Below are 57,671 nucleotides of genomic sequence, written 5' to 3' on the forward strand. Positions count from 1 at the left end.
TTGGTTCCGCCGTGAGCACCAGAGGTGGGCTTGTCGGCGTAGGCATTGCCTGCGGTCCACAGCAGGATCCCCGCAGCAAGGGCTACGCCCCATTTCGCTCGCTGGGGGTAAATCACTCCTGGCACTCCTTCGCCTTCTCGGCCACGGTGATCGACTGCGCTTGCCAAACCGGCGACGCCTTCGTGGATGCCATGAGGATGTTGAACTTCAAGAAACTACTCAGGCTTGGCTTGGTGTAGAGGATCTTCCCGGTCTTCACTTCCTTGCCGTAGGCCTTCGCCTGGTTCTCACAGAATGTGACGCGGACGAGCTTCACGTTCTGGGTTCCGCCCGCGGCGCTGGTCTCGGCACGGTAGTAGCGGTCCGTGCCGGTGATCGTCCAGCCGCCCTTCACGTACGTCTGGATCTGCGAGTTCGCGTACCGGGCCGCGTCGCTGGCCGAGTAGAACTGGTAGGCCGGATCCTGGGGATTCTGCTTGGCGATGCCATGGTTCAGCGCCCGGATGTAGTTGGCCGCGTCATCCAACGCCGCGGCACTGTCTGCGTCTGACGGTTTGGCAAAGTCGAAGACCAGCTTGAGGTCCTTCGGAAGACTCACGTCCGGTCGGTCAACGTTGGAAGAAGCTGAAGCCGAGGCAGAAGCCGAAGGGCTCCCCGACCCCGTGTCCGCCCCCTTGATGGTCCCCGACGACTTGTCACCCCCGCCGCACGCCGTGAGCAAGAGCGTCGACGCGATGGTGAACGCGGCGGCAGTGGACGTCAGTGCGTGGCGGGCCACGGTGTTCTCCCCCGGAGTCGGCTGTGTGCAACGGGGAACGAAGCTATCAGGGGTGGGTAAGGGGGCCTTGAGCGGCCGTGGGGGATTGTGTGGGGAATGTGAGGAGTGAGGGTGTCGCGGGCGCGAATGGCAGACGTACCCCCGAGGGACAGGCCAGGGCCAGGTCTCAGTCCCGTATCCGACCCCCGCCCGCGCAAATACGAGTCCATAAGATCTCTGTAGGCTCAGTACACCCACGCACCCGCAGTGCTTTCACCAGCCCACACGACCCCAGGACACCCGCCATGCCACGACGCCGCACCTCCAGCTCGGCCAGCTCGACGGGCAGCCCGGCAGGCAACTCGTCGGCTCCCAGGAACCGGACCCCGCAGCCCGTCCGCATTCGGCGTCGTGGCTTCGGGGACTTCGTGAAGGCGTTCTTCGCGTTCGTCGCGCTGCTCGTGCTGGTCGTCGGGGTGCCCGGCGCGCTCGCCGTCACCATCGGGTGGCCGTTGCCGAAGGGAGCGCCCAGCCTCGACTGGCTGCAGCAGCAGATCACGGTCTGGACGTTCATCCACATCCTCACCGTCATCGTCTGGTTGGCCTGGGCGCAGTTCACGGCGTGCGTGCTCGTCGAGGTGAAGGCCGCGCTCAGCGGTGTGGGGGTGCCCGGGCGGGTTCCCGGCGCCGGCCCCAGTCAGCTCCTCGCCCGGCAGCTCGTCGCCGCGCTGCTGCTCGTCGGCGCCACCGCGGCCAGCCTCACGCCCGGGCTGTCGAACCTCGGGCACAGCCTGGACGGGAACCAGAAGCCCACCGTGGCCGCCGCCCAGGCGACCCCCGGCATCTTCGCCCAGCAGCAGGAGCAGGCCGCGCACACCGCCGCCGCCCTCGCCGAACAGGCCTCCCACGCGCAGGCCGAGGTCGGTCACCAGGCGGGGCAGCACGGCGAGACGAAGTACTACCGGATCCAGCCGCCCGAGGGTCGCCACCACGACTCCCTGTGGGAGATCGCCCAGCGGCACCTCGGTGACGGGCGCCGGTACAAGGAGATCTACGAGCTCAACAAGGACCGGGTGCAGCCCGACGGCTCCCGGCTCTCCGAGGCCAGTCTGATCCGGCCCGGGTGGATCATGGAGATGCCGGGCGACGCACGCGGCGGCGAACTCGTGGAGATGCCCGACGCGAACGCCCAGGTCTCGCCCGAGGTGCAGCACCAGATCCACGACTACGCCAAGTCCGGTGAGCACGCCCAGGAACAAGGGGGTAGCGGCGGTCAGCAGGTCTCCGTGCCCCAGCAGCGGCCCGCCGCTCAACACGTGCACCAGCAGCAGGTAGCGTCCCCCGAGTCCGGCGCCAACTCCGGCTCCAGTTCCCACTCCTTCGGGCTTCCCGAAGCCCTTCTCAGCGCCCCCCTTCTCGCCGCCGGGCTGCTCGGTGCCCTCGGTCGGCGGCGTCGGCAGGCGTTGTGGCAGTCGGCCCTCGGGTCCGTCGGGGGGCGGCGCGGCATGGAGCCGCCCACGCCGACCGGGGACGCCGCAGCCGCGCAGGACGCGCTCCTCGTCGGCGCCGACCCCGAAGCCGTACGACTGCTCGACCGCTCCCTGCGGGGGCTCGCGGCGCAACTCACGGGGGAGTCACGGCCGTTGCCCACCGTGTACGCGGCGTGGCTCACCAACGGCGATCTGCACCTGCAGCTCGCGCAGCCCGCCGGGAAGCCGCCGGCTCCCTGGCAGCTCGGGCAGGACCAGACGTTCTGGATGCTCGCGCGCAGCGATGCCGAGCGCTACCCGGACGCCGACACGGCCGCGCCCTACCCCGGGCTCGTCAGCCTGGGGACCATGGACGACTCGCGGCTGCTGCTCAACCTGGAGGCCGTGCCCGGCATCGTCTCGCTGAGCGGCCGGGAGGCCGACCGGGCCGCCGTCTTCGCCTCCGTGGCCGCCGAGTTGGCCACCAACGGCTGGTCCGACCGCATGACGATCACGCTCGTCGGGTTCGGTGAGGACCTGACGCCGCTCGCCCCCAACCGGCTCCGCCACCTCGACGGCATCGACGCCCTCCTCGAGACCATGGAGGCGGAGACCCGGCAGCGGCGCGGTGCCTTGGGGGCCGCCGGTCAGGACTCCGTGCTCACCGGGCGTACCGGGCCCGCCCAGCACACCCGTTGGGCTCCGCACCTCGTGCTGCTCGCCGCCCAGCCCTCCGCCGAGGACGCCGTCAGGCTCGCCGAACTCGCCGCCGACGCCAGCCGGTTGGGGATCGGGTACCTGGTGGGCACCGAGAGCGGTGATCTGCCGGGCGCCGCCTGGGAGATGGAGGTCACCGGCGCGGGCAAACTGCTCGCCCCGCTGCTCGGTCTCGAACTCGACGCCCAGTTGCTGCCGCTCGCACAGCAACGGGCCGTCGTCGAACTGTTCGTGGAGGCCGACCCCGAGCGCGATCCGCAAGGGCCCACGCCCACACCGCCGTTCCTGGTCGACATCAGCGAACAGGGGCGGCCCGCGGTGTACGCGCGGCTCGTCGGGCCGTACGAGATCATCGGTCTGGAGACCCCGGACGGGGAGCGCAGCGCGCTGCTGCACGAGGCGCTCGCGCTGCTGCTGCTGCACCGGGAGGGCGTCCACCCGCGCGTGCTCGCGTCCGCGCTGTGGCCGCGAGGGGTCACCGAGGACGTACGGGACGCGCTGCTGGAGCGGCTGCGGGTCTGGCTCGGTGCCGATCCGGACGGCAGCCCCCGGCTCACCGCCGACGCGGCCGGGCGGCTCGTGCTCGCCAAGTCCGTCGTGTCCGACCTGGACGTGCTGCGCTCGCTGTACCACGAGGCCACCCAGGGCAAGGGAGTCGACAGTCGCGCGGTGCGCGGCCGGCTGCTGACGGACGCGCTGGTCCTGGTCCGCGGGCCGCTGCTCGCCGACCGGCCCGAGGGGCGCTACCGCTGGCTCACCCACGAGATCATCGACGCCCAACTCCCGCTGCTGGTCGCCGACATCGGGCTCGCGCTGTCCGCCTTCCACCTGGAGAAGGACCGCGCGGAGAAGGCCATCGAGGCCCTCGGCGCCGCCCTCAACTCCGCCCCCGGCGACGAACGCCTCTGGAACGAACTGCTCCGCGCCACCCACGCCACCGGCGACACCGACCGCCTGACGGCCCTCGCCGCGGACCTCGTCAACCGCAGCGGCGCCCGCGGGCTGCCGTCGCGCACCGAGGCCCTCCTCGACGAACTGCTCCCGTCCTGGCGCAACGGCGTCGCCGCGGTGGGATGAACGCCGGCCTGAGCACGGGACTGCTGATCGCCGTCGCCGCCCTGTGGGGCGCGGCGGCGGGATCGTTGCTGCCGCGCGCCGCGTACCGCTTCTCGGTGCCGTCGGGGGAGGCGTGGCGGGAGCTGTGCCCCGGCGGACACCCCCTCGGCGGGTGGATCGGACGGGCGGTGTGCAGGGAGTGCGCGTCAGACGCTTCTACGCAGACGTACGGTCCCGGCGCCGCGTCCCTCGCCGTCGCCACCGCCCTCGTCTGCGCCGCCCTCGCCGCCGCAACCGGCACCCGGGCGGAACTCGGCGTCTGGCTGCTGCTCGCGCCCGTCGGTGTGCTGCTGGCGGTCGTCGACTTCCGCGTGCAGCGCCTGCCGGACCCGCTGACGCTGCCCCTCGCGGGCGCCGCGCTCGTCCTCCTCGGGCTCGTCGCCCTCGTACCGGAGCACGCGGGGGACTGGCCGACCGCGCTGTACGGCGCCCTCGCGCTCGGCGGCGCCTTCTTCCTGCTGTTCCTCATCAACCCGGGCGGCATGGGCTTCGGGGACGTCAAACTGGCGCTGGGGCTGGGGGCCGTGCTCGGCTGGTACGGGTGGCCGACGGTGATGGTCGGTACCTTCGCAGCGTTCCTGCTCGGGGCGTTGTACGGCGGTGCGCTCGTCGTCGTACGGAAGGCGGGGCGGAAGACGGCGATCGCGTTCGGGCCGTTCCTCATCGCCGGCGCGTTCCTCGGGCTGCTCGTCGGCGCGTACGCGGCCTGACGTCGGCGGAGCGAAACCGCTGGCGTAGGCTGGTCGGGTCTGTCCACAACCCTTGACGAAAGGGACGCCCCGGTGACCGAGAAGGCCGATCTGCAGTCCGTGCTCGACCGTGCCGCGGCCGGCGGACGGATCACGCCCGAGGAGGCGCTCGACCTCTACCGCGACGCCCCCCTGCACGCGCTCGGTGCCGCCGCCGACGCCGTACGCCGCCGCAAGTACGCGGGCACCGAGCACATCGCCACGTACATCATCGAGCGGAACATCAACTACACGAACGTGTGTGTCACGGCGTGCAAGTTCTGCGCCTTCTACGCGGCCCCCAAGGACAAGGACAAGGGCTGGACCCGCGACCTGGACGACATCCTGCGCCGCTGCGCGGAGACCGTCGAACTGGGCGGCACGCAGATCATGTTCCAGGGCGGCCACCACCCGGACTACGGCGTCGAGTACTACGAGAAGCACTTCGCCGCCATCAAGAAGGAGTTCCCGCAGCTCGTCATCCACAGCCTGGGGGCGAGCGAGGTCGAGCACATGGCCCGGATCAGCGGGGTGTCGGTCGAGGAGGCCATCACCCGCATCCACGCGGCCGGGCTCGACTCCTTCGCGGGCGCGGGCGCGGAGCTGCTGCCCGAACGCCCCCGCAAGGCCATCGCGCCCCTCAAGGAGAGCGGCGAGCGATGGCTGGAGATCATGGAGACCGCGCACCGGCTGGGCGTGGAGTCGACGTCCACCATGCTCATGGGCACCGGCGAGACGAACGCCGAGCGCATCGAGCACCTGCGGATGATCCGTGACGTGCAGGACCGCACGGGCGGGTTCCGGGCGTTCATCCCGTACACCTACCAGCCCGAGAACAACCACCTGAAGGGCCGCACGCAGGCCACGCTCTTCGAGTACCTGCGGATGATCGCCATCGCCCGCCTCTTCCTGGACAACGTCCAGCACATCCAGGGCTCCTGGCTGACCACGGGCAAGGAGGTCGGGCAGCTGTCGCTCCACTACGGCGCCGACGACCTCGGCTCGATCATGCTGGAGGAGAACGTCGTCTCGTCCGCCGGCGCCAAGCACCGCTCCAACCGCCTGGAGATCATCGACCTGATCAGGAAGGCTGGCCGGGTCCCCGCCCAGCGGACCACGACCTACGAGCACATCGTCGTCCACGACGACCCGGCGAACGACCCGGTCGACGAGCGCGTGATGTCCCACATCTCGTCCACGGCCATCGCGGGCGGCACGGCCCACCCCGAGCTGAAGCTGCTCGCCTCCAACTGACCTGGTCCGAGGCTGAGGTGGAGACGATTCACGCGGCCGACGAGGTCTACGTCAGCTGGGACGGGGAGCCGGTGAAGGACGGCGCCGTCGTGGTCGGGCAGGACCGTGTCGGTGCCGTGGGCACGTTCGCGGAGCTGCGCGAGCGGTTCCCGGGCGCCCGGGTGCGCCACTGGCCCGGGGCACTGGGCCCCGCCCGCGTCCACGAAGGGCCGCTGCCCAACGCCCCGAGCCCGCGTGAACGCGTCCACGCCGTGCTCAAGCTGGGCGCAGTGGCGGTCCTGGAGGCGTACGTCGACTCGCCCGAACTCCGCGCGGCCGCCTGGCGCAACGACGTGCTCGTCCTCCCGTACACCGGGCCCACCGCGATCAGCCGGGCCGGCCGCGCCGACCTGGCCGTCTTCGACGAGACCGGGGCCTGCGTCGCGACGGTGTGCGCCGGGCGTCTGGTGCACCGGCGCCGCTGAGCGCTCCGCGGGCGCGGTGGAGCCGACGCCTCGTGCGTGCGGGCGGGCTGCAAGAATGGCCGCGTGACCCGCGCTTCCCTGAACAAGCAGCCGCACGAAGTCGCCTCGATGTTCGACGACGTGGCGGAACGGTACGACCTGACCAACGACGTGCTGTCGCTCGGCCAGGACCGCGCGTGGCGCAGGGAGGTGGCCAGGGCGGTCGACGCCCGGCCGGCGCAGAAGGTCCTGGACCTGGCCGCCGGTACGGCCACCTCGTCGCTGCCGTTCGCCCGCACCGGCGCGTACGTCGTGCCCTGCGACTTCTCGCTCGGCATGCTCCAGGTCGGCAAGAAGAAGCACCCCTGGCTGCCGCTGACCGCCGGCGACGCGACGAAGCTGCCGTTCAAGGACGACACCTTCGACGCGGTGACCATCTCCTTCGGGCTGCGCAACGTGCAGGACTTCGACGCGGCCCTGCGCGAGATGTACCGGGTGACCAGGCCCGGCGGCCGGGTGGTCATCTGCGAGTTCTCCCACCCGACCTGGGCGCCCTTCCGCACGGTCTACACCGAGTACCTGATGCGCGCCCTGCCGCCGGTCGCCCGCGCGGTCTCCTCCAGCCCCGACGCCTACGTCTACCTCGCCGAGTCCATCCGCGCCTGGCCCGACCAGGCGGCGCTGGCCGGGCACCTGAAGAAGGCGGGCTGGTCGAATGTGGCCTGGCGCAACCTCACGGGCGGCGTCGTGGCCCTGCACCGCGGCTTCAAGCAGAGCTGACGCTCAGGCGGAGCCGACGACTGCGTACGGGTCGCCCGGCTCGTCCAGCTCCCGCTGCAGTCCACCGCTGGGCGGCCTCGGGATGCGCGGCTCGCGCACGCCTCCGCCGCCCTCACCCTCGCCGAAGTCGAACCACACGTACACCATCGACTCCCGGGGCACCTCGGCGCCCGGTGCGGGGTACTGGCGGGCGACGTACTCGACGGCGGTGAGGTGGAAGTCGGGCCGGTCGGGGGCGTTGATGAACAGGCCGCGCGACTTCGCCGCCTCGCGCGCGTCCATGGCCATCAGGCCGACCAGCCTCGGAACTCGTACTTCGGGTGTCTTGGGCGGTATGTGCACAGATGTCACCCCCAGCGGTACTGGAAGGGTAACCGCGCGACCATGCCGTCCGGAAGTGTCGGGTGTCTTTCTGTAGCGGTCGGTTACTTTCGGTAATCGTTCGTCAGGTCGAGCCGGAAGCAGAGGGCGTCCTCGGAAAGCCGCGGGTGCGGAAACCTCTCCGCCAGTTCCATGCCGAGACGCTTGGTGACCGCGATGGACCGTTCGTTTCCGGGTCTGACCATCGCCACCACGCTCGGCACCCCGGCCGCCCTGAGCCGCTCCAGCGTCATCTGCGCGGCCGCGGTCGCGTACCCCTTGCCCCAGAACTCCCGCCCGAGCCGCCAGCCGATCTCGATCTCGCCCCGGGGGCCCCACTCCTGCGGCCACGGCTGGGCGCCGGTGAAACCGATCACCCGCCCGGACTCGTCGACCATGGTCCACAGGCAGAAGCCGAGTTCGGCGTCGTGCCGGCGCTGGCGGGCGGTGAGCTCCTCGTAGACCGACAGTTCCGCCGGCCGGCCGCCGTGGAACTCCATGACGTCCGGGTCGTCGAAGACCCGGTGCCAGGCGATCGCGTCCTCGTCGGTGGGGACACGCAGCCGCACTACGGGGAGAGCTCGGTTCACTGGGGGCAGCCCTTCAGCCGGGTGATCAATTCTGCTGAATAGACTGCCCGTGTCCAGTGCCGGTCGGCACGCAGATTTCGAACTTGGGGAGATCCCGCCGTGACCGTCGAGACCGAGCCCCACTCCGAGCGAGTCCCCGAGCCCCTCTCCGAGAACACCGCAGACGTCATCGTGGTCGGCGCGGGGCCGGCCGGCTCCACCACCGCCTACCACCTCGCCAAGGCCGGACTCGACGTGCTCCTGCTGGAGAAGACCGAGTTCCCGCGCGAGAAGGTGTGCGGCGACGGCCTCACCCCGCGCGCCGTCAAACAACTCGTCGCGATGGGCATCGACGTCTCCGAGGAGGCGGGCTGGCTGCGCAACAAGGGCCTGCGCATCATCGGCGGCGGCGTCCGCCTCCAGCTCGACTGGCCGGATCTCGCCTCCTTCCCGGACTACGGCCTCGTCCGCAAGCGTGACGACTTCGACGAGCAACTCGCCCGCCAGGCCCAGAAGGCGGGCGCCCGCCTCTTCGAGCGCTGCAACGTCGGCGCCCCGATCGTCGACGACCGCACCGGCCGCATCACCGGCGTCCACGCCAAGCTCGGCGAGGACAAGCGCGAGGTCACCTTCCACGCCCCGCTCGTGGTGGCCGCCGACGGCAACTCGACCCGGCTCTCCCTCGCGATGGGCCTGCACCGCCGCGAGGACCGCCCGATGGGCGTCGCCGTCCGGACGTACTTCACCTCGCCCCGCCACGACGACGACTACCTGGAGTCCTGGCTGGAACTCTGGGACCGCCGCGGCGCCCAGGAGAGGCTGCTGCCCGGCTACGGCTGGATCTTCGGCATGGGCGACGGCACCTCCAACGTCGGCCTCGGTGTCCTGAACACCTCCGACTCCTTCAAGGAACTCGACTGGCGCGAGGTCCTGAAGGCATGGTGCGCCTCCATGCCCGAGGACTGGGGCTACACCCCGGACAACATGACCGGCCCGATCCGCGGCGCCGCCCTGCCCATGGCCTTCAACCGCCAGCCCCACTACACGCGCGGGCTGTTGCTGGTCGGCGACGCCGGCGGTCTGGTGAACCCCTTCAACGGCGAGGGCATCGCCTACGCCATGGAGTCCGGCCAGATCGCCGCCGACGTCATCGTCCAGGCCCACGCCCGCCCGACGCCCGCGAGCCGCGAACTCGCCCTGCAGCGTTACCCGCGCGTCCTCAAGGACACCTACGGCGGCTACTACACGCTGGGCCGCGCCTTCGTGAAGCTCATCGGCAACCCGAAGGTCATGAAGATCGCGGCCCAGCGCGGCCTGACCCACCCCGTGCTCATGAAGTTCACCCTGAAGATGCTCGCCAACCTCACCGACCCCACGGGCGGCGACGCGATGGACCGCATCATCAACGGGCTGAGCAAGGTGGCGCCGAAGGCGTGAGTCAGCCCTTCAGGGCTTCCACGTTGGCGGCCCGGCGGGCGAACACCTCGTCACGCCGGTCCGCCACCTGCCGCAGCGCGTCCCGCCGCTCCCGCTTGGTCAGCCGGTCCAGATACACGTGCCCGTTCACATGGTCCGTCTCGTGGGCCAGGCAGCGCGCGAAGTACCCCGTCCCCTCGACGACGAGCGGCTCACCGTCCTTGTCCAGCCCCCGCACCACGGCCCGGTCCGGTCGCGGTACGTCCATGACGGCGCCCGGCACCGACAGGCACCCCTCGCTGTCGTCGAGCAGCCGGCGCCCGGCGGGGTCGAGGGGATCGAGCACCGGGTTGACGACGTGCCCGACGTGGCGCACCCCGTCGTCGTCCGGGCAGTCGTACACGAACACCCGCAGATCGACGCCTACCTGGTTCGCCGCGAGTCCGGCCCCGTCGGCGATGTACATGGTCAGGAACATGTCGTCGATCAGGGCCGCGAGATCCGGCCCGAACTCGGTGACGTCCCGGCACGGCTTGTGCAGCACCTCTTCACCGGTCTCGGTGATGCGCCGGACCTTGCCCCGCCGGGCCCCGGGCGCGAGGGGCGGACAGGCGTCGACCGGGCGGCCTTGCACGAAAACGCTGGGCATCGCTGTGTCTCCCTTGTGGTGGTCGTTGCATGGATCCCGGGGCGGCGGGAACTCGGGCTTCCGGTTTCCCGGAACCCCTCCCCGACCCCGGGGGACCCATGACAACAGAAGACACACAGCACCCGCAGCAGAACTCCGGCCCACGCGGGGACGCGTGGGCGCCACGAAGGCTCTCCTGGGCGGCACAGGGACATGACGGAGGGCCGCTGCCCCCGAGCGGCTGCGGCCCTCCACGCTGTGCCGGGAGTCAGAGCACCCGCACCGCTCCGGTCGGCGGGTCGTACGACAGCGGCTTCTCGACCACACCGGTCGACGGGTTCTGCGCGCCGACGAACATGCCGTCGCCGACGTACACCGCCACGTGGTAGGCGCTGCCCGAGCTGCCCCAGTACAGGATGTCGCCCGGCTGCAGGTTGCTCAGCGAGACCTGGGTGCCGGACGCCGACTGGTCCTGCGAGACGCGCGGCAGGCTGACGCCGACCTGCTTGAAGGCGGCCTGCACGAGACCGGAGCAGTCCCAGGAGTTGGGGCCGGTGCCGCCGGAGACGTAGGCGTCCCCGATCTGGGCCTTCACGAAGGCGACGACCGCGGCGGCCGAACCGGTGGCCGTCGAGGAGCTCGTGGAGGCGGCGCTGGTCGTCGTGGCGGCCAGCGTGGTCCGCTCGGCGCTGCGGGACGTCGCCTGCGCGGCGGCGGCCTTGCGGGCGGCCTCCGCCTGCTTCTTGGCCTCCGCCTTCTTCTGGGCCTCGGCGAGGTCCGCCTTGGCCTGCTTGGCGGCGCTCGCGGCGGCCGCGTCACGCTCGGCCTGCAGCTGGTAGTTCGCGGCCGCCTGCTGGGTGGCGTCCGCGGACTGGGCGACCTGAGCGGCCAGGTCGGCCGTCAGGGTGGGCAGTTGCAGGGTCTGCGTCGTCTCGGCCGCGCTCGCCGAGGCCGACGCGCCCGCCGCCGCCATGCTGAGGACGCCACCGGCAACTCCGGCACGCACCGCGAGACTCGTCGTCGCGTTGCGGCGGGCTTTCCGGTGGCTGCGTATGTGAGCGGTGTGGGACATGAGAACAACCGGTATCAGGGGCTCCTCCATACCTTCAAGAAACGTGTGGTGCGCCACAGTTGCTCAATCGGAGCCCCAAATCCCCGACGCGGAGTTCTTTATTGACGCCGTAACGGACATTGCGGACGCCGCCTATCAGGCCCTTGATCACGGCCTTTCGTCTATACGTCCGAATTGCCCTGCACCTACCATCGGTTGGGACCGTTGGCCAAGCCCTCTTCTCGGGGACCTCTCATGTGTGTGGTGGAGGTCACGCAACGATTACGAGATCGGCCGCGTCCCGCGCGAAGATCACGGTGGGGTTGCGCCCGGATCGCGACCAGGACTCGCTCGTGAACGCATGCACGTGTCCACATCGTGCCGCGCACCTCCCTCTGAGGTGTGAATGCGCTCCTTTATCAGGACATCTCGTCCGGCGCCAATTTGCATGCAAGAGAACTCTCTTGATATAGAGACGCCCCTCTCGAGCCGTGCCGACTAGCGGAAATGTCACCTCTGGTGATCGGTCGGACGCCTCTCGTGCGAAGATCACCGCATATCGGACTCCATGATCCTTCGTCAGGTGGTGGAGATCACAAAGTCTGTGCAATACCCCGTGTCGCAGATCACAGAGCGGCGGGCATAAGATGCGGAGCAGTTGGGCTTGTGACCTGCTTCACATGTTCTCGATCTTCGTTGGGACGAGCGGAGGTTAGAGGGGCGTAGGAGGCGGGTGTGAGTCCGATGCCATCGCCAGCAGTCAGTGCCGACTGAGAGGAGCGAGGAGCGGTGAACGCGTATGCGCCCATCCTCGTACTGGGAGCCCTCGGGGCAGGCTTTGCGATCTTCTCCGTGGTCATGGCCACGCTGATCGGTCCGAAGCGGTACAACCGGGCCAAGCTCGAGGCCTACGAGTGCGGGATCGAGCCCACCCCCACGCCGGCCGGCGGCGGGCGCTTCCCCATCAAGTACTACCTGACGGCGATGCTCTTCATCGTCTTCGACATCGAGATCGTCTTCCTCTACCCCTGGGCCGTCACCTTCGACGCCCTGGGGATCTTCGGGCTCGTGGAGATGCTGCTCTTCGTGCTCACCGTCTTCGTCGCGTACGCGTACGTATGGCGGCGCGGCGGCCTGGAATGGGACTGAGGGGCCTTTAACGACATGGGACTCGAAGAAAAGCTGCCGAGCGGTTTCCTGCTGACCACCGTCGAACAGGCCGCGGGCTGGGTGCGCAAGGCGTCCGTCTTCCCGGCCACCTTCGGCCTGGCCTGCTGCGCCATCGAGATGATGACCACCGGCGCCGGCCGCTACGACCTGGCGCGCTTCGGCATGGAGGTCTTCCGCGGTTCGCCCCGCCAGGCGGACCTGATGATCGTGGCCGGCCGGGTCAGCCAGAAGATGGCGCCGGTCCTCAGGCAGGTCTACGACCAGATGCCGAACCCCAAGTGGGTGATCTCCATGGGGGTCTGCGCCTCCTCGGGCGGCATGTTCAACAACTACGCGATCGTCCAGGGCGTCGACCACATCGTCCCGGTCGACATCTACCTCCCCGGCTGCCCGCCACGGCCCGAGATGCTGATGGACGCCATCCTCAAGCTGCACCACAAGATCCAGACCTCCAAGCTCGGCGTGAACGCCGAGGAGGCGGCCCGCGAGGCGGAGGAGGCGGCGCTCAAGGCCCTGCCCACGATCGAGATGAAGGGGCTGCTGCGGTGAGCGACGCGAACGGCACCGGCGCGAACGGTTCCGCGAACGGGGTGAACCCCGAGAAGGACCTCGGCGCCTCCAACCTCCCCGGCCAGCGCGGCGAGGGTGGCGAGGAGATCCGCGTCCAGCGCGGCATGTTCGGCGCCAACAACGGCGGCGACACCTCCGGCTACGGCGGCCTGGTCCGCTCGGTCCGCCTCCCGGGACCGGCGGCCCGCCCCTACGGCGGCTGGTTCGACGAGGTCGCCGACGAGCTGGAGGGAGCGCTGGAGGAACAGGGACTGCTGCCCGACAACGCCATCGAGAAGACGGTCGTCGACCGCGGCGAACTCACCTTCCACATCGAGCGCGAGCACCTGCCGCGCGTCGCCCGCACCCTGCGTGACGACCCCGCCCTGCGCTTCGAGCTGTGCACCGGGGTCAGCGGCGTCCACTACCCGCACGACAAGGGCCGCGAACTGCACGCCGTCTACCACCTGCGCTCGATCACCCACAACCGGCTGGTCCGCCTCGAGGTCAGCGCCCCGGACGCCGACCCGCACATCCCGTCCCTGGTCTCCGTGTACCCGACCAACGACTGGCACGAGCGCGAGACCTACGACTTCTTCGGGATCGTCTTCGACGGTCACCCGGCCCTGACCCGGATCATGATGCCGGACGACTGGCAGGGCCATCCGCAGCGCAAGGACTACCCCCTCGGCGGCATCCCCGTCGAGTACAAGGGCGCCCAGATCCCGGCTCCGGACCAGCGGAGGTCGTACTCGTGAGCACTTCGCACGCATCCGCCGCCTCGGCGCGCGAGACCACCGAGGGCACCGTCTACACGGTCACCGGTGGCGACTGGGACGAGGTCGTCCAGTCCGCGGCCCGCGCCGACGACGAGCGCATCGTCGTCAACATGGGGCCCCAGCACCCCTCCACCCACGGAGTGCTGCGCCTGATCCTGGAGATCGAGGGCGAGACGGTCACCGAGGCCCGCTGCGGCATCGGCTACCTCCACACCGGCATCGAGAAGAATCTCGAGTTCCGCACGTGGACACAGGGCACCACGTTCGTGACGCGCATGGACTACCTCACGTCCTTCTTCAACGAGACCGCCTACTGTCTCGCCGTCGAGAAGCTCCTCGGCGTCGAGGACCAGATCACCGAGCGCGCCCAGCTCATCCGGGTGCTCCTGATGGAGCTGAACCGGCTCTCCTCCCACCTGGTGTGCATCGCAACCGGCGGCATGGAACTCGGCGCCACCACGATCATGATCTACGGATTCCGTGATCGTGAAATGATTCTCGACATCTATGAGCTCATCACGGGCCTCAGGATGAACCACGCGTACATCCGCCCCGGCGGACTCGCGCAGGACCTGCCGCCCGGCGCGGTGGACCACATCCGCGAGTTCGTGAAGAAGATGAAGAAGAACCTCCCCGAGTACGACAAGCTCGCCACCGGGAACCCCGTCTTCAAGGCCCGTATGCAGGACGTCGGCTACCTCGACCTGGCCGGCTGCATGGCCCTCGGCGCCACCGGCCCGATCCTGCGCTCCACCGGTCTGCCGCACGACCTGCGCAAGGCACAGCCGTACTGCGGCTACGAGACCTTCGACTTCGACGTACCGACCACCGACACCTGCGACTCCTACGGCCGCTTCCTGATCCGCCTGGAGGAGATGCGCCAGTCGCTCAGGATCGTCGAGCAGTGCCTGGACCGGCTGCAGCCCGGCCCCGTCATGGTCGCCGACAAGAAGATCGCCTGGCCCGCCCAGCTCGCCCTGGGACCGGACGGCCTCGGCAACTCCCTCGACCACATCAAGAAGATCATGGGCACCTCCATGGAGGCCCTGATCCACCACTTCAAGCTGGTCACCGAGGGCTTCCGCGTCCCGCCGGGACAGGCGTACGCGGCCGTCGAGTCACCCAAGGGCGAACTCGGGGTGCACGCCGTGTCCGACGGCGGCACCCGCCCCTTCCGGGTCCACTTCCGCGACCCGTCCTTCACCAACCTGCAGGCCATGGCGGCGATGTGCGAAGGCGGCCAGGTCGCCGACGTCATCGTCGCCGTCGCGTCCATCGACCCCGTGATGGGAGGCGTCGACCGGTGACCACCAGTTCTTCGGAGCGGGGCGTCAGCCTGGGCATGCCCGAACTGCCCGCGCCCGCCTACCCGGACGACGTCCGGGCCCGGCTGGAGACGGACGCGCGCGAGATCGTCGCCCGCTACCCGGACTCCCGCTCGGCCCTGCTGCCGTTGCTGCACCTCGTGCAGGCGGAGGAGGGCCACGTCACGCGCACCGGGATGCAGTTCTGCGCGGACGTGCTGGACCTGACCACGGCCGAGGTCACCGCCGTCGCGACCTTCTACACGATGTACCGGCGCAGGCCGAGCGGTGACTACCAGGTGGGCGTCTGCACCAACACGCTGTGCGCGGTGATGGGCGGCGACGCGATCTTCGAGGAGCTCCAGGAGCACCTCGGCGTCGGCAACGGCGAGACCACCGAGGACGGCAAGGTCACCCTGGAGCACATCGAGTGCAACGCGGCCTGCGACTTCGCGCCGGTGGTGATGGTCAACTGGGAGTTCTTCGACAACCAGACCCCGGCCAGCGCCAAGCGCCTCGTCGACGACCTGCGCGCGGGACGGGACGTCGAGCCCACGCGCGGGGCGCGGCTGTGCACCTTCAAGGAGACCGCGCGGATCCTGGCCGGCTTCCCCGACGAGCGGCCAGGGGCCGTCGAGGCAAGCGGCAGTGCGGGACCGGCGTCGCTGGTGGGCCTCCGCCTGGCCAAGGGAGAGACCGCACCCGCGCGCGTGGTCCATCCGCGGGACGGCGGGCCGCACGACGAGGACAGGGCAGTGCACGAGCCGTCGCCGACCGAGCACCTGAGCTCGCACGACGCGCCACAGGACACGTCGGCCTCCGACCCGGCCCACCCGGCCGGGCCCGCCGCCGAGGAGGGGGAGTGATGACCTTGGCACCCGAACTCAAGGGCACCAGCCCGGAGAAGCTGCTCGCACCCGTGCTGTCGGCCTTCTGGGACGAGGACAGGTCCTGGACGCTGGACGTCTACCAGAGGCACGAGGGCTACGAGGGGCTCCGCAAGGCGCTCGCCATGTCGCCGGACGACCTGATCGCGTACGTCAAGGACTCCGGTCTGCGCGGCCGCGGCGGCGCGGGATTCCCGACGGGAATGAAATGGCAGTTCATTCCCCAGGGTGATGGAAAGCCACATTATCTAGTTGTCAACGCCGACGAATCGGAGCCCGGCACCTGCAAGGACATCCCGCTCCTCTTCGCGAACCCGCACAGCCTCATCGAGGGCATCGTCATCGCGTGTTACGCCATCAGGTCGTCGCATGCCTTCATCTATCTGCGTGGTGAGGTCGTCCCCGTGTTGCGGCGGTTGCACGAGGCCGCGCGCGAGGCTTACGCGGCGGGCTACCTCGGCGAGAACATCCTGGGCAGCGGGCTGAACCTCGACCTCACCGTGCACGCCGGCGCCGGCGCGTACATCTGCGGTGAGGAGACCGCACTGCTCGACTCGCTCGAAGGCCGTCGGGGTCAACCGCGGCTCCGTCCCCCCTTTCCTGCGGTGGCGGGCCTCTATGCCTGCCCGACTGTTGTGAACAACGTCGAGTCGATCGCGTCGGTTCCCGCCATCCTGAAAAACGGGAAAGAATGGTTCAGGTCGATGGGCAGCGAGAAGTCCCCGGGCTTCACGCTCTACTCGCTCAGCGGCCACGTCGCGAGCCCCGGCCAGTACGAGGCCCCGCTCGGCATCACGCTCCGCCAGCTCCTCGAGATGAGCGGCGGCATGCGGCCGGGCCACCGCCTGAAGTTCTGGACGCCCGGCGGCTCCTCGACGCCGATGTTCACCGACGAGCACCTCGACGTGCCCCTCGACTACGAGGGCGTGGGCGCCGCCGGATCCATGCTCGGCACCAAGGCCCTGCAGTGCTTCGACGAGACGACCTGCGTCGTGCGCGCCGTCACCCGCTGGACCGAGTTCTACGCCCACGAGTCCTGCGGCAAGTGCACACCCTGCCGTGAAGGAACGTACTGGCTCGTGCAGTTGCTGCGCGACATCGAGGCAGGCAAGGGCGTCATGTCCGACCTGGACAAGCTGAACGACATCGCCGACAACATCAACGGCAAGTCCTTCTGCGCCCTCGGCGACGGCGCCGCCTCGCCGATCTTCTCCTCGCTCCAGTACTTCCGCGAGGAATACGAGGAGCACATCACCGGCCGGGGCTGCCCCTTCGACCCGGCGAAGTCGACGGCCTGGGCCGACCGCCCGGAGGTGAACGCATGACCGTGACCACCAACGCTCCCGCGGGAGGGGGAGAGGCGGCGGTCCCGCCGGAAGACCTCGTGACGCTGACCATCGACGGCGCCGAGATCAGCGTGCCCAAGGGCACCCTGGTCATCCGGGCGGCCGAGCAGCTCGGCATCGAGATCCCCCGCTTCTGCGACCACCCCCTCCTCGACCCGGCCGGCGCCTGCCGCCAGTGCATCGTCGAGGTCGAGGGCCAGCGCAAGCCGATGGCGTCCTGCACCATCACGTGCACGGACGGCATGGTGGTGAAGACCCACCTCACCTCACCGGTCGCCGAGAAGGCGCAGCACGGTGTGATGGAGCTGCTGCTCATCAACCACCCGCTGGACTGCCCGGTCTGCGACAAGGGCGGCGAGTGCCCGCTGCAGAACCAGGCCATGTCGCACGGTCAGGCCGAGTCCCGCTTCGAGGGGAAGAAGCGGACGTACGAGAAGCCCGTCGCGATCTCCACGCAGGTGCTGCTCGACCGTGAGCGGTGCGTGCTGTGCGCCCGCTGCACCCGCTTCTCCAACCAGGTCGCGGGCGACCCGATGATCGAACTGATCGAGCGGGGCGCGCTCCAGCAGGTCGGCACCGGCGAGGGCGACCCCTTCGAGTCGTACTTCTCCGGCAACACCATCCAGATCTGCCCGGTCGGCGCGCTGACCTCGGCGGCGTACCGATTCCGCTCCCGCCCCTTCGACCTGGTCTCCTCACCGTCGGTCTGCGAGCACTGCTCCGGCGGCTGCGCGACCCGCACCGATCACCGGCGCGGCAGGGTCATGCGGCGCCTGGCGGCCAACGACCCCGAGGTCAACGAGGAGTGGATCTGCGACAAGGGGCGCTTCGCGTTCCGGTACGCGCAGCAGCGCGACCGGCTCGAGACGCCGCTCGTGCGCAACGCCGAGGGCGACCTCGAACCGGCCTCCTGGCCGGAGGCGTTGCAGATCGCTGCGCAGGGCCTGCTGGCCTCGCGCGGCCGCACCGGTGTCCTGACCGGCGGCCGCCTCACCGTCGAGGACGCCTACGCGTACAGCAAGTTCGCACGCGTGGCGCTCGACACGAACGACATCGACTTCCGCGCGCGCGTGCACAGCAGCGAGGAAGCCGACTTCCTGGCGGCGCGGATCGCCGGACGCGGCCGCGACCTCGACGGCACGGGCGTCACGTACACCTCCCTGGAGAAGGCGCCGGCCGTCCTGCTGGTCGGGATCGAGGCCGAGGAGGAGGCGCCCGGCGTCTTCCTGAGGCTGCGCAAGGCCTGGCGCAAGCACGGTCAGAGGGTGTTCTCGCTGGCCACGCACACCACACGTGGCCTCGAGAAGGCGGGCGGCACCCTGCTCCCCGCGGCTCCGGGGACCGAGACCGAGTGGCTCGACGCGCTCGCGAGCGGGGTCGGCCTGGAGGACGACGGAGCGCAGGCCGCGGAGGCGCTGCGGACCGACGGGGCCGTGATCGTCGTGGGGGAGCGGCTGGCCGCGGTGTCCGGCGGCCTCACCGCCGCCGTCCGGGCGGCCATCGCGACCGGCGCACAGCTGGCGTGGATCCCGCGCCGGGCCGGTGAGCGCGGTGCCGTCGAGGCGGGCGCGCTGCCTTCGCTGCTTCCGGGCGGACGCCCGGCGACCGACCCACGCGCGCGTGAGGAGGTCGCCGCGGCCTGGGGCCTGACCCAACTCCCGCACCGCTACGGCCGCGACACCAGCCAGATCGTCGAGGCCGCCGCCCACGGCGAACTACAGGCCCTGCTGGTCGCGGGCGTCGAGATCGCCGACCTGCCCGACCCGGCACGCGCGCGTCAAGCACTGCACGAGGCCGGCTTCGTGGTCTCGCTGGAGCTGCGGCCCAGTGAGGTCAGCGAGCACGCCAGCGTCGTCCTGCCGGTCGCCGCGGTCGCCGAGAAGCCCGGCACCTTCCTCAACTGGGAAGGCCGTGTGCGCTTCTTCGAGGCCGCGCTCAAGCCCGACCAGATGACCCGCCGCCTCGCGCCGACCGACTCGCGCGTGCTGCAGATGCTGGCCGACGCCATGGACGTCCATCTGGGTCTGCCGGATCTGCGCACCATCCGCGCGGAGATCGACCGGCTCGGCCCCTGGGACGGTCCGCGCGCCACCGGCTCCCTGGAGAGCGCGGGCGTGCTGCCGCGGCCGGCGGTCGGGGAGGCCGTCCTCGCCGGGCACCGTCTCCTGCTCGACCACGGCGTCCTCCAGGAGGGCGACGAGGCGCTCGCCGGCACCCGGCACGCGGCCCACGCGCGCGTGTCGGCCGCGACGGCCGCCGAGGCCGGCGTCAAGGACGGCGACGTCCTCGCCGTGACCGGTCCCGCCGGGACGACCGAACTGCCCCTGAAGGTCACCGAGATGCCCGACCGCGTGGTCTGGCTCCCGCTGAACTCCGTGGGCGGCGGCGTCGCCTCCGACACCGGGGCGCTGCCCGGCGCCCTCGTCCGCATCGGCCCGGCGACGTCCGTCGGCGAGGCCCCGAAGGAGGTGGAGGCATGAGCCCGTACCTCGCCGCTGAAGACCTCTCGATGTTCGGCCGCGACCCCTGGTGGCTGGTCGTCGTCAAGGCGGTGTTCTGCTTCGCCTTCCTGATGGTGACCGTGCTGTTCTCCATCGTATGGGAGCGCAAGGTCGTCGCCTGGATGCAGCTGCGCATCGGCCCCAACCGGCACGGTCCCTGGGGCATGCTCCAGTCGCTCGCCGACGGCATCAAGCTGATGCTCAAGGAAGACGTCATCGTCAAGCGCGCCGACAAGGTGGTGTACGTCCTCGCGCCGATCGTCGCGGCCATCCCGGCCTTCATGGCGATCGCGGTGATCCCCTTCGGCCCGGCCGGCAACGAGATCTCGATCTTCGGCCACCGCACCACGATGCAGCTCACCGACCTGCCGATCGCGATGCTCTACATCCTCGCGGTCGCCTCCGTCGGCATCTACGGCATCGTGCTGGCGGGCTGGAGTTCCGGATCCACCTACCCGCTCCTCGGCGGCCTGCGCTCCTGCGCCCAGATGATCTCCTACGAGATCGCGATGGGCGCCGCCTTCGCCTCGGTGTTCCTCTACTCGGGGTCGATGTCGACGTCGACGATCGTCGCGCAGCAGCACGACCGCTGGTACATCCTGCTGCTGCCGGTCTCGTTCATCCTCTACATCGTCACGATGGTGGGCGAGACCAACCGCGCCCCCTTCGACATGCCGGAGTCCGAGGGCGACCTGGTCGGCGGCTTCAACACCGAGTACTCGTCGATCAAGTTCGCGATGTTCATGCTCGCCGAGTACGTCAACATGGTGACCGTCTCGGCCGTGTCGACGACCCTCTTCCTCGGCGGCTGGCGCGCCCCCTGGCCGATCAGCACCTTCTGGGAGGGCGCCAACCACGGCTGGTGGCCGCTCCTCTGGTTCGTGATCAAGGTGCAGCTGCTGCTGTTCTTCTTCATCTGGCTGCGCGGCACGCTCCCCCGCGTCCGCTACGACCAGCTGATGAAGCTCGGCTGGAAGGTTCTCATCCCCGTCTCCGTGGTCTGGCTGATGCTGGTCGCGACGGTGCGGGCGCTGAGGAACGAGAACTACGGCTTCGCCAACATCGCCCTCTACATCGGCGGCGGCGTCCTCGCCCTGCTGCTCCTGTCCTTCGTCGCCGACATCTTCCGCGAGAAGGCGAAGGAGGGCGAGCAGGCCGCCGCGCAGCCCGCCGGATTCGACCCGATGGCGGGCGGGTTCCCCGTTCCGCCGCTGCCGGGACAGGAGCTTCCCCCGGTGCCCAGGCGCAGCCCGCGCCGCCAGCGGGAGCTGATTGTCAGTGGTGGGCCGGATACTGCCAGTGACGGATCTTCGGATGGAAAGGAGGCGTCCGATGGCTGAGGAGCCGAAGGAGACCGAGCAGTTGAAGCCCGGCTTCATGAACCCCGTCGCCGGCTTCGGCGTGACCTTCAAGGCCATGTTCAAGAAGCGGCTGACCGAGCAGTACCCGGAGCAGCAGAAGACCACCGCCCCGCGGTTCCACGGACGGCACCAGCTCAACCGCCATCCGGACGGCCTGGAGAAGTGCGTCGGCTGCGAGCTGTGCGCCTGGGCCTGCCCCGCCGACGCCATCTACGTGGAGGGCGCCGACAACACGGACGAGGAGCGCTACTCGCCGGGCGAGCGGTACGGCCGCGTCTACCAGATCAACTACGCCCGCTGCATCCTGTGCGGCCTGTGCATCGAGGCGTGCCCCACGCGCGCGCTCACGATGACCAACGAGTTCGAACTGGCCGACTCCAGCCGCGCCAACCTCATCTACACCAAGGAACAGCTGCTCGCCGGCCTCGAAGAGGGCATGGTCGACACCCCGCACGCGATCTACCCGGGGACGGACGAACAGGACTACTACCGGGGCCTCGTGACGGAGGCCGCGCCCGGCACCGTGCGCCAGGTGGCCCTTTCCAAGGGCGAGGTCCCGCAGGAGGCCGCCTCGACCTTCGGCGAGGAAGAGCCGGCGTCGGAGAAGGTGATCGGCCGATGAGCGCGCAACTCGCCGCCTACTCCACCTCCACCGGAGAGGCCTTCCAGTTCTGGGTCCTCGGCACCGTCGCCGTGATCGGCGCCCTGTCCACCGTCTTCATGAAGAAAGCCGTGCACAGCGCGCTCTCCCTGGCCGGCACCATGATCGTTCTGGCGGTCTTCTACCTCGCCAACGGTGCCTACTTCCTGGGGATCGTGCAGATCGTCGTCTACACGGGCGCGATCATGATGCTGTTCCTGTTCGTGGTGATGCTCGTCGGCGTGACGGCCGCGGACTCCCTGAAGGAGACCATCAAGGGCCAGCGCTGGCTGGCTCTTCTCTGTGGCCTCGGCTTCGGCATCCTGCTGATCGGCGGGATCGGCAACGCCTCCCTCAAGGACTTCGACGGCCTCGCCCAGGCGAACGCGAACGGCAACGTGCAGGGCCTCGCGGCCCTCATCTTCACCAAGTACGTGTTCGCCTTCGAAATCACGGGTGCCCTGCTCATCACGGCCGCCGTCGGCGCCATGGTGCTCACCCACCGCGAGCGCACCGAGCGCGCCAAGACCCAGCGCGAGCTGTCCGAGCAGCGCGTCCGCGAGGGCAAGCACGTGCCGCCGCTGCCCGCCCCCGGTGTGTACGCCCGGCACAACGCGGTCGACATCGCGGGCCTGCTGCCCGACGGCACCCCGTCGGAGCTCACGGTCAGCAAGACGCTGCGCGACCGCGGCCAGATCCGTGACGTGTCCGCCGAGGCGCTGAGCGACCTCAAGGCGCTGGAGCAGCGCGCGGAGGAACGCCTGGAGCGCACCGAGATCGAACCGGCCACCTTCAAGCGGGAGGAGGCGTCGAAGTGAACCCGGTCAACTACCTGTATCTCTCGGCCCTGTTGTTCACGATCGGTGCCACCGGTGTGCTGATCCGGCGGAACGCGATCGTGGTGTTCATGTGCGTCGAGCTGATGCTGAACGCCTGCAACCTCGCGTTCGTCACCTTCTCCCGGTTGCACGGCAACCTCGACGGCCAGGTCATCGCGTTCTTCACGATGGTCGTCGCCGCCGCGGAGGTCGTTGTCGGGCTCGCGATCATCGTGTCCCTGTTCCGTTCCCGCCACTCGGCCTCGGTCGACGACGCCAGCCTGATGAAGCTCTGAGGGGTCGGAAGAATCGTGGAGAACCTGATTGCGCTGCTGGTGGCGGCGCCACTGCTCGGAGCGGCCGTACTGCTGTGCGGTGGTCGGCGGCTCGATGCCGTCGGCCACTGGATCGGCGTCCTGATGTCGACCGCGTCCTTCGTGTTCGGTGTGATCCTCTTCGCCGACCTGCTCGGCAAGGGCGCCGAACACCGCACCCTGACACAGCACCTGTTCAGCTGGGTCCCGGTCGCGGGCTTCCAGGCGGACGTCACCTTCCGCCTCGACCAGCTGTCGATGACCTTCGTCCTGCTGATCACCGGCGTCGGCTCGCTCATCCACCTGTACTCGGTCGGGTACATGGAGCACGACGAGCGCCGCCGCCGCTTCTTCGGCTATCTGAACCTGTTCCTCGCGGCGATGCTGCTGCTCGTCCTCGCCGACAACTACCTGCTGCTGTACGTCGGCTGGGAGGGCGTCGGTCTCGCCTCGTACCTCCTCATCGGCTTCTGGCAGCACAAGCCCAGCGCGGCGACGGCGGCGAAGAAGGCCTTCCTGGTCAACCGCGTCGGCGACATGGGCCTGTCCATCGCGATCATGCTCATGTTCACGACGTTCGGCACCTTCGCCTTCGGTCCGGTCCTCGGACACGTCTCCGGCACCTCCGAGGGCAAGCTGACGGCCATCGCCCTGATGCTCCTGCTCGCCGCCTGCGGCAAGTCCGCCCAGGTGCCGCTGCAGTCCTGGCTCGGGGACGCGATGGAGGGCCCGACCCCGGTCTCGGCCCTCATCCACGCCGCGACGATGGTGACCGCGGGCGTCTACCTGATCGTTCGCTCCGGAGCGATCTTCAACGCCGCGCCGGACGCGCAGCTGGCGGTCACCGTGGTCGGTGCCGTCACGCTCCTGTTCGGTGCGATCGTCGGTTGCGCGAAGGACGACATCAAGAAGGCGCTGGCCGGCTCGACCATGTCGCAGATCGGCTACATGGTGCTGGCGGCGGGCCTAGGCCCCATCGGCTACGTCTTCGCGATCATGCACCTGGTGACGCACGGCTTCTTCAAGGCCGGGCTCTTCCTTGGCGCCGGTTCGGTCATGCACGGCATGAACGACGAGGTCGACATGCGCAAGTACGGCGGCCTGCGGAAGTACATGCCGGTCACCTTCGTCACCTTCGGCCTCGGCTACCTCGCGATCATCGGCTTCCCGGGACTGTCCGGCTTCTTCTCCAAGGACAAGATCATCGAGGCGGCCTTCGCGAAGGGCGGCACCGAGGGCTGGATCCTCGGCACCTGCGCGCTGCTGGGTGCGGCCATCACCGCGTTCTACATGACCCGGGTGATGCTGATGACGTTCTTCGGGGAGGAGCGCTGGAAGAACCAGCCCACTCGCTCCCCGGAGGCGCCGAGCGCGGAGCCCGCCGCCGAGCACCACGGCGAGCACGCGGAGCCGCACCCGCACGAGTCCCCGAAGGTCATGACGATCCCCATGATCGTGCTGGCCGTCGGCTCCGTGTTCGGCGGTGGCTTCTTCAGCATCGGCGACCGCTTCCTGCACTGGCTGGAGCCGATCACCGGCCACAGCGAGGGCAACTCGCCGCTGAGCGCGTCGGCGGTCACCGCCGGGACCATGGTCTGCCTGGTCATCGGTGTCGGCATCGCGTACGCCATGTACGGCCGGCGCCCGGTCCCGTCCGTCGCCCCGCGCGGGTCGCTGCTCACCCGGGCCGCCCGGCGCGACCTGCTGCAGGACGACTTCAACCACGTCGTCCTGGTCCGCGGCGGCGAGCACCTCACCCGCTCCCTGGTGTACGTCGACCACACCCTGGTCGACGGTGTCGTCAACGGCACGGCGGCCTCGTTCGGCGGCCTGTCCGGACGGATGCGCAGGCTGCAGAACGGCTTCGCGCGGTCGTACGCGGTCTCGATGTTCGGCGGTGCGGCGGTCCTCATCGCCGCGACCCTGCTGATGAGGGCGGTCTGATACCGATGTCCTTTCCTCTGCTGACAGCGACGGCGGTGCTCCCGGCGATCGGGGCGATCGCCACGGCCGCCGTACCGGCCGCGCGGCGCACCGCCGCCAAGTGGCTCGCGCTGGTCGTCTCGCTCGCCACCCTCGCCCTGGCGATCGTCGTCCTGGTCCGCTTCGACCCGGGCGGCGTCCGCTACCAGCTCACCGAGTCCCACGCCTGGATCAAGGACTTCGGCGTGCGCTACGAGTTGGGCGTGGACGGCATCGCGGTGGCGCTGATCGCGCTGACCGCCCTGCTGATCCCGTTCATCATCCTCGCGGGCTGGCACGACGCCGACCCGCTGGAGACCGGAAGCAGGCGATGGCGGCCGACCCAGGGCTTCTTCGCCCTGATCCTGGCAGTCGAGGCGATGGTGATCATCTCCTTCGAGGCCACCGACGTCTTCCTCTTCTACATCTTCTTCGAAGCCATGCTCATCCCGATGTACTTCCTCATCGGCGGCTTCGGGGACCGGGCGCACCAGCACGGCGAGGAGGCGGCGTCCACGCAACGGTCGTACGCGGCCGTGAAGTTCCTGCTCTACAACCTGGTCGGCGGTCTGATCATGCTGGCCGCGGTGATCGGGCTGTACGTGGTGGCCGGGAACTTCAGCCTCCAGGAGATCGCGCAGGCGCGTGCCAACGGCTCGCTGCACATGGCGACCAGCACCGAGCGCTGGCTGTTCCTCGGCTTCTTCTTCGCCTTCGCGGTGAAGGCGCCGCTGTGGCCGCTGCACACCTGGCTGCCCAACGCCATGCAGGAGTCCACCGCCCCGGTCGCCGTCCTGATCACAGCGGTCGTCGACAAGGTCGGCACCTTCGCGATGCTCCGCTTCTGCCTTCAGCTCTTCCCGGAGGCGAGCAAGTGGGCGACGCCAGTGATCCTCGTACTGGCGCTCATCAGCATCGTCTACGGCGCGCTGCTCGCGGTCGGCCAGCGGGACATCAAACGCCTGGTGGCCTATGCGTCGATCTCGCACTTCGGCTTCATCATCATGGGCATCTTCGCGATGACCAGCCAGGGCCAGTCCGGCGCGACGCTCTACATGGTCAACCACGGGATCTCGACGGCCGCGTGGATGCTGCTCGCCGGGTTCCTCATCTCCCGGCGGGGCTCGCGGCTCATCTCCGACTACGGCGGCGTGCAGAAGGTCGCCCCGGTGCTCGCCGGCACGTTCCTGATCGGCACGCTGGCAACGCTCTCCCTGCCGGGACTCGCGCCCTTCGTGAGTGAGTTCCTCGTCCTGGTCGGCACGTTCACGCGCTACCCGGCGATCGGCATCATCGGCACCTTCGGCATCGTCCTCGCCGCGCTCTACGCTCTCGTCCTCTACCAGCGGACGATGACGGGCCCGGTGAAGCCGGAGGTCTCCGCGATGCCGGACCTCAGGGCCCGTGAGCTGGTGGTGGTCGCGCCGTTGATCGTTCTGTTGATCTTCCTGGGCGTCTACCCGAAGCCGGTGACGGACATCGTCAACCCGGCCGTGAAGTCGACCCTGTCCGACGTACACAAGAAGGACCCCAAGCCTGAGGTGGAGGCGGTGGCCAAGTGAGCGCAGCAGCCGTCCACAGCCTGTGGACAACGGCGGCCACGGCGGCCGAACCGATCGCGAAGATCAACGCGCCGAAGATCGAGTACGCACAGTTGTCGCCCACCCTGATCGTCGTGGGCGCGGCGATCGTCGGGGTACTGGTCGAGGCGTTCGTGCCGCGCAGGTCCCGGTACTACGCCCAGGTGTTCGTGTCCGCCGTCGCGCTCGTCGCCGCCTTCGCGGCGGTCGTGGCGCTCGCGGCCGACGGATACGGCACCACCAAGGCGCACATCGCGGCGATGGGCGCGATCGCGGTCGACGGGCCGTCCCTGTTCCTGCAGGGCACGATCCTGCTGTCCGGCCTCGTCGGCCTGTTCACCTTCGCCGAGCGGCGCCTGGATCCGGCGGCGCACGGCAACCGCGTCGACTCGTTCGCCGCGCAGGCCGCGTCCGTGCCGGGCAGCGACAGCGAGAAGGCGGCCGTGAAGGCCGGGTTCACCACCACCGAGGTGTTCCCGCTGCTGCTGTTCGCGGTCTCGGGCATGCTCGTCTTCCCGTCGGCCAACGACCTGCTGACGCTTTTCGTGGCCCTGGAGGTCTTCTCCCTGCCGCTCTACCTGCTGTGCGCGCTGGCCCGCCGCAAGCGGCTCATGTCGCAGGAGGCCGCGGTCAAGTACTTCCTGCTCGGCGCCTTCGCCTCCGCGTTCACCCTGTTCGGCATCGCCCTCCTGTACGGCTACGCGGGCTCGGTGTCGTACGCGACGATCGCGCAGGTCGTCGACGGCACGGTCACCAACGTCGATCCGGCCCTCGCCGGCACCATGGGCAACGACGCGCTGCTGCTCGTCGGCGGCGCGATGATCATCATGGGGTTGCTGTTCAAGGTGGGTGCCGTCCCGTTCCACATGTGGACCCCGGACGTCTACCAGGGCGCGCCGACCCCGGTGACCGGCTTCATGGCGGCGGCGACCAAGGTGGCGGCGTTCGGCGCGCTGCTGAGGCTGCTGTACGTCGTCCTGCCCGGCATGCGCTGGGACTGGCGGCCGGTCATGTGGGCGGTCGCGATCGTCACCATGCTGGGCGGTGCGATCGTCGCGATCACCCAGACCGACATCAAGCGGCTGCTGGCGTACTCGTCGATCGCCCACGCGGGATTCATCCTCGCGGGTGTCATCGCGACCACGAAGGACGGCGTGTCGTCCGTCCTCTTCTACCTGGGCGCGTACTCCTTCGTGACCATCGGCGCCTTCGCCGTGGTGACGCTGGTGCGCGACGCGGGCGGCGAGGCGACCCACCTGTCCAAGTGGGCGGGCCTCGGGCGCCGTTCACCCCTGGTGGCGGCCGTGTTCGCGGTCTTCCTGCTGGCCTTCGCCGGTATCCCGCTGACCTCCGGCTTCGCCGGGAAGTTCGCCGTGTTCAAGGCGGCGGCGGAGGGCGGGGCGGCCCCGCTGGTCGTGATCGGTGTGATCTCGTCCGCGGTCGCGGCCTTCTTCTACATCCGCGTGATCGTGCTGATGTTCTTCAGCGAGCCCAGGCCCGAGGGTCCCACGGTCGCCGTGCCGTCGCCGCTGACGATGACCGCGATCGGGCTCGGTGTCGTCGTCACGCTGGTGCTCGGCATCGCGCCGCAGTACTTCCTGGACCTGGCGAGCCAGGCGGGAGTGTTCGTGCGCTGACCCGGACGGGTAGGCGACCGGCCCCGGTTTCCCTCGTGGGAGCCGGGGCCTTCGCGCAGGCGCGCGGTCAGGTGTAGGTCTTGGCGAGATCGGTCCAGACGAAGGCGTCGGTGTCGGCCTGCGCGGGAACGGCGGCCGGTGAGAAGGCAGCGGCCATCGCCACGGTGATGGCGGCCTTGAGAGGTCGAGGGGACCTCGTGGTGCTCCCTGTGGTCGGGGGACAGGCGGCCACCCCCGTCCCGCCCGAGCAGCATGCGTGCCGTGCCGCACAACCTGTGGACAACCCCGACGCTGTCGGTGCCGGCACCTATCGTGGAGGCAGTGGTCGAGGGACGACGTACGGGGGACAGGACTATGGGCGGGACGGGCGGGATCATCGCGATGCCAAGGGCGACCGAGGTGGCAGGGACGGCCGAGAGCGAGGCGCTGGCCACGCTGCACCGGGTCTTCGGATACGAGGCCTTCCGCGGCGAGCAGGAGGCGGTCATCGAGCATGTGGTGGCCGGCGGCGACGCCGTGGTCCTCATGCCGACCGGCGGCGGCAAGTCGCTGTGCTACCAGATCCCGGCCCTGGTCAGACCCGGTACGGGAATCGTGGTCTCCCCGCTCATCGCGCTGATGCAGGACCAGGTGGACGCGCTGCGGGCGCTCGGCGTGCGCGCCGGGTTCATGAACTCCACGCAGGACTTCGACGAGCGCAGGGTGGTGGAGGCCGAGTTCCTGGCCGGGGAGCTGGACCTGCTCTACCTGGCACCGGAGCGGCTGCGTCTGGACACCACCCTGGACCTCCTCTCCCGCGGCAAGATCTCCGTCTTCGCGATCGACGAGGCGCACTGCGTGTCCCAGTGGGGGCACGACTTCCGCCCCGACTACCTCTCCCTGTCCCTGCTCGGCGACCGCTGGCCGGACGTCCCGCGGATCGCGCTCACGGCGACGGCCACCCGCGCGACCCACGAGGAGATCACCCACCGGCTGAACATGCCGGCGGCCCGGCACTTCGTGGCGAGCTTCGACCGGCCCAACATCCAGTACCGCATCGTGCCCAAGGCCGACCCCAAGAAGCAGCTGCTGGGCTTCCTGCGCGAGGAGCACGCGGGCGACGCGGGCATCGTGTACTGCCTCTCCCGCAAGTCCGTGGAGGCGACGGCGGAGTTCCTCTCGCGCAACGGCATCGAGGCGGTCCCGTACCACGCGGGCTTGGACGCGGGCACCCGCGCGGCGCACCAGTCCCGGTTCCTGCGGGAGGAAGGCCTGGTCGTCGTGGCGACCATCGCCTTCGGCATGGGCATCGACAAACCCGACGTCCGTTTCGTCGCCCACCTCGACCTGCCGAAGTCCGTCGAGGGCTACTACCAGGAGACGGGCCGCGCGGGCCGGGACGGCCTGCCGTCCACGGCCTGGATGGCGTACGGCCTCAACGACGTCATACAGCAGCGCAAACTGATCCAGTCCGGCGAGGGCGACGAGGCGTTCCAGCGCCGGGCCGCCGCCCACCTGGACGCGATGCTGGCGCTGTGCGAGAGCGCCAAGTGCCGCCGCGGGCAACTCCTCGCCTACTTCGGCCAGGACCCGGACCCGGCGGGCTGCGGCAACTGCGACACCTGCCTGACCCCGCCGGAGACCTGGGACGGCACGGTCGCCGCACAGAAGGTGCTGTCGACGGTGGTGCGGCTCCAGCGGGAGCGCGGACAGAAGTTCGGTGCGGTGCAGATCGTCGACATCCTGCTGGGCAAGCGCACCGGCAAGGTCATCCAGTTCGACCACGACCGGCTGTCCGTGTTCGGCATCGGCGAGGAGCTCACCGAGGGCGAATGGCGGGGCGTGGTAAGGCAGTTGCTGGCGCAGGGGCTGCTCGCGGTGGAGGGGGAGTACGGCACGCTGGTGCTGACCGAGACCAGCGGCTCGGTGCTGCGCGGGGACCGGGAGGTACCGCTGCGCAAGGAGCCGAAGAAGCCGGTGACCGCGCGGTCCGCGTCCTCGTCGGCCGGCAAGGGCGAGCGCAGAGCGAAGGAGGCCGCGGTCGAGTTGCCCGAGGCGCTGCAGCCGGCGTTCGAGGCACTGCGCGCCTGGCGCGCCGAGCAGGCCCGGGAACAGGGCGTCCCGGCGTACGTCATCTTCCACGACGCGACGCTGCGGGAGATCGCCACGGCCTGGCCGACCTCGGTGGGGCAACTGGGCGGCATCAGCGGTGTCGGCGAGAAGAAGCTGGCGACGTACGGGGAGGGCGTGCTCGAGGTACTCGCCTCCCTGGGGGAGGCCCCCGGCGCGGCCGCGCCGGCGGACGACAGGCAGGCAACGGATCAGGACTGGCCCGAGCCGGTCGGGGAGCCGGAGCCGGACGACTGGATATAGGGCGTCCGGTGTTGGGCGACGGACGGCGCAAGCGCAAGGGCGGCCCGCCCTACGGTGAGACCTGCGCCGTCCTTCCGGCGGCGGTCACAGCGCCCGCGCCGCGTACGCCCTGACGTCCGCGTCGGTGTCCGTCGTGGACGTGGCGAGGGCCGCGCGGGCGTCGGCGGTGGCATTGTGCCGGGTCAGGGCCAGGACGGCGGCCTTGCGGACGTCGGCGTTCGGGTCGGCGAGGGCCTTCGCGAGCGCGGGAACGGCCACCTCGGGCTCGGCGGCGGACAGCGCGCTGGCGGCGCCCGACCGGACCTGCCACGCCGGGGCGGACAGGGCGGCTACGGCGCGCGCGGCGAGCGGTGCCGGGCAGCCGGTCGTATCGAGCGCACCGTAGGCGGCTGCTTGGACCAGGGCGTCCGGGTCCTCGGTGAGGTCGGCCAGGGCGGCGAGGACGGTGGCCCCGGCGGTCGGGGGTTCGGCGTTCCCGGAAGCGTCGGTCCCCGCCCCGCTGTCGGCCCACACCGTCGCCAGCCCCTTGGCGATGGTCACGCGGACCTCGCGGGACGGGTCGGCGGTGGCCGCACGGGCCAGTTCCGTAGCGGCGTCGACCGAGACCAGGGCTCGCACCGCCTCGATGCGCACCGGGATCTCGGAGTCCGTCAGCGCCTCGGCGAACAGCGCCGCGTCACCGAGGCGCAGGGCGCGCAGCACGTCCAGGGAGGCGGCGCGGACGACCGGGTCGGACACGGTCAGCGCGGCGGCGAGACCGTCCCGGAGAGTGGCCTCCGCGGGCAGTGTCTCGACGAGTTCGCGCAGTGAGGCGGCGGCCGCGGCCCGCACCTCTGCGGCACTGTCGCGCAGGGCCTCGGCGAGGGCGGGGCCCGTGCCCGGCGGCACCGTCTCGGTGAGCACGGCGACGGCCTCACGGCGGACGGCGGGTGCCGGGTCGGCCAAGTAGGGCCGCAGAGCGCCGAGTTCGGGTTCCTCCTCGGCGAGGGCGACGAGTTCGAGGAGGCGGGCCGAAGCACGCTCGGGGTTCGAGAGCGCGGACTCGGAGACGTCGGAGACGTCGTGCCGGTCGTTCCCCGAGGCGCCGTCCGGCTTCGGGCCGACATCCGGTGTCGCGTCTTGTGTACCGGCCGCCACCGGTGCCAGGTCCCGTGACCCGGCCGTGGCGACCTCCTCGGGGTGGACCTCGCCGAGGTGCCGGGAGGGGCCGCCCACCGGCGTGAACTCGTCGACGGGCACGAGATAGGGAGCCACGGGACGGGCCGTGAACTCCATCGCACCAGAGGGGGACTTGTGCAGGTCGAGATGGTGGAACCAGGAGGTGTCGTCGCGATGGGGATGGTCCAGTCGGTCGTGGTAGAGGCCCCAGCGGGACTCCGTGCGGGCCAGCGACGCGCGCGCCGCCATCTCCGCGCAGTCGCGGATGAAGGTGACCTCGGCGCACCGCATCAGCTCGTGCGGGGTACGGGCCCCCATCGCCGCGATGTCGGCGCGCATCCGCTCGAAGGCCTCCAGGGCGAGGGAGAGCCGGGCACCGGACTTCGGCGGTGCCACGTAGTCGTTCACGAAGCGGCGCAGCTTGTACTCGACCTGGGTCTGCGGCGGCCCGTCCGGGTTGCGCAGCGGGCGGTAGATCAGTTCGTGCGCCTCGCGCAGCTGGTCCTGCGGCAACTCGCCCTCGTAGGCCCGGTACTGGGAGGCGTCCGCCCCCGCCAGGTCCCCGAAGACGAAGGCGCCGATCATGTAGTTGTGCGGCACGCAGGCCAGGTCACCGGCGGCGTACAGCCGGGGCACGGTCGTACGGGCGTGGTCGTCCACGCGTACCCCCGAGGCCGAATGGCCGCCGCACAGGCCGATCTCGGAGATGTGCATCTCGACGTCGTGAGTGCGGTAGTCGTGGCCCCGGCCCGAGTGGAAGGTTCCGCGCGTGGGCCGTTCCGTGGAGTGCAGGATCGACTCCAGCGCCGAGATCGACTCCTCGGGGAGATGACTCAGCTTCAGGTACACCGGCCCCCGGTCGGACGCGACCTCCGCCGCGAACTCGGCCATCATCTGGCCGGACCAGTAGTCGGAGTCGACGAAGCGTTCGCCGTGCCGGTTGACCTGGTAGCCGCCGAAGGGGTTGGCGACGTAGGCGCAGGCCGGGCCGTTGTAGTCCTTGATCAGCGGGTTGATCTGGAAGCACTCGATGCCGGTGAGCTCGGCGCCCGCGTGGTACGCCATGGCGTAGCCGTCGCCCGCGTTGGTCGGGTTCTCGTACGTGCCGTACAGGTAGCCGGAGGCGGGCAGGCCCAGCCGGCCGCAGGCGCCGGTCGCGAGGATCACCGCGCCCGCGCGCACCACCACGAACGCGCCGGTGCGCGTGTTGAAGCCGACCGCCCCCACGGCCCGCCCGTCGGCGGTGAGCACCCGCACCGGCATCACGCGGTTCTCGATGCGGATCCGCTCCCGCATCTCGCGCCGCCGCAGCTGCCGGTACAGGACCTTCTTGACGTCCTTGCCCTCCGGCATCGGCAGCACGTAGGAGCCCGAGCGGTGCACCTGGCGGACCGCGTACTCGCCGTGCTCGTCCTTCTCGAACTTCACGCCGTACGACTCGAGCCGCTGCACCATGCCGAAGCCGCGGGTGGCGGTCTGGCGGACGGTGGACTGGTCGACGATGCCGTCGTTGGCGCGGGTGATCTCGGCGACGTAGTCGTCGGGCTCGGCGCGGCCGGGGATGACCGCGTTGTTGACACCGTCCATGCCCATGGCGAGCGCCCCGGAGTGGCGGACGTGGGCCTTCTCCAGCAACAGGACGCTCGCGCCGTGCTCGGCGGCGGTCAGCGCGGCCATGGTGCCGGCGGTGCCGCCGCCGACGACGAGGACGTCGCAGGAGATCTCCTCGGCCTCGTCGAGGGCCGGAATCTTGAGGGGGGTGTCCACCAGAGTGCCTTTCACCATCCGAGTCGCGGACCGGGTGCCGGTCCGGGTCACGTGCCGAGCGAGGAGAGGACGTCGCGCCGCAGCGCCACGCGCGCGGGGTCGTCGTGCGCCCCTCGGTCGCGCGTGCGCGGCACCTCGCGTACGGCGGTCAGCCGGCCGTTGCCGAGCAGGGCCACGCGGTCGCCGAGGAAGAGCGCCTCGTCCACGTCGTGGGTGACGAAGACGACGGTCGCGCCCGTGTCGCCGAGCACCTCCACCAGCAGGTCCTGCATGCCGGCGCGGGTCTGGGCGTCAAGCGCGCCGAACGGTTCGTCCATGAGGACGGCCCGGGGTGCTCCCGCGAGGGCGCGGGCCAGCTGGGCGCGCTGGCGCTGGCCGCCGGAGACACGGTGCGGCAACTGCCGAGCGTGCGCGGCGAGTCCGACCCGCTCGAGCCAGGAGTCGGCCTGGGCCCGGCGTTCGGCGCGGGCCAACCCCTTGATCGCGAGGGGGAGTTCGACGTTGGCCCGCAGGGTGCGCCAGGGCAGCAGGGCGTCCTCCTGGAAGACCAGGGCGCGGTCGGAGGCGGGACCGGTCAGCGGGCCGCCGTCCTGGGTGATCTCCCCGGCGAGCAGCGGCAGCAGCCCCGCCAGGGTGCGCAGCAGCGTCGACTTGCCGCAGCCGGAGGCGCCGACGACGGTGAGGATCTCGCCGGCGGCGACGTCCAGGTCGACGCCCGCCAGGACCGCGGCGTCCGGGCGGCCGAGGGCGGCGCGCCGGAGGGCGAGGCGGGTGCCCCGTACCGCGGTCGGCGCCTGGGCCTCGGTCAGGGGAGGGGTGGTCACGTCCGTGTCAGACGAGGTGCTCATCGCGTGCCTCCTCGGTCGACGGGGCGGTGTCGCTCTTCGTGGCCGCGGGGGACACCGGGGCCGCTGCTCCGGGGCGGACGCCGGGGACGTAGGAGGTCCGCGGCAGCCAGCGCGTCAGACGGCGGCCCAGCAGCTCCACCGCCGTGGAGGTGAGCCAGCCCAGCACGCCGATCGTGACCATGCCGACGAAGACGCCCGCGTAGTTGACGACGGTGTAGTCCTGCCAGGTGCGGTAGCCGACGCCGTACTGGCCGGAGATCATCTCGGCCGAGATCACACAGATCCACGAGACGCCGATGCCCACCGACAGACCGCCGAAGATGCCGGGCAGCGCGCCCGGCAGGACGACCGATGCGAGGACCCGCCGGCGGCCGCCGCCCATCGTGAGCACCGCCTCCTCCCAGACGGGCGTCAGCGCGCGGACCGCGTGCCGGGTCGAGACCAGGACCGGGAAGAAGGCGGCCGTGCAGGTGATGAAGACGATGCCCTGTTCGTTGGAGGGGAACAGGAGGATCGCGACCGGGACCAGGGCGATCGCCGGGATCGGGCGGACGACCTCCAGCAGCGGGCCGAGCAGGTCCTCGGCGAGCCGGGAGCGCGCCACGAGCACGCCCGTCGCCACGCCCAGGACGGCGGCGAGGAGGAAGCCGGTGAGGATACGGGTGAGGCTGTCGGTGAGGTCCGTCCAGTAGTCCGCCCCGGACAGCCGGTCGCCGAAGGCGTGGGCCACGTCGGCGACCGTGGGGAACTGGGAGAAACGCAGCCACAGATCGACCTTCAGACTGGTCAGCAGCTGCCAGATGCCGAGCGCCACCGCCAGCGACCCCACCCGCAGCGCGTACCTGGCCGACGGCCGCCGGCTCACGACGCCCGCCCCAGCGCGTCCGCGTACGTGACGGTCCGCGCGCCGCCGTGCCCGTCGACATAGGCCTTCGCGGTGGCCGGTGCCACGAAGGGCAGGAGCTGCTTGCCGTCGGCCACCCAGACCGCCTTGTCGGCGAACCAGAGGGTGCCGGTGGTGGCGTCGGGGACGTACACGGCGCGGACGCCGTTCTGGTGCCGTTTCACATAGCTCAGCAGTTCGGCGGGGGAGGTGAAGCTCAGTGTCTTCTCGGTGCCCTTCGGCCACACCTCGCTCGCCGCCGCCGGAGGCGGGGAGGAGAGTTGCTTGGCGTAGTCCGCGCGGAGGGCCTTCTTGACGTACTGGTCGTCGACGAAGGAGTCCACGTCGATGTCCCCGGTCAGCTTGGCCGACTTCAGGACCGAGACGTCCTGCTTCAGCGCGGACACGAGCTGGGGCTTGATCGCCGGGTCGAAGGTCGAGATGCCGTGGGCGCCGTTGTAGAGGTAGACGACCTCGGCGGGCAGGCCGGTGGCCTTGGCGACCGACTCGGCGGCGGCGACCGGGTGGGCATGGAGGTAGTCGGTGGCCTCCGCCTGGGCCTTGAGGAAGGCCTCCAGGACGGTGGGCCGCTGCTTGGCGAAGTCCTCGCGGGCGGTGACGCCGTGGAAGGTGGGGAGGTTCAGCTCGGCACCGTCGTACAGGGCCTTCGCCCTGCCCTGGAAGGCGAGCAGGCCGGGCCAGGCGACGAACTGGGAGAGCGCGTCCGCGCTGCCGGCCGACAGGGCCGAGGCACCCACGGCGGGCTGCTGGTTGAGCTTCTCGATGCCCTTGTCGGGGTCGATGCCGGCGCGCTGCAGGGCCCGTACGAGGGTGCCGTCGGCCGCGGAGCCGATGCTGGTGGAGACCTTCTTGCCCTTGAGGCCGGCGAGGGTGGCCAGCTTGGAGTCGGGGGAGGTGACGATCGTGTTGAGGCCGCCGCGGAGGTTGTAGCCGGTGACCGAGACGAGATGGGTCGGTTTGCCGAGCTGCCTGCCCCGGGCCGCGTTGATGAGCAGCGGGAAGTCGCCCATCGAGCCGATGTCGATCTTCCCGGCGGTCATCTGTGCGGTGATGGGGGCGCCGGTGGCGTAGTCCTGCCAGTCGACCTTGTAGGTGTGGCCGTCGTGCAGGGCGTTGAGGTCCCGCTCGAAGTAGCCGAGGGAGCGCAGGAGGGTGCCCGCGGTGACCGTGTTGATGGTCTTGGACTGGTAGCCGACGGTGATGGTGATGTTCTTGCCGTCACCGGCCTCGGCGCTGCCGCCGCAGGCGCTCAGGGGAAGCAGGAGAAGCGCTGCGGAGAGGGGAAGTACGGTGCGTTTCACGGGAGTCGGGCCTCTCACCGGAGCAGATAGGGCATGTTGACCGTCACGGCTCCGGTGGGACAGCGGGCCGCGCACGGGCCGCAGTACCAGCACTCGTCGACATGCATGTACGCCTTGCCGGTGCTGTCGTCGATGGCGAGGGAGTCCAGCGGGCACATGTCCACGCAGAGGGTGCAGCCGTCGATGCACTTCGACTCGTCGATGGTCACGGGCACGTCGGCCCGCTGGGGCGCCAAGGGCATGGCTGTCTCCTGGAAACGGGTCAGCAAGGGGTCGGGAAGAGGTCAGACGGAGCGGTGCAGGAGGCCGCTCATCGTGATGCGGTCGCCGCGGAAGCGGATGAACTCCAGGTCGACCGGGCGGCCGTCGGCGAGGTGGGTGAGCCGCTCCAGCATCAGCACGGCCGCGCCGCGCGGGGCCTCGAGCACGGCGGCGGAGTGGGCGTCCGCGTTGACCGCCTCCAGGGTGATCTCGGCGTGACCGAGCCGTCGGCCGGTGATGGCCTCCAGGAGGCGGAAGACGTCGGTGTTCTCCAGGTCGGCGCCGAGCAGTGCGGTGCCGATGTCGAGCGGGATGTAGGTCAGGTCGAGGGACAGGGGGATGCCGTTGAGCCTGCGCAGGCGTTCGATGTAGAGGACGTCGGCGCCGGCGGGGATGTGCAGGCGTTCGGCGACCGGGGCGGGCGCGGGCGCGGGGCCCATCGTGCGGACCTCGTTGGTGACCCGGCCGTGCTCGTGCAGGGTTTCCGCGAGGCCCATCAGGCGGTCCAGTCCGTGCGGGTACTTCTGGGCGACGACGACGGTGCCGACACCCGGCAGTCGCTCGACAAGGCCTTCGGCCCTGAGCAGGTCCAGGGCCTGGCGGACGGTGTTGCGGGTGGCGCGGTAGTCCGCCGCGAGGGTCGTCTCGTGCGGCAGCGTGCCGTCCGGGAAGCCGCCGGCCAGCAGCTGGTGGCGCAGCAGGTCGGCGAGCTGCCTGGCCTGATCGGCGCGCGCCCGGCGCCGCGCCCGGTGGGCCGCGACGGTGGTCGCGCCCTGTCCGGCGTGGTCGCGGATGCGGTCGGTCGGTGGCATGTCTCGAACCATACCGAGCCGGTAGGGAACGAAGTGTTGCGGCGGTGTTGCGCCACCTGCCGAGCCGTCAGGCAAGGCACTGAACAGCAGAAACGGTTGCTCTGCCGGCAAGATCTGCCACATCGCGCGGCAGTCCCGGAGGATCACGACAACGCGGTCAACCCCGGAGCGAACGTGATCAGCAAGGGCAGCAACGGCACCAGCGCGGCCACCGTCGTCGTCAGCGCCCGGTGCCGGCGGCCGAGCCTCGGCGGCGGCTCCAGCAGCCGGTCCACCCGCTCGCCGAGCAGGCGGTGACTGGAGGCGCAGGACAGCACCCCGCGGTGCTGGTTCAGCTCGATCAGCGCCAGCGCGGTCGTCAGGTGACCGCAGCGCCGCGATGCCGTGTCGTCCGCCGCCAGCTCCACCAGCCGGTGCGTCTGGTCGCAGAAGTGGGCGAACAGCGGCACCCGCGGGAAGCCCGTCGCCAGCGCCGTCGACAGGTGCAGCAGCCAGTCGTGGTGGGCGCGCGCGTGGTCCCGCTCATGGGTGAGGACGGCGTCCAGCTGCGGGTCGGTGAGCCGGTGCAGCGCGCCCGTCGTGACGACCAGCTGGGCCGGGTGACCCGGCATCCACCAGGCGTCCGGGTACTCGTCCTCCAGCACCAGCAGCGGTCCCCGCGTCGCCGCCTCCAACCCCGCCGGCAGGTCGGGCGCCCGCTCACGCAGATGTGCCCGCGTCACCCCGCGCCGCCGCCGCGCCTCGACCAGCTCGCGGGCGAGCATCGCGGTCGTCCAGGCGGCACCGCAGGCCAGCAGCAGGGTCAGGGCCGCCGCCCAGACCGGCGCGACGGACAGGTCGTACGCCGCCGTCACCGCCGGGGGCGCCGGCGCGAAGACGTGGTCGCGGACGGTGTGGAAGACGGCCGCCGTGCCCAGCACCAGGGCCGTCAGACAGCACAGCAGGACGGTGGCGACCAGGCACTGCCACACCCACAGCGCGACGACCGGCTCCCGCTCGGGCCAGGCGGCCCGCACCAGGGCACGCGGGACCGGCACGGCGGCCGTCAGGGCCACGACGCTCAGCAGGAGCAGGCAGTACGTCATGCCACGGGCTCCGGATCCTGGTCGAGGGAAAGGGGCGAGGGCGGGGCAACCGGCTCGGCGCGCAAGTCGCCCGCCGCCAGTATGACGGCGAAGCCGCCAGGAGTCAGGAGACAAGACCGACCCACTACGTCCCGTACAGCCGCCGTCACACGCCAACTCCCCGTCCCCGCAGGGGGATCCGCCCCTTCACCCGACCATGATCGGCTCACCGGCCTTGACCGGTCAGTCCTCTCGTGCCGCCACGATCCGTCCCGTGACCTCCCCCAGCCCCAGCCGCACCCCGTCCGGGCCCGGCGCCCACGCCGACAGCGTCACCACGTCCCCGTCCTCCAGGAACGTCCGCTTGCCCTCCGGGAGTTCCAGCGGGTCGCGTCCGTTCCAGGTCAGTTCCAGCAGCGACCCGCGCTGCGAGGGCTCCGCACCGCTCACCGTGCCCGACCCGTAGAGGTCGCCCGTCCGCAGCGAGGCCCCGTTCACGGTCATGTGGGCCAGCTGCTGCGCGGCCGTCCAGTACATGGTGGAGAAGGGCGGCTCGGAGACGACATGGCCGTTGACGGCGACGGAGATCCGCAGGTCGTAACCGCCGGGCTCGGCGTCCGGGCCGGAGTCGTCCAGATACGGCAACAACGCGTGCGTGCGGGGCGGCGGCGCCACGCGCGCGTGCTCCAGCGCTTCCAGCGGGGTGATCCAGGCCGACACCGACGTGGCGAAGGACTTGCCGAGGAAGGGGCCGAGCGGGACGTACTCCCAGGCCTGGATGTCGCGCGCCGACCAGTCGTTGAGCAGGCAGAGCCCGAACACGTGCTCCGGGAACTCCCCGAGCCCCACGGACGTTCCCATCCTGGACGGCACACCCACCACGAAACCCACCTCGGCCTCGATGTCGAGGCGGGCCGAGGGCCCGAAGACAGGCTCCGCGTCCCCCGGAGCCTTCCGCTGGCCCGAAGGCCGCACGACATCGGTTCCCGAGACCACCACCGTCCCCGACCGCCCGTGATAGCCGATCGGGAGGTGCTTCCAGTTCGGCGTCAGCGAGTCCGCCGCGTCGGGCCGGAAGATCTGCCCGACATTGCGCGCGTGGTTCTCCGACGCGTAGAAGTCGACGTAGTCCGCGACCTCGAAAGGCAGGTGCAGCGTCACCGAGGGCAGGGGGTGGAAGAACCCCGCGATCGCCTCCTGATGAGCCGGCTCGGTCACCCACGCCGTCAGCCCGCGCCGCACCTCCGACCAGGCGGTACGGCCCGCCGCGAGCAGCGGGTCGAGCGAGGGCCGCGCGAGCAGGGAGGCGTACGGCGAGCCCAGCGCCCGCGCCGCCGCGCCCGCGTCCAGGACGTGGTCGCCGAGCCGGACGCCGACGCTCCGCTGCGTCGAACCGGCGGGCGAGAAGACGCCGTACGGAAGGTTGTGCGGACCGAAGGGATCGCCCTCGGGGACATCGAAGGGGGGCATCGGGTGCTGCCTCGCTCTCGTGCGTTCCGGCTGGTCATGGCACACGTTACGGGTGCGCCCGCCGTCTTGGGCAGTGCCTAAAGAGTTTGCAATGTCCGAATTGGCCTTGTCGGATGCCCCAATTCCGGCTTAGCGTCCTTTGGGGGACACGGACGGGGTGGGTCCGGTCCGTAGGGGGGACGCGTGGGGGGACCCGTGGCCAGGAGCACGAGCAGTGTGCCCTTCGAGGCCGACCGTGACGTGCCGGGCCTGATCGTCAAGTTCGGCGACTATCCGCTGCACCACGGCGGTGTGGGCGCGATCCGCAGCCTGGGCCGACTCGGCGTGCCGATGTACGCGATCACCGAGGACCGTTACACGCCCGCCGCCTCCTCCCGCTACCTCAAGAAGGCCTTCGTCTGGCCGACCACCGGAACCGAGGACCCCGGCCACCTGGTGGAGGGTCTGCTGCGGGTCGGGCGCCGCATCGGCCGCCCCACCGTGCTCGTCCCCACCGACGAGGAGGCCGCCGTCCTGATCGCCGAGCACCAGGGCGAACTCGCCGGCCGCTTCCTCTTCCCTCGCGTGGAAGCGGATCTGCCGCGCCGCCTGGCCAGCAAACAGGGCCTGCACGAACTGTGCGTGGAGCACGGCATCCCGACCCCCACGGCCGCGTTCCCGCAGTCGTACGACGACATCGTGACCTTCGCCGAGAAGGCCCGCTTCCCGGTGGTGGCCAAGAACCGCGAGGCGTTCCTGCGGCGCAGGCGGCCCGCGGTGAACGGCACGACCAGGATCGCCACCCGCGAGGGCCTGCTGCGGCTCGCCCGCGACTGGGGCGAGCATCCCGGCGTGATCCTCCAGGAGTACCTGCCCAGGGAGGACGCCGAGGACTGGATCGTGCACGCCTACTTCGACCAGGACTCGACCCCGCTCGCCATGTTCACCGGCGTGAAGGTGCGCTCCTGGCCGCCGCATGCCGGAATGACGGCGAACGCGTACGTCGTCGACAACCCGGAACTCGCGGACCTCGCCGCGCGTTTCATCAAGCAGATCGGCTTCACCGGCGTCATCGACCTCGACCTGCGCTTCGACCGGCGCGACGGACGGTACAAGCTCCTCGACTTCAACCCCCGTATGGGCGCCCAGTTCCGGCTCTTCGAGAACGAGTCGGGGGTGGACGTCGTCCGCGCCATGCATCTGGACCTGACCGGCCGCACCGTCCCGGAGGGGGAACAGCGAGCCGGTCACCGGTACATCGTGGAGAACATCGACCTGCCCGCCCTGCTCGCCTACCGCCGCAGCGGCTACACGACGCCGCACGCACCGGCGCGCGCGAGCGGGACGGAGCTGGCCTGGCTCGCGGGTGACGACCCGCTGCCGTTCCTCACGATGCTCGCACGCTTCGTGCGGCCGGGCGCGAAGCACCTGTATCAGCTGTGGCGGACCAACCGCCGTGGCAATACCACCAGTTCGGGTGGCTAGCCGACCGGTCAGCCGTCCGAACCGAACCACACGAAGTGGCGAAAAGACCGTCCTGGGGAGGGACTTCGTGATTCAACCGGTTGCGATCATCGGCGCCGGGCCGTTCGGCCTGTCCACCGCCGCCCATCTGCGCGCACGCGGCATCCCGGTCCGCGTGTTCGGCGAGCCCATGGTCAGCTGGCGCGACCACATGCCCGCCAAGATGCTCCTGAAGTCGACGCCCGTGGCCTCCAGCCTGGACGCGCCGCAGCAGGGGCACACCCTCGCCGACTACTGCGACGCCGCCGGCATCCGGCGGCTGGTCACCGACGAGGACATCATCCCGGTCGAGACCTTCATCGCGTACGGCGAGTGGTTCCAGCAGAAACTCGTGCCCGAGCTGGAGCAGATGCGGGTCGTCTCGGTGGACCGCGCCAGCGGCGGCGGCTTCGAACTGAAGCTGGACTCAGGCGAGTTGTTCACCGCGCGGGCGGTCGTCGTGGCGACCGGGCTGCACGGCCTCGCACACCTGCCCGCCGAACTGGCCGCCGCGGCGGACGGGCCCACGCCCACGGGCCCCGTCTCCCACAGCTCCCAGCACCACGACCTCACGCGGTACTCCGGCAAGGACCTCATCGTGGTCGGCGCCGGCCAGTCCGCGCTCGAGACGGCCGTGCTGGCGGCGGAGGCGGGTGCCCGGGTGCGGGTGGTCTCCCGCGGCCGCGGCAGGGTCGCCTTCGGCGCGCCGCCCTGGGAGCAGCCCAAACTCCGTCCCGAGTCGCCCTTCGGCCGCGCCTGGTCCCTGTGGGCGCTGAGCTACTACCCGCACCCCTACCGCTATCTTCCGGCCGAGGTGCGCCACTACCTGGTCCGCCGGGTCCTCGGCCCGCTCGGCGCCTGGTGGCTGCGCGACCGCTTCGAGGGCAAGGTGCAGGTCAGCGAGGTCGAGCGGATCGTACGGACCGATGCCGACGGCGGCAGCCCGACGCTCACCGTGCGCACCCTCGGCGGCGCTACGGAGAACCTCTCCGCGGACCACGTCATCGCGGCCACCGGATACCGGGTGGACATCGCCGCGATGGACTTCCTCGGCCCCGAACTGCGTACCCACCTCGCCGTCAGCCGCGGCACGCCCAAGCTGGGCGCCGGATACGTCTCCTCGGTCCCCGGCCTGTACTTCACCGGCCTGCCGGCCGCGGCCTCGTACGGCCCGGTGATGCGCTTCGTCTGCGGCACGGAATTCGCGTCCCCGAGGCTCGCTCGGCACTTGGCGGCGGCGCACGGCTGAACCCCGGTCGGCGACGAGCGGCCGCAGGTCACGTCCCCACGGCCGCTCACCCGGGTTCGCCGCCCGGGCCGATCGCCCCGTACGAGTGACGGGCCTCGCACCCGACGCCGACCGGGAACCGCCGTGTTCCTCCGCCGCGACCAGGGGCGGGGCTCGGTGCGGGCGTTCCTGCCAAGCGCCGCTGCCGGAAAGGGAGTTGGTCTGGCCGCGGTGAACAGGCCGGTCGACCGGTTTGGGATGAGTCGGGGGCGTGTCCGGTCCGTATTCTCTGATCATGGCCGCACCCACCGCATATGCCCTCATCGCCACCGACTTGGACGGCACTCTTCTTCGAGGCGACGACACCCTGTCCGACCGGTCCCTCGCCGCTCTCGCGCGCGTGACCGGCACCGGTGCCCGACACCTCGTGGTGACCGGCCGGCCGGCCCCGAGAGTGCGGACGCTCCTCGACGACCTGGGCAGCGGGGGGCTCGCGGTGTGCGGACAGGGCGCGCAGGTGTACGACGCCGGCGCGGACCGTCTGCTGTGGTCCGTCACCCTGGACCGGGAGCTGGCCGAGACCGCCCTCGGCAAGATCGAGGCCGAGGTGGGCCAGGTGTACGCGGCCGTCGACCAGGACGGCGTCGACGGGCTCACACTCATCGAACCCGGGTACCTGATGCCCCACCCCACGCTGCCCGCCGTACGGGTCGAGCGGCGCGACGACCTGTGGTGCGAACCCATCAGCAAGGTGCTGTTGCGCCATCCGTACCTGTCCGACGACGAGTTGGCGGCGACGGCCCGTTCGGTCGTCGGCTCGCTGGCCACCGTCACGATGTCGGGACCCGGGACCGTCGAACTCCAGCCCTGCGGCATCACCAAGGCGACGGGCCTCGCGCTGGCCGCCGGACACCTGGGTCTGGGCCCGCACGAGACCATCGCCTTCGGCGACATGCCCAACGACATCCCGATGTTCGACTGGGCCGCCCGCGGCGTCGCGATGGCCAACGCGCACCCCGAACTCAAGGCCGTGGCCGACGAGATCACCCTGTCGAACGAGGACGACGGCATCGCCGTCGTCCTCGAGAGACTCTTCTGAAGCGTTGGCCGGCTCAGTAGGCGCCGTACACGTTGTCGATCGAGCCGTAGCGCGCGGCCGCGTAGTTGCAGGCGGCGGTGATGTTGGCAACCGGGTCGTACGGGTCGTACGAGGTGCCGGCCACGTGGTACGCGGCGAACGTCGGGTCGATGACCTGCAGCAGGCCCTTCGACGGCGTGCCGCGGAGCGCGTTCGAGTCCCAGTTGTTGATGGCGAGCGGGTTGCCCGAGGACTCGCGGATCACGTTGCGGTAGATGCCGTTGTACGAGCCGGGAATCCCGTGCTGCGCCATGACGTGGAGGGAGGCGCGGATCCAGCCGTCCAGGTTGTTGGCATAGCCGAGCGAGGAGGCGGTGACCACGTTGGTGGTGGCCGCGGAGGCGCTGGTCGCGCCGATGACCGGGAGGGCGAGGACGGCGGCGCTCGTGCCGATGACGGCGAGCTTGCGGACGATGCGGGACGTTCGGGTACGGCGGTGCTGAACGGCAGCAGACATGACGAGGTTCCTCTCCGTCGCCTGCGAGGTGAGCTGTCGGGTTCGGGCGGGAGATGCCCGGCCGCACCGCCGTACGGCGGTGCGACTTCACCCCGAGCCGTCCCGAATGCCCACAGACATCCGGTCCGGCGGCCTACCTGGTTCCCCCGCTCCTGCCGTGCGTTCTCGGTTGGTGGTTCGGGCGGCGGCAGGATTCGGCGTCCGCCCGACAGGCCGGGAACGTATGCGAGAGCACATGCCCGGAACAAGTGCCGGATTCACACATCACCCCTATTGACCTTGATCGGAGGCGTATGGGGTGCTTGATCCTTTGCTGTTGCCAAGCTTCAACTGACGCTTGGGCAAAGGCGTACCGGTCGAAATGCACCCGAAGTGCGGATCATGCTCCGGCGTGAGTCAAGTCACTGGTGAAGACAAGAGCGGCAATTCGGGCAATGACCTCAACTCGCCCTCAACCGGCCGTGCGTGGAATCCGCTTCTCCCAGGTCCGGTGAAAGGTCACTTCGTTGCCTTCCGTGCAAATCACCTCATTGGAGGTGAAAAACGCCTCCGCGTCGCAGGTGACCTCGGAGCGCGTACGGATCGTCGTCTCCCAGGGCAGGTCCGGCCGGTGCAGCCGGATCGACCAGTCCGAGCGGGTACGGGCCGACAGGGGATCGGCCTCCCGGATCGTGTACGTCTCCAACGCGTCCTCCGTGAACTCCAGGCCGTCGGGGTACACGCGCGTGCCGCCGTAGCGCGGGTCGACCTCCAGGCGCCACTCGCCCTTGGCCACGTCCCGCACGACCAGCCGTTCGGGGCGCGGTTCGTCCAGCGTGACGGGGGAGTTCACGCCGAGCGGTCCGGCCTGCTCCGGCTCCTCGAAGGTGATCGCCGGCTCGTCCGACGCACGCGCGCGTACCGGAAGTTCCAGCGCACTGCCCGCCGGGTCCAGGGCGAAGCCCGCCTGCGAACCGGGCTGCGGCCAGATCCACGGCCAGTACGCGGAGGAGACGGCCAGCCGGATGCGATGGCCGGCCGGGAAGGCGTGTCCGATGCCGTTCAGTTCGAAGTCGACGTCCTCGGTGGCGCCGGTCGGCCAGGGGAGGTTCCTGTCGCGGCCGTGCCGCGCCGAGAGGTTCAGCACGCCCCGAGTCACCAGGGTCGAGGCGCCGTCGGGTGCGACGTCGCAAACCCGTACGGCGATCTGACCGCGTGGCACCTCCGAGGTCACCCGCAACCGCACTCGCGGGCGGCCCAGCACCCACGTCTCCTCGGTCACCGCGAAGTCGAAGCAGACCGACCGCCCGTCTTCCTCGCGCTGGTCCGGCGGGAGATCGGCATCGTTGCCGAAGGGGAAGAAGCGGCCGGCGTCGGTGCCGGTGTGCTGGGGGGAGCGGACGGGGACGGGGGTGGTGTGTGACACACCACCGTTCGGATCAGTGGCATGTGACACAGCACCGTCCCCGAGCCCGTACGACACCACCCTCACCCCCGGCGAAGGCCAAGCCCCCTCCCCCACCCACCGCCCCGGCAGCACCCCGTACACCGTCGCCGGGCGGTGCGAGTCGCTGATGTACGCGCGCAGCAGCGGTTCCTCCATCGCCCCCGGGTCGGCCCCCTTCAGCCAGTGGTCCCACCAGCGCAGGGTCTCCTGGAGGAAGCCGATCGCCGGGCCGGGCGGCAGGCCGCGGTCCGGGTACTGGTGCGACCAGGGGCCGATCAGGCCGCGCACCCGGTCCGCCGGGAGGTGTTCGACCAGGCGCAGCACCGTGTCGCGGTACGGGTCGTGCCAGCCGCCCACCGCGAGGACGGCCGCCCGGATCGCGCCGTAGTCCTCGCAGACGCTGCCGTGGCGCCAGTACTCGTCCCGTGTCTGGTGGGCCAGCCAGGTGTGGATGAAGGGGTCGATCGTCTCGAGGCGCCTCAGCCACATCTCCCGCCAGACGGGGCCGACGTACAGGGGGTCCGGCGGGCGGGCGGCGAAAGCGAGCATGGTCGCCGCCCATGCGTGCATGTCCACCGCGAGGACGGAACCTCCCATGTAGTGCACGTCGTTGTCATAGCGGTCGTCCGTTGAGCAGACCGTGACGACCGCCTTGAGCGGTTCGGGCGCGAGGGCCGCGATCTGAAGGGAGTTGAAGCCGCCCCAGGAGATGCCGAACATGCCCACTTTCCCGTCGCACCAGGGCTGCGCGGCGAGCCAGTTGACGACCTCGACGCCGTCGGCGAGTTCCGTCGCCGAGTACTCGTCGCCGGGGATGCCCTCGCTGTTGCCGTGGCCCCGGATGTCGACGCGGACGGAGGCGTAGCCGTGGCCGGCGTACCAGGGGTGGCGCTGGTGGTCGCGGGGCGCGGTCCAGTCGGAGAGGCGATAGGGGAGGTATTCGAGGAGCGCCGGTACGGGCTCGTTCGTCAAAGGGCGCCACACGCGCGCGTACAGCAGTGTGCCGTCCGTGAGGGGGATCCAGGCGTCCTCGTGGGTCGTCTCGTGCGGGAAGGACGTACGGATGTGCGGGCTCATCGCGGTGACCTCAGTGGACGGGGTGCATCGTGCGGCGCAGCCAGGGCGCGGCGGCCGCCACGGCCAGGCCGGCGGCCACCGCGATCGCGCCGTTGACGCCGAAGTAGGCGGGCTTGGAGACGTCGTCGTACAGCTTCACGGTCTGGGCCTGGATGCCGTTGGCGAGGGCGAGGGACAGGAACCAGAGGGACATGGTCTGGCTGGCGAAGACGGCCGGGGCGAGCTTCGTCGTGGCCGACATGCCGGAGGTCTCCAGCAGGATGTCGCCGAGGCCGAGCAGGAGGTACGAGCCCACGATCCACCAGGCCGACATCAGGTGGTCGTCGGATCCGTGCCCCGAGGTCGGCAGAGCCATCAGCAGGAACGACAGGCCGCCCAGGACGACGCCGATGGCGATCTTGTTGGAGGCGTGCGGCTGGCGTTGGCCCATGCGCACCCAGAGGGCGGCGACCACGGGCGCGAGAGCGACCTCGAAGGCGCCGAGCGCGGAGGCGTACCAGCTCGCCGGGAAGTCGAAGCCGAGGATGGCCGTCTCGGCGTTCGTCGAGGCCAGCAGCATCATCGTCGAGTAGGCCTGGAAGAGGATGAAGTTGAAGACGGTGGAGGCCAGGAAGAGGACGACGTACGGGCGCAGCCGGCCGCGTTCTGCGGGCGTCACGCGCGCGTTGGTGAACATCACCGTGAAGTAGGCCACCGGGGCGATCACGGAGACCAGCGTGAGCACATCGACGAAGCGGCCCATGGTGAGCCGGCCGGCGGCGCCCAGGACGACGGCGACCGCCGCCACGGTCACCAGGCCCGCCACGATCAGGCGGATCGCGCGGCGCATGGCGTCCGGGGCGAGGGCGAACTCCGCCGTCCGCCTGCGCCCGGCCAGGTGACGGCGGCCGGCGACGTACTGGACGAGACCCAAGGTCATCCCCACCGCGGCCGCCGAGAAGCCCCAGTGCCAGCCCTTGTGGTCGCCGAGCCAGCCGGTGATCAGCGGGCCCGCGAAGGCGCCGATGTTGATCGCCATGTAGTAGAGCGCGAAACCGGCGTCGCGGCGTTCGTCGGCGGTGCGGTACAGCTCGCCGACCATGGTGGCGACGTTCGGCTTGAGCAGCCCGGTGCCGGCGCTGATCAGGCCGAGGCCCGCCCAGGTCATGGTGGAGGTCGGCACGGCCATGGCGTAGTGACCGCAGGCGATCAGCATGCCGCCCCACAGGACCGCGCGGTAGGAGCCCAGGATGCGGTCGGCGAGCCAGCCGCCGGCGACGGAGACCAGGTAGACGAGGGTGCCGTAGGCCGCGGAGACGGAGGCGGCGGTGCCGGCCGACATGCCCATGCCGCCGTGGGCGAGGGTGTCGGCGAAGTAGAGCACCAGGATGGCCTGCATGCCGAGGAACGAGAAGCGCTCCCAGACCTCCAGGCCGGAGAGGGTGAGCAGGCCCTTGGGCTGACCGAGGAAGGCGTGGTCGTCCTCGGGGGGAGGCCGGCTGCCGGGCTCGGCGTCGACTTCTGTTCGGGACACGGGCCGTGCTTCCCTCCCGACCGACTGCCCAGGTCGGTACATATCAGTTCATATCAGGTGATCAAAAACATACCGGTCGTGATCCGATACCGCCCGGCCTGGACGGGTGGGCGGCATCGGTGATCGAAAGGTGACCGGATACGCTGACTTGAGTGATGGCAGCGACCTATCGACAAACCGCGTAACCGCCCATAGACACCAGCAGACAGGAGACCCCTCGTGACCGTCGTCGGGCCGTTCGGGCTGAGCGTGCGGGACCAGGCTCTCGAAGCCGATGTCCAGGCCGGATTGGCGGCCGTCGAGGAGGGCTTGCTCGAAGCAACCAAGAGTGAGGTCCCCTTCATCACGGAGGCTGCCCAGCACCTGGTGCGGGCGGGTGGAAAGCGCTTCAGGCCGCTCCTTGTGATGCTTGCTGCCCAGTTCGGCGATCCGTATGCGCCCGGTGTGGTGCCGTCGGCCGTGGTGGTGGAGCTGACCCACCTCGCGACGCTCTACCACGACGACGTCATGGACGAGGCGGCGGTGCGGCGCGGGGTCGACAGCGCGAACACCCGCTGGGGCAACTCGGTGGCGGTGCTGACCGGCGACTTCCTCTTCGCGCGTGCCTCGCACATCCTGGCCGACCTCGGACCGGAGGCGGTCCGGGTGCAGGCGGAGGCGTTCGAGCGGCTGGTGACCGGGCAGATCCTGGAGACCGCGGGCCCGCAGGACGGCCGCGACCCGGTCGACCACTACCTGGACGTGCTCGGCGGCAAGACGGGATCGCTGGTGGCCGTGTCGTGCCGGTTCGGGGCGATGATGTCGGGCGCCGACGAGACGGTCGTGGACGTGCTGACGCAGTACGGCGAGCGGCTCGGGGTCGCCTTCCAGCTCGCCGACGACGTGCTGGACATCGCGTCCGACTCGCACGAGTCGGGCAAGACGCCCGGGACGGATCTGCGCGAGGGCATCCCGACACTGCCCGTGCTGCGGCTGCGGGAGCGGGCCGAGCGGCTCGGGCTCGCCGAGGACATCGCCCTGTGCGAACTGCTCGACTCCGACCTCACCGACGACGCGAAGCACGCCCGGGCACTCGCGGGGCTGCGGGCACATCCCGCGCTGGAGCAGGCGCGGCGGGACACGGTGCGGTACGCGGAGGAGGCGCGCTCGGCGCTGGCTCCGTTGCGGGAGTGCGATGCGAAGGCAGCGCTCCTGGAACTGTGCGACGCGGTGGTGCACCGGGCGGGCTGAGTCGCCCACCGCCCCCTGCCCACATGGCGACCAGCGGTCCTGCCCCTTCGCCCCCTGGCCGGGGGCGAGGACTCTGCCCTCCCCTCGGCCCTGAAAGGCATCTTCCGAGCGCGGCGGACCGGCTAGAACGGACGGGCTGAGCCACGCCTTCGAGGCGATGTGGCACGCATCACAAACTTGGACTGAATCCAGTCTGAGATCCCTTCCGTACTCACACCCAGAAGGCCGACGCAGGGGGTGTCGGCCGATCTACGGGGAGAACCGCATCATGGGCAAGAACACGACGTTCCCGAAGCGCCGTCAGGGCCTCGTCGCCGCCGCCGTCGCGGTGGCGGCCGCCGTCGCCGTCGCCGCCACCACGATTCCCGCCGCCGCAGCCGGCGGCCACGGCACGACCGGGGCGACGATCCTCGCCGCCAGTCTGCGCGGCGCCAACGAGGTGCCCGTGGCCGGCGGCCCGGCCGCCGGGGACAAGGACGGGGCAGCGCTGGAGTTCATCAAGGTCGAGGGCGACAAGGTGTCCGTCGCCGTGACCTGGCACGGCACCGGCCGGCCGACCATGCTCCACATCCACCAGGGCGCCAAGGGCACCAACGGCGGAGTCAAGATCGACTTCAGCAGGCTGATCGGCAAGAAGGCCAGGCGCCACAGCCTCACCGGCTCCGTCAAGGTCGACGACCCGGCGCTGCTCGACGCGCTGAAGTCCGACCCCGGATCCTTCTACGCCAACCTGCACACCGCCGCGTTCCCGGGCGGAGCCGTCCGCGGCCAGCTCCACAAGGTCACCGTGGCCGCCTTCGACTTCCGCGACGCCCTGCACAACTTCCAGGCGTCCGTGGTCAAGGGCCGGCAGATCTACGAGTGCAAGCCGGCCGCGACCGGCGGCTACGCCTTCGCCCAGCGGGACGTGCGCGCCCTGCTCGGCGGTGGCATCCGGCACTCCTTCGTCGCGCCCAACTCCGGTACGCCGCAGTGGGTCGCGCCCGACGGGAGCGCGGTGACCGGTGCCGTCCTGACCAAGACCCCGAACGGGGACGGCAACATCCCCGAACTCGACCTGAAGGCAACGCAGTCCGGCAAACACCGGGGGCTGCTCGCCGGCACCGCCGAGATCCTGCGGCTCAACACCGTCGGCGGAGTCGCTCCGGCCGGAACCTGCACGCCGGGTGCCGTCGTCGGTGTCCCCTACCACGCGGACTACGTGTTCCTGCAGCGCTGAGGCGGTCATTGACGGCACTTCCGGGGGCGGCGGCTCTCCCTGTCACACCCGTACCCCTACGGGTCGGGGGAGCCGCCGCCCCCTCGTGTCATACCCCAGTCGTACGCGGAGTTGGCTCTGGGGTTTGACGCTTCTCTCCGGCCGATTTGGTCAACTGGTAACCACGGAAAACACCACTCCTCACCGATTCGGGTGAGAATGGCGGCTTGAGGTGGAAGACGAGTGGTCTCAGGCAAGTTGGAAGCCGCCGCCGACGACGGAGGTAGCGCACACATGGCACCGTACGAATCCGACGACAGCTCGATCGCCGGCGAGGCCGACGACCTGCGCGCGGGAAGGCGCAAGGCCGCGCGGTACGTCGTCCCGGTCGCGGTGGTGGGGGTGGCGGCGGCGACCATCGGGCTCGTCCCGGCGCTCGCCAACTCCGGTGACCCCAGCCTGCCGAAGATCAGCGCACAGCAACTCATCGAGAAGATCGCCAAGTCGAACGTACAGCAGCTGTCCGGCACGGTGAAGATCAGCACGGATCTGGGCCTGCCGAACCTGGGCGGCCTGGAGAGCAGCCTGACGTCCGGCGCGATGGGCCGCTCCGGTGGCGGGTCCTCCGCCGACCCCACCGCCAAGCTCACCGCGCTCGCGACCGGCACGCACACCCTGCGCGTCGCCGCGGACGGCCCGGACCGGCAGAAGCTGTCGCTGCTGGAGAACGCGGCGGAATACAGCGTCATCCACAACGGCAAGGACGTCTGGGGCTACGACAGCCAGTCGAACGCGGTCTACCACAGCACCGCGCCCGACAACGCCGCCGCGCAGAAGAAGGAACAGGCACCGGCGACACCCGACAAGCTCACCAAGGACGCCCTCAAGGCGGTCGACAGCACCACCTCGGTGACGGTCCAGGGCACCGCCCAGGTCGCCGGCCGGGACGCCTACCGACTGGTCATCAAGCCGAAGGACTCGGGTTCGACGGTCGGTCAGATCACCGTCGCCGTGGACTCGAAGACGGGGCTCCCGCTGAAGTTCACGCTGACCCCCTCGAGCGGCGGTGCCGCCGTCATCGACGCCGGCTTCACCCAGATCAGCTTCGCCAAGCCGGCCGCCTCGACCTTCGACTTCAAGGCGCCCAAGGGCGCGAAGGTCACCGAGGGCAAGCAGGGCAGGCCGGGCAAGCTCGCGAACGGCGGCGAGGAGGGCAGGCTGAAGGGCGCCGAGAAGAACGGCAAGCCGGGCAAGGACCAGGGCAACGGTCCCAACGGCATGAAGGTCATCGGCAAGGGCTGGGACTCCATCGCGACCTTCGACACCGGCGGCAAGGGCATCCCGTCCGGCTCCAAGGCCGGGGGCCAGTTCGGCGGCTTCCTCAACTCCCTCGGCGACAAGGTCAGCGGCAAGTTCGGCTCGGGCACCGTCTTCAAGACCCGGCTGATCAACGCCCTGATCACCGACCACGGCAAGGTCTACGTCGGTGCGGTCAGCAAGGACGCTCTGGTGAAGGCGGCGAACGCGGGCTGACGGGAACCCTGCGTGGCGACTGCTCGTCCTCACTGTGAGTAGTCGCCGCGCGACGGGTACGAGCACGAATCGAGGGAGCCGATGGACGAGGCGTCCGCCACGGAGCCGGATCGTGGTGAGCCGGGTGACAGCGTCATCGCCACCCGCGGGCTCACCAAGCGCTACCGCGGCGGACAACTCGCCGTCGACCGCCTGGACCTGACCGTCCCGACAGGCAGCGTCTTCGGCTTCCTCGGTCCCAACGGCTCGGGCAAGACCACCACCATCCGCATGCTGATGGGCCTGATCGAGCCCACGTCGGGCACGGCGCGCGTCCTCGGCCGTCCCATGCCGAGGGCCACCCGCGCCGTCCTCCCGCACGTCGGGGCGCTCATCGAGGGCCCCGCCCTGTACGGCTTCCTCTCCGGTCGCGACAACCTGGTCCGTTACGACGCCGCGGATCCGACCGCCGACCCGCGCACCCGGCGTGTCCGTGTCGCGTCGGCGCTGGAGCGGGTGGGGCTGACGGCGGCGGCCGGCAAGAAGGCCAAGGCGTACTCCCTGGGCATGAAGCAGCGGCTCGGGCTCGCCGCCGCCCTGCTCCAGCCGCGCAGGCTGCTGGTGCTGGACGAGCCGACCAACGGACTCGATCCGCAGGGCATGCGTGAGATCCGTTCCCTGGTCAGGGAGTTGGCCGCCGACGGCACCACCGTGTTCCTCTCCTCCCACCTCCTCGACGAGATCGAGCAGGTCTGTACGCACGTGGCGGTGATGGCGCAGGGCCGGCTGATCACCCAGGGCCCGGTGGCCGACCTGGCCGCCGGGGCACGCGGCCGCCTGGTCGTCACCACGCCCGACGGCGCGGACGCGGCCCGGGTCCTGAAGGAACAGGGCGTCGCCGATGTCGTGATCACCGACGACCGGGTGATGGCGGAACCCCCGGACGGTGATCTGGCGGAGGTGAACGCCGCCCTGGTCACCGCGGGGGTCCGGGTCCGCGGCTTCGGTGTCGAACGAGCCTCCCTGGAGGACGCGTTCGTGGCACTGACGGGGGAGGGCTTCGATGTCGCGGGCTGAGACGGGTGTCCCACGGGAGAGCGGGGCCGATGCGAGCGTGCGGTCACGTCCGCGCCTGCTCGCCCGACGTGTGCGCACCGAAGGCCGCGAGAAGACCTTCCTTGCCACCCTCCTGCGCAACGAACTCGTGACCACCTTCCGCCGCTGGCGCACCCTCACACTGCTGGCCGTGCTCGCCGCGGTCCCGATCCTGGTGGGCATCGCGGTCAAGATCGAGACGAGCGGCGGCTCGTCGGCCGGCCCCGGCCGGGACGGAGGCGGCGGCCCGGCCTTCGTCTCGCAGATCACCAACAACGGCCTGTTCCTGGTCTTCGCCGCCCTGGCCGCCACCCTGCCGTTCTTCCTGCCGATGGCGATCGGGGTCATCGCGGGCGACGCGATCGCCGGCGAGGCGAACGCCGGCACCCTGCGCTACCTCCTGGTGGCCCCGGCCGGCCGCACCCGTCTGCTGCTCACCAAGTACGCGACGGTCCTGGCCTTCTGCCTCGTGGCCACCCTCGTGGTCGCGGTGTCGGCGCTGACGGTGGGGGCCATTCTCTTCCCGCTGGGCGACCTGACGACCATCTCCGGCACCCAGATCGGCTTCACCGAAGGTCTGGGCCGGGCCCTCCTGATCGCGCTGGTCGTCGCGGCCTCCCTCGTCGGCATAGCCGCCCTGGGCCTGTTCATCTCGACGCTCACCAACAGCGGCATAGCGGCGATGGCGACGACCGTGGGCTTGTTGATCACCGTCCAGATCCTCGACCAGATACCCCAACTGCACGCCCTGCAGCCGTACTTCTTCTCCCACTACTGGCTGTCCTTCGCCGACCTGATGCGCGACCCGGTCTACTGGGACGACCTGACGAAGAACCTCGGCCTGCAGGCCCTGTACGCGGCGGTGTTCGGCTCGGCGGCCTGGGCCCGGTTCACGACGAAGGACATCACGGCTTAGCCCGGGCAGCGGCTCCCGTCAGCCGGGCCAGGGCCCGCGTCTCCCGTGGCGGCCGGCCGCTCAGGTCGCCGAGACGCCAGCCCGGCACCCAGGGGACGCGATACACGTCGACGGCCGACTCGAGCAGCCGGACCTGCCGGTCGAGCGGCCGGGGCAGCCGCCCCGGGGCGTCCGCGACGAGGACGAGGGCGTCGAGATCGAGCCCCTGGGGTGCCTGCCCGCGCCGGAACACCTCCAGGGCGCGCTGGGACGCGGCCAGCCCGTGGGCATGGGTGCGGGCGACGAGCAGGACGGATCGCGGGTCGTCAGGTCCGGGCCAGTCCCGGCCGCAGTCGTGACCGCCGTAGACGGCGGCGAGGGTCGAGACGCCGGCGCCACCGTGGGTGCCGACCCAGGAGTAGTGCCGGGCGGTCGCGGCGGTGTGGGCGGGCTCGTACGGGCCGGGCTCCGACACGGCGACGGGTCCGCGGAGCCAGATCTCCGGTCCTTGCTGCATGTCCGTGCGCATGCCCGCTCTTCTCCCTCGGCAAGCCAACAGATCCGCTCACCGCCCGGCCGGTCGCCCGACAGAGTGCGATCCGCTGGGACGAGTCTGTGACGGGACGGTGACGTGAGGACCGGCAGCGAGCGGAGAGACTCGACAGTACGTGTACGACCGGATCTTGACGCCGGGAGAACGGAAGCCCGAGGCGGGAGGGGGCACCATGGGACCCGAACGCGCCGTGCGCTCCCCTTCCGACGCATCCGAGTGAGGGAAACCGATGTCTCGACTCAGCCGCGAGAAGAAGCGGGAACAGAAGCGCGCCGCCCACCCGGCGGCCCTCGTGGCGACGCCGGTCGACGTCCATGTCCCCGTGGCGGGACCGGGAGCGGGCGGTGCCTCGATCGGTGGCGTCCCTCTCGTCCCGGCCGCCGGCGAGGAGATCCAGCAGGCCGTCCTCGACCACCTGCACCGCATCGCCGTGGCCACCGGCAACCCCGTCCGGGCCACGATCCACGACGAGCGCATCGGTTGTGTCGTCCACCTCCAGGTGGCGGCCGACGGCTCCAGCACGTTCACGGGGGAGCCGGTACGGATGGCTGCGGCGCTCGAGCCGGACGTCATGCCGCCCGTGATGCCGGTGGCCCCTGCAGCGGAACCGCCGCAGCCGCAGCCCCGGCCCGCGCCCTACCGCGACAAGCCCACTCATCTCCTGCGGCCGCCGAGCCCCGAGCCCGTGCGGGACGCCGCGCCGACCTTCCCCCTGCGGGCGGTGTCCGAGCCGCTGCCTCTCGGGGAGAACGTCCCGCCGACGGATGACCCCGCGCCGACGTTCACTCTGCGGAAGCTGCCGGACCCGGAACAGGTCCGCGCCCCCGGCACGGTCGTACCGCCCGCGGGCCGGTTCGGTCCGCCGCCGCCCATGGACGCGCCCCTGCACCCCACGACCGCCGCCGCACCCCCCGCACCCCAGGACGCCACCCCCTACGCCCCCGCCCACCACGACACTCGCCCCCCCGCCCCCGCCTCGGCGCCCGAGGACGCCCGCCCGCCCGTCCCGGCCCCCCTGCCCCTCGCACCCCTCCCGCCCCTCGACCCCGACCCCCAGCCCACCCCCACCCCGGCCCGCGGGTTCGACGCTGTGGCCGAAGCCGTGCTCGGGGACGAGCCGCCCACCGCTCCCGGGTTCCTGCTGGAGCCGATGACGGGGATCAACGAGGCCGTGAAGGCGGGGCGGATAGCGGAGGCGGGCGCCTTGGCCGTGAAGACCGTCGGGGAGGCGTCGGCGGTGCTCGGGTCTGAGCACGGCGAGGTGCTGAAGCTGCGCGAACTGACCGCGTACATCGCCTACTTGGGCGGCGACCCCGAGCGTGCGTTCCGGCTGTCGATCGACCTCGCCCGGGTCCACCGCCGCCTGCGGGACGCCGAGGGTGCGTACGGGAACGTCCGGAGCGCCGCCTCCGCGTGGCGGGCCGTGCGCGACCCCCACAAGGGGCTGGAGATGGGCCGCGACCTGATCGGCCTGTGGACGGAGCTCACCGCCGAGGACGGCCCGGCGGCCGACGACATCGAGGAACTGGAGTCGGCCCGCGCCCGCATGGGCCGACTCACGGAACGCGCACGCAACTCGGCCCGCTGACAGGGGTCTCGGCGCGTCAGACGTCCGCTGAAGAGGCCGAGGGCGTCACCTCGACGCGCGGCACCTCGAGGCGCCGACCGACCGCCCGCGCGGTGCGCCACGCGTCGGCCGTCAGCAGGCACAACGCTGCCCACACCAAGGCGAACCCGGCCCACCGCTCGACCGGCATCGCCTCGTGGAAGTACACGACCCCCAGCAGGAACTGGAACACCGGCGCCAGGTACTGCAGCAGGCCCAGCGTCGACAGCGGCACCCGTATCGCCGCCGCGCCGAAGCAGACCAGCGGCAGCGCCGTCACCACGCCGGTCGCCGCGAGCAGTGCCGCGTGCCCGGGCCCTCCGCTCGTGAACGTCGACCTGCCCTGCGAGGACAGCCACAGCAGATAGCCGAGGGCCGGCAGGAACTGGATCGCCGTCTCCGCGGCCAGCGACTCGATCCCACCGAGGTTGACCTTCTTCTTCACGAGCCCGTAGGTGGCGAAGGAGAAGGCCAGCGTCAGGGAGATCCACGGCGGCTGCCCGTACCCGACCGTCAGCACGACCACCGAGGCGAACCCGATACCGACCGCGGCCCACTGCACCGGCCGCAGCCGCTCCTTCAGCAGCAGCACGCCCATGGCGATGGTGACCAGCGGGTTGATGAAGTACCCGAGCGAGGCCTCGACGACGTGCCCGGAGTTGACGGCCCAGATGTACACGCCCCAGTTGACGGTGATCACCGCCGCGGCCACCGCGACCAGCGCCAGCCGCCGGGGCTGCCGCAGCAGCTCGCCGGCCCAGGCCCAGCGTCGTACGAAGGCGAGGGCGACGGCCACGAAGGCGAGGGACCACACCATCCGGTGGGCCAGGATCTCGACCGCCCCGGCCGGCTTGAGCAGGGGCCAGAAGAGGGGAACCAGACCCCACATCCCGTACGCGGCGAAGCCGTTCAGCAGACCTGTGCGCCGTTCGCCCCTCGACTTCCCGGTCACGGGCACCTCCTCCTCGCCGTACGTGTCGTCCATGCGTGCACGCACGAAGGTAACGCCGAGAGCCCCCGCCTGTCATGCCCGTACCGCTATACGGTCATGACAGGCGGGGGCGGTGCGCCCGAGGGCCCTGCCGGGGGAGTCCGGCCCTCGGGTCCCGGGAAGGTCAGTTCTTCAGCGCCGCCGTGATCGCGTCGGCGATCGTGCTGGTCGGACGCCCGGCGAGGCGGGACAGGTCG

Annotated in this window: 50 protein-coding genes and 1 riboswitch (2 of these 51 cut by a window edge); of the genes, 30 read left to right on the forward strand and 20 right to left on the reverse strand. The window is 70.7% G+C overall.

The window, feature by feature from the left end; genetic code table 11:
• Both ACIRVK_RS03330 and ACIRVK_RS03335 read right to left on the reverse strand, forming a co-directional pair.
• A protein-coding gene (locus tag ACIRVK_RS03330) for a hypothetical protein (protein ID WP_404243475.1) crosses the window boundary here: on the reverse strand, window positions 1-125 show its 5' portion. 937 nt of this gene lie to the left of the window's left edge; only the first 125 of its 1,062 coding nucleotides appear in the window; its start codon is at window positions 123-125; its stop codon lies beyond the left edge, outside the window.
• Entirely contained in the window at window positions 113-778 is a 666-nt protein-coding gene (locus ACIRVK_RS03335) for a hypothetical protein (protein WP_404243477.1), read from the reverse strand. The genes ACIRVK_RS03330 and ACIRVK_RS03335 overlap by 13 nt, the downstream gene beginning before the upstream one ends.
• A 284-nt stretch (window positions 779-1,062) precedes the next feature.
• On the opposite strand from ACIRVK_RS03335, the gene ACIRVK_RS03340 reads away from it, so the two are divergent.
• The 5 genes from ACIRVK_RS03340 (at window position 1,063) to ACIRVK_RS03360 (ending at window position 7,264) form a co-directional block, all read left to right on the forward strand.
• On the forward strand, window positions 1,063-4,020 hold the full coding sequence (locus tag ACIRVK_RS03340) for a BTAD domain-containing putative transcriptional regulator (RefSeq protein ID WP_404243479.1): 2,958 nt from the start codon (window positions 1,063-1,065) through the stop codon (window positions 4,018-4,020).
• A complete protein-coding gene (locus tag ACIRVK_RS03345; RefSeq protein WP_404243481.1) occupies window positions 4,017-4,769 on the forward strand; it encodes a prepilin peptidase in 753 nt (250 codons plus the stop codon). Before ACIRVK_RS03340 ends, ACIRVK_RS03345 begins: the two co-directional genes overlap by 4 nt.
• A gap of 72 nt (window positions 4,770-4,841) precedes the next feature.
• Window positions 4,842-6,041: a cyclic dehypoxanthinyl futalosine synthase gene (mqnC, locus tag ACIRVK_RS03350; RefSeq protein WP_404243483.1), complete on the forward strand. Its 1,200-nt coding sequence runs from the start codon at window positions 4,842-4,844 to the stop codon at window positions 6,039-6,041.
• A gap of 17 nt (window positions 6,042-6,058) precedes the next feature.
• A complete protein-coding gene (locus tag ACIRVK_RS03355; RefSeq protein ID WP_404243485.1) occupies window positions 6,059-6,505 on the forward strand; it encodes an imidazolonepropionase-like domain-containing protein in 447 nt (148 codons plus the stop codon).
• A 63-nt stretch (window positions 6,506-6,568) separates the two neighbouring features.
• Window positions 6,569-7,264: a demethylmenaquinone methyltransferase gene (locus tag ACIRVK_RS03360; protein ID WP_404243487.1), complete on the forward strand. Its 696-nt coding sequence runs from the start codon at window positions 6,569-6,571 to the stop codon at window positions 7,262-7,264.
• 3 nt (window positions 7,265-7,267) lie between these two features.
• Here the strand turns inward: ACIRVK_RS03360 and ACIRVK_RS03365 are convergent, their stop codons facing one another.
• Both ACIRVK_RS03365 and ACIRVK_RS03370 read right to left on the reverse strand, forming a co-directional pair.
• Entirely contained in the window at window positions 7,268-7,552 is a 285-nt protein-coding gene (locus ACIRVK_RS03365; protein ID WP_404243903.1) for a PASTA domain protein, read from the reverse strand.
• A gap of 137 nt (window positions 7,553-7,689) precedes the next feature.
• The gene (locus tag ACIRVK_RS03370) at window positions 7,690-8,214 is read right to left on the reverse strand and encodes a GNAT family N-acetyltransferase (RefSeq protein ID WP_404243489.1); all 525 of its coding nucleotides are present in this window, start codon (window positions 8,212-8,214) and stop codon (window positions 7,690-7,692) included.
• 99 nt (window positions 8,215-8,313) lie between these two features.
• Between ACIRVK_RS03370 and ACIRVK_RS03375 the strand changes: the two genes are divergently transcribed.
• Window positions 8,314-9,630, forward strand: coding sequence for a geranylgeranyl reductase family protein (locus ACIRVK_RS03375; RefSeq protein ID WP_404243491.1), 1,317 nt, complete (start codon window positions 8,314-8,316; stop codon window positions 9,628-9,630).
• A 1-nt stretch (window position 9,631) separates the two neighbouring features.
• Here the strand turns inward: ACIRVK_RS03375 and def are convergent, their stop codons facing one another.
• Entirely contained in the window at window positions 9,632-10,258 is a 627-nt protein-coding gene (gene def, locus ACIRVK_RS03380; RefSeq protein ID WP_404243493.1) for a peptide deformylase, read from the reverse strand.
• A 247-nt stretch (window positions 10,259-10,505) separates the two neighbouring features.
• A complete protein-coding gene (locus ACIRVK_RS03385; RefSeq protein WP_404243495.1) occupies window positions 10,506-11,309 on the reverse strand; it encodes a C40 family peptidase in 804 nt (267 codons plus the stop codon).
• A 768-nt stretch (window positions 11,310-12,077) separates the two neighbouring features.
• On the opposite strand from ACIRVK_RS03385, the gene ACIRVK_RS03390 reads away from it, so the two are divergent.
• The 15 genes from ACIRVK_RS03390 to recQ all read left to right on the forward strand — a co-directional run bounded on the left by ACIRVK_RS03390 (window position 12,078) and on the right by recQ (window position 30,488).
• Window positions 12,078-12,437 carry an NADH-quinone oxidoreductase subunit A gene (locus ACIRVK_RS03390; RefSeq protein WP_003992243.1) on the forward strand — a complete coding sequence of 120 codons (360 nt, stop codon included), beginning with the start codon at window positions 12,078-12,080 and terminating at the stop codon, window positions 12,435-12,437.
• Between the two features lie 15 nt (window positions 12,438-12,452).
• Window positions 12,453-13,007, forward strand: coding sequence for an NADH-quinone oxidoreductase subunit B family protein (locus tag ACIRVK_RS03395; protein WP_023547484.1), 555 nt, complete (start codon window positions 12,453-12,455; stop codon window positions 13,005-13,007).
• The gene (locus ACIRVK_RS03400) at window positions 13,004-13,765 is read left to right on the forward strand and encodes an NADH-quinone oxidoreductase subunit C (protein ID WP_404243496.1); all 762 of its coding nucleotides are present in this window, start codon (window positions 13,004-13,006) and stop codon (window positions 13,763-13,765) included. The genes ACIRVK_RS03395 and ACIRVK_RS03400 overlap by 4 nt, the downstream gene beginning before the upstream one ends.
• Entirely contained in the window at window positions 13,762-15,093 is a 1,332-nt protein-coding gene (locus ACIRVK_RS03405) for an NADH-quinone oxidoreductase subunit D (protein ID WP_404243498.1), read from the forward strand. The genes ACIRVK_RS03400 and ACIRVK_RS03405 overlap by 4 nt, the downstream gene beginning before the upstream one ends.
• On the forward strand, window positions 15,090-15,956 hold the full coding sequence (nuoE, locus tag ACIRVK_RS03410; protein ID WP_404243500.1) for an NADH-quinone oxidoreductase subunit NuoE: 867 nt from the start codon (window positions 15,090-15,092) through the stop codon (window positions 15,954-15,956). Before ACIRVK_RS03405 ends, nuoE begins: the two co-directional genes overlap by 4 nt.
• The gene (nuoF, locus tag ACIRVK_RS03415) at window positions 15,953-17,302 is read left to right on the forward strand and encodes an NADH-quinone oxidoreductase subunit NuoF (RefSeq protein WP_404243502.1); all 1,350 of its coding nucleotides are present in this window, start codon (window positions 15,953-15,955) and stop codon (window positions 17,300-17,302) included. Before nuoE ends, nuoF begins: the two co-directional genes overlap by 4 nt.
• Window positions 17,299-19,803, forward strand: a complete 2,505-nt coding sequence (locus tag ACIRVK_RS03420) for an NADH-quinone oxidoreductase subunit G (protein WP_404243504.1) — start codon at window positions 17,299-17,301, stop codon at window positions 19,801-19,803. Before nuoF ends, ACIRVK_RS03420 begins: the two co-directional genes overlap by 4 nt.
• Window positions 19,800-21,164 (forward strand): NADH-quinone oxidoreductase subunit NuoH, encoded by a 1,365-nt coding sequence (nuoH, locus tag ACIRVK_RS03425; RefSeq protein WP_404243505.1) that lies wholly within the window; start codon window positions 19,800-19,802, stop codon window positions 21,162-21,164. The genes ACIRVK_RS03420 and nuoH overlap by 4 nt, the downstream gene beginning before the upstream one ends.
• Complete coding sequence (nuoI, locus tag ACIRVK_RS03430; RefSeq protein ID WP_404243507.1) at window positions 21,157-21,807, forward strand: NADH-quinone oxidoreductase subunit NuoI; 651 nt, start codon at window positions 21,157-21,159, stop codon at window positions 21,805-21,807. The genes nuoH and nuoI overlap by 8 nt, the downstream gene beginning before the upstream one ends.
• Window positions 21,804-22,643, forward strand: coding sequence for an NADH-quinone oxidoreductase subunit J (locus ACIRVK_RS03435; protein WP_404243509.1), 840 nt, complete (start codon window positions 21,804-21,806; stop codon window positions 22,641-22,643). The genes nuoI and ACIRVK_RS03435 overlap by 4 nt, the downstream gene beginning before the upstream one ends.
• Window positions 22,640-22,939 carry an NADH-quinone oxidoreductase subunit NuoK gene (nuoK, locus tag ACIRVK_RS03440; RefSeq protein ID WP_404243511.1) on the forward strand — a complete coding sequence of 100 codons (300 nt, stop codon included), beginning with the start codon at window positions 22,640-22,642 and terminating at the stop codon, window positions 22,937-22,939. The genes ACIRVK_RS03435 and nuoK overlap by 4 nt, the downstream gene beginning before the upstream one ends.
• A 15-nt stretch (window positions 22,940-22,954) precedes the next feature.
• The gene (nuoL, locus tag ACIRVK_RS03445; protein ID WP_404243513.1) at window positions 22,955-24,901 is read left to right on the forward strand and encodes an NADH-quinone oxidoreductase subunit L; all 1,947 of its coding nucleotides are present in this window, start codon (window positions 22,955-22,957) and stop codon (window positions 24,899-24,901) included.
• 5 nt (window positions 24,902-24,906) lie between these two features.
• Entirely contained in the window at window positions 24,907-26,481 is a 1,575-nt protein-coding gene (locus ACIRVK_RS03450) for an NADH-quinone oxidoreductase subunit M (protein WP_404243515.1), read from the forward strand.
• The gene (nuoN, locus tag ACIRVK_RS03455; RefSeq protein ID WP_404243517.1) at window positions 26,478-28,136 is read left to right on the forward strand and encodes an NADH-quinone oxidoreductase subunit NuoN; all 1,659 of its coding nucleotides are present in this window, start codon (window positions 26,478-26,480) and stop codon (window positions 28,134-28,136) included. The genes ACIRVK_RS03450 and nuoN overlap by 4 nt, the downstream gene beginning before the upstream one ends.
• A gap of 354 nt (window positions 28,137-28,490) precedes the next feature.
• Window positions 28,491-30,488: a DNA helicase RecQ gene (gene recQ, locus ACIRVK_RS03460; protein WP_404243519.1), complete on the forward strand. Its 1,998-nt coding sequence runs from the start codon at window positions 28,491-28,493 to the stop codon at window positions 30,486-30,488.
• 84 nt (window positions 30,489-30,572) lie between these two features.
• Here recQ and ACIRVK_RS03465 read toward each other — a convergent pair whose 3' ends face one another.
• From ACIRVK_RS03465 to fahA, 8 genes are all read right to left on the reverse strand, one after another.
• Complete coding sequence (locus ACIRVK_RS03465) at window positions 30,573-33,431, reverse strand: fumarate reductase/succinate dehydrogenase flavoprotein subunit (RefSeq protein ID WP_404243521.1); 2,859 nt, start codon at window positions 33,429-33,431, stop codon at window positions 30,573-30,575.
• A 29-nt stretch (window positions 33,432-33,460) separates the two neighbouring features.
• The gene (locus ACIRVK_RS03470) at window positions 33,461-34,261 is read right to left on the reverse strand and encodes an ABC transporter ATP-binding protein (protein ID WP_404243523.1); all 801 of its coding nucleotides are present in this window, start codon (window positions 34,259-34,261) and stop codon (window positions 33,461-33,463) included.
• Window positions 34,245-35,126 carry an ABC transporter permease gene (locus ACIRVK_RS03475; RefSeq protein ID WP_404243525.1) on the reverse strand — a complete coding sequence of 294 codons (882 nt, stop codon included), beginning with the start codon at window positions 35,124-35,126 and terminating at the stop codon, window positions 34,245-34,247. Before ACIRVK_RS03475 ends, ACIRVK_RS03470 begins: the two co-directional genes overlap by 17 nt.
• Entirely contained in the window at window positions 35,123-36,466 is a 1,344-nt protein-coding gene (locus tag ACIRVK_RS03480; protein WP_404243527.1) for an ABC transporter substrate-binding protein, read from the reverse strand. The genes ACIRVK_RS03475 and ACIRVK_RS03480 overlap by 4 nt, the downstream gene beginning before the upstream one ends.
• A 14-nt stretch (window positions 36,467-36,480) precedes the next feature.
• Window positions 36,481-36,708, reverse strand: a complete 228-nt coding sequence (locus ACIRVK_RS03485) for a ferredoxin family protein (RefSeq protein WP_030180763.1) — start codon at window positions 36,706-36,708, stop codon at window positions 36,481-36,483.
• Window positions 36,709-36,750: 42 nt separating this feature from the next.
• A complete protein-coding gene (locus ACIRVK_RS03490; RefSeq protein WP_404243529.1) occupies window positions 36,751-37,539 on the reverse strand; it encodes a GntR family transcriptional regulator in 789 nt (262 codons plus the stop codon).
• 143 nt (window positions 37,540-37,682) lie between these two features.
• Window positions 37,683-38,624 (reverse strand): M56 family metallopeptidase, encoded by a 942-nt coding sequence (locus ACIRVK_RS03495; protein WP_404243531.1) that lies wholly within the window; start codon window positions 38,622-38,624, stop codon window positions 37,683-37,685.
• A gap of 222 nt (window positions 38,625-38,846) precedes the next feature.
• Window positions 38,847-40,073: a fumarylacetoacetase gene (gene fahA / locus ACIRVK_RS03500; RefSeq protein WP_404243533.1), complete on the reverse strand. Its 1,227-nt coding sequence runs from the start codon at window positions 40,071-40,073 to the stop codon at window positions 38,847-38,849.
• 195 nt (window positions 40,074-40,268) lie between these two features.
• On the opposite strand from fahA, the gene ACIRVK_RS03505 reads away from it, so the two are divergent.
• The 3 genes from ACIRVK_RS03505 (at window position 40,269) to ACIRVK_RS03515 (ending at window position 43,882) form a co-directional block, all read left to right on the forward strand.
• Complete coding sequence (locus ACIRVK_RS03505; protein ID WP_404243535.1) at window positions 40,269-41,537, forward strand: ATP-grasp domain-containing protein; 1,269 nt, start codon at window positions 40,269-40,271, stop codon at window positions 41,535-41,537.
• 67 nt (window positions 41,538-41,604) lie between these two features.
• Window positions 41,605-42,804, forward strand: a complete 1,200-nt coding sequence (locus ACIRVK_RS03510) for an FAD-dependent oxidoreductase (protein ID WP_404243537.1) — start codon at window positions 41,605-41,607, stop codon at window positions 42,802-42,804.
• Window positions 42,805-43,078: 274 nt separating this feature from the next.
• Window positions 43,079-43,882, forward strand: coding sequence for an HAD family hydrolase (locus tag ACIRVK_RS03515; protein ID WP_404243539.1), 804 nt, complete (start codon window positions 43,079-43,081; stop codon window positions 43,880-43,882).
• Window positions 43,883-43,895: 13 nt separating this feature from the next.
• On the opposite strand, the gene ACIRVK_RS03520 is transcribed toward ACIRVK_RS03515, so the two are convergent.
• From ACIRVK_RS03520 to ACIRVK_RS03530, 3 genes are all read right to left on the reverse strand, one after another.
• Complete coding sequence (locus ACIRVK_RS03520) at window positions 43,896-44,378, reverse strand: transglycosylase SLT domain-containing protein (RefSeq protein WP_404243541.1); 483 nt, start codon at window positions 44,376-44,378, stop codon at window positions 43,896-43,898.
• Window positions 44,379-44,381: 3 nt separating this feature from the next.
• A riboswitch (cyclic di-AMP (ydaO/yuaA leader) is annotated at window positions 44,382-44,572 on the reverse strand.
• Window positions 44,573-44,829: 257 nt separating this feature from the next.
• On the reverse strand, window positions 44,830-46,881 hold the full coding sequence (locus ACIRVK_RS03525; protein WP_404243543.1) for a CocE/NonD family hydrolase: 2,052 nt from the start codon (window positions 46,879-46,881) through the stop codon (window positions 44,830-44,832).
• Window positions 46,882-46,891: 10 nt separating this feature from the next.
• Window positions 46,892-48,394, reverse strand: a complete 1,503-nt coding sequence (locus tag ACIRVK_RS03530; protein ID WP_404243545.1) for a peptide MFS transporter — start codon at window positions 48,392-48,394, stop codon at window positions 46,892-46,894.
• Between the two features lie 219 nt (window positions 48,395-48,613).
• Between ACIRVK_RS03530 and ACIRVK_RS03535 the strand changes: the two genes are divergently transcribed.
• The 5 genes from ACIRVK_RS03535 (at window position 48,614) to ACIRVK_RS03555 (ending at window position 54,345) form a co-directional block, all read left to right on the forward strand.
• On the forward strand, window positions 48,614-49,624 hold the full coding sequence (locus ACIRVK_RS03535) for a polyprenyl synthetase family protein (protein ID WP_404243547.1): 1,011 nt from the start codon (window positions 48,614-48,616) through the stop codon (window positions 49,622-49,624).
• Between the two features lie 268 nt (window positions 49,625-49,892).
• Window positions 49,893-50,843 carry a CHRD domain-containing protein gene (locus ACIRVK_RS03540; RefSeq protein ID WP_404243549.1) on the forward strand — a complete coding sequence of 317 codons (951 nt, stop codon included), beginning with the start codon at window positions 49,893-49,895 and terminating at the stop codon, window positions 50,841-50,843.
• 273 nt (window positions 50,844-51,116) lie between these two features.
• On the forward strand, window positions 51,117-52,355 hold the full coding sequence (locus tag ACIRVK_RS03545) for an outer membrane lipoprotein carrier protein LolA (RefSeq protein WP_404243551.1): 1,239 nt from the start codon (window positions 51,117-51,119) through the stop codon (window positions 52,353-52,355).
• Window positions 52,356-52,436: 81 nt separating this feature from the next.
• Window positions 52,437-53,411, forward strand: a complete 975-nt coding sequence (locus ACIRVK_RS03550; protein WP_404243553.1) for an ABC transporter ATP-binding protein — start codon at window positions 52,437-52,439, stop codon at window positions 53,409-53,411.
• Window positions 53,398-54,345, forward strand: coding sequence for an ABC transporter permease (locus ACIRVK_RS03555; RefSeq protein WP_404243555.1), 948 nt, complete (start codon window positions 53,398-53,400; stop codon window positions 54,343-54,345). Before ACIRVK_RS03550 ends, ACIRVK_RS03555 begins: the two co-directional genes overlap by 14 nt.
• On the opposite strand, the gene ACIRVK_RS03560 is transcribed toward ACIRVK_RS03555, so the two are convergent.
• Window positions 54,335-54,853, reverse strand: coding sequence for a DUF6668 family protein (locus tag ACIRVK_RS03560; protein ID WP_404243557.1), 519 nt, complete (start codon window positions 54,851-54,853; stop codon window positions 54,335-54,337). The genes ACIRVK_RS03555 and ACIRVK_RS03560 overlap by 11 nt on opposite strands.
• A 253-nt stretch (window positions 54,854-55,106) precedes the next feature.
• On the opposite strand from ACIRVK_RS03560, the gene ACIRVK_RS03565 reads away from it, so the two are divergent.
• Window positions 55,107-56,465 carry a tetratricopeptide repeat protein gene (locus tag ACIRVK_RS03565; protein ID WP_404243560.1) on the forward strand — a complete coding sequence of 453 codons (1,359 nt, stop codon included), beginning with the start codon at window positions 55,107-55,109 and terminating at the stop codon, window positions 56,463-56,465.
• A gap of 16 nt (window positions 56,466-56,481) precedes the next feature.
• Here the strand turns inward: ACIRVK_RS03565 and rarD are convergent, their stop codons facing one another.
• Both rarD and ACIRVK_RS03575 read right to left on the reverse strand, forming a co-directional pair.
• A complete protein-coding gene (gene rarD / locus ACIRVK_RS03570) occupies window positions 56,482-57,435 on the reverse strand; it encodes an EamA family transporter RarD (protein WP_404243905.1) in 954 nt (317 codons plus the stop codon).
• 163 nt (window positions 57,436-57,598) lie between these two features.
• Window positions 57,599-57,671 carry the 3' end of an SDR family oxidoreductase gene (locus ACIRVK_RS03575; protein WP_404243562.1) on the reverse strand. The gene runs 782 nt beyond the window's last position, so 73 of the gene's 855 nt are visible here — the last part of the coding sequence; its start codon lies beyond the right edge, outside the window; its stop codon occupies window positions 57,599-57,601.

Origin of the sequence: Streptomyces sp. NPDC101152 (assembly GCF_044768275.1) — a bacterium.
In the GTDB taxonomy this organism is placed as follows: Bacteria; Actinomycetota; Actinomycetes; order Streptomycetales; family Streptomycetaceae; genus Streptomyces.

Coding starts and splice junctions, on each gene's coding strand:
- ACIRVK_RS03435 (WP_404243509.1), top strand. CDS start 21,804: ATGAGCGCGCAACTCGCCGCCTACTCCACCTCCACCGGAGAGGCCTTC.
- ACIRVK_RS03565 (WP_404243560.1), top strand. CDS start 55,107: ATGTCTCGACTCAGCCGCGAGAAGAAGCGGGAACAGAAGCGCGCCGCC.
- ACIRVK_RS03550 (WP_404243553.1), top strand. CDS start 52,437: ATGGACGAGGCGTCCGCCACGGAGCCGGATCGTGGTGAGCCGGGTGAC.
- ACIRVK_RS03540 (WP_404243549.1), top strand. CDS start 49,893: ATGGGCAAGAACACGACGTTCCCGAAGCGCCGTCAGGGCCTCGTCGCC.
- def (WP_404243493.1), bottom strand. CDS start 10,258: ATGCCCAGCGTTTTCGTGCAAGGCCGCCCGGTCGACGCCTGTCCGCCC.
- ACIRVK_RS03420 (WP_404243504.1), top strand. CDS start 17,299: ATGACCGTGACCACCAACGCTCCCGCGGGAGGGGGAGAGGCGGCGGTC.
- ACIRVK_RS03495 (WP_404243531.1), bottom strand. CDS start 38,624: ATGACGTACTGCCTGCTCCTGCTGAGCGTCGTGGCCCTGACGGCCGCC.
- ACIRVK_RS03545 (WP_404243551.1), top strand. CDS start 51,117: ATGGCACCGTACGAATCCGACGACAGCTCGATCGCCGGCGAGGCCGAC.
- ACIRVK_RS03520 (WP_404243541.1), bottom strand. CDS start 44,378: ATGTCTGCTGCCGTTCAGCACCGCCGTACCCGAACGTCCCGCATCGTC.
- ACIRVK_RS03450 (WP_404243515.1), top strand. CDS start 24,907: ATGTCCTTTCCTCTGCTGACAGCGACGGCGGTGCTCCCGGCGATCGGG.
- ACIRVK_RS03345 (WP_404243481.1), top strand. CDS start 4,017: ATGAACGCCGGCCTGAGCACGGGACTGCTGATCGCCGTCGCCGCCCTG.
- ACIRVK_RS03555 (WP_404243555.1), top strand. CDS start 53,398: ATGTCGCGGGCTGAGACGGGTGTCCCACGGGAGAGCGGGGCCGATGCG.
- ACIRVK_RS03485 (WP_030180763.1), bottom strand. CDS start 36,708: ATGCCCTTGGCGCCCCAGCGGGCCGACGTGCCCGTGACCATCGACGAG.
- ACIRVK_RS03525 (WP_404243543.1), bottom strand. CDS start 46,881: ATGAGCCCGCACATCCGTACGTCCTTCCCGCACGAGACGACCCACGAG.
- nuoH (WP_404243505.1), top strand. CDS start 19,800: ATGAGCCCGTACCTCGCCGCTGAAGACCTCTCGATGTTCGGCCGCGAC.
- ACIRVK_RS03490 (WP_404243529.1), bottom strand. CDS start 37,539: ATGCCACCGACCGACCGCATCCGCGACCACGCCGGACAGGGCGCGACC.
- fahA (WP_404243533.1), bottom strand. CDS start 40,073: ATGCCCCCCTTCGATGTCCCCGAGGGCGATCCCTTCGGTCCGCACAAC.
- ACIRVK_RS03470 (WP_404243523.1), bottom strand. CDS start 34,261: ATGAGCACCTCGTCTGACACGGACGTGACCACCCCTCCCCTGACCGAG.
- ACIRVK_RS03560 (WP_404243557.1), bottom strand. CDS start 54,853: ATGCGCACGGACATGCAGCAAGGACCGGAGATCTGGCTCCGCGGACCC.
- ACIRVK_RS03395 (WP_023547484.1), top strand. CDS start 12,453: ATGGGACTCGAAGAAAAGCTGCCGAGCGGTTTCCTGCTGACCACCGTC.
- ACIRVK_RS03465 (WP_404243521.1), bottom strand. CDS start 33,431: ATGGTGAAAGGCACTCTGGTGGACACCCCCCTCAAGATTCCGGCCCTC.
- nuoI (WP_404243507.1), top strand. CDS start 21,157: ATGGCTGAGGAGCCGAAGGAGACCGAGCAGTTGAAGCCCGGCTTCATG.
- ACIRVK_RS03515 (WP_404243539.1), top strand. CDS start 43,079: ATGGCCGCACCCACCGCATATGCCCTCATCGCCACCGACTTGGACGGC.
- ACIRVK_RS03365 (WP_404243903.1), bottom strand. CDS start 7,552: ATGGCCATGGACGCGCGCGAGGCGGCGAAGTCGCGCGGCCTGTTCATC.
- ACIRVK_RS03385 (WP_404243495.1), bottom strand. CDS start 11,309: ATGTCCCACACCGCTCACATACGCAGCCACCGGAAAGCCCGCCGCAAC.
- recQ (WP_404243519.1), top strand. CDS start 28,491: ATGGGCGGGACGGGCGGGATCATCGCGATGCCAAGGGCGACCGAGGTG.
- ACIRVK_RS03340 (WP_404243479.1), top strand. CDS start 1,063: ATGCCACGACGCCGCACCTCCAGCTCGGCCAGCTCGACGGGCAGCCCG.